Source organism: Pseudomonas fluorescens (assembly GCF_002837185.1).
Taxonomy (GTDB): Bacteria; Pseudomonadota; Gammaproteobacteria; order Pseudomonadales; family Pseudomonadaceae; genus Aquipseudomonas; species Aquipseudomonas fluorescens_AM.
Genome location: NZ_KZ478003.1, coordinates 1 through 57671, shown reverse-complemented (window position 1 = coordinate 57671; position 57671 = coordinate 1). Strand labels below are relative to the sequence as shown.

48 protein-coding genes and 1 pseudogene (1 of these 49 running past the window's edge) are annotated in these 57671 nt (G+C 61.8%); 22 read left to right on the top strand and 27 right to left on the bottom strand.

Features of this window, described 5'->3' with window-relative positions:
• The 14 genes from tssM to tssA all read right to left on the bottom strand — a co-directional run.
• On the bottom strand, positions 1–309 hold the 5' end (the start) of the coding sequence (tssM, locus tag CIB54_RS17930; protein ID WP_101220511.1) for a type VI secretion system membrane subunit TssM. The gene continues 3048 nt to the left of window position 1, outside the view; 309 of the gene's 3357 nt are visible here — the first part of the coding sequence; it begins with the start codon at positions 307–309; its stop codon lies beyond the left edge, outside the window.
• Positions 310–328: 19 nt separating this feature from the next.
• Positions 329–1189, bottom strand: coding sequence for a type IVB secretion system protein IcmH/DotU (gene icmH / locus CIB54_RS17925; RefSeq protein ID WP_101220510.1), 861 nt, complete (start codon positions 1187–1189; stop codon positions 329–331).
• Positions 1190–1194: 5 nt separating this feature from the next.
• Positions 1195–2523 (bottom strand): type VI secretion system baseplate subunit TssK, encoded by a 1329-nt coding sequence (gene tssK, locus CIB54_RS17920; protein WP_101220509.1) that lies wholly within the window; start codon positions 2521–2523, stop codon positions 1195–1197.
• A 1-nt stretch (position 2524) separates the two neighbouring features.
• Positions 2525–3010, bottom strand: a complete 486-nt coding sequence (gene tssJ, locus CIB54_RS17915; protein ID WP_101220508.1) for a type VI secretion system lipoprotein TssJ — start codon at positions 3008–3010, stop codon at positions 2525–2527.
• Positions 3011–3015: 5 nt separating this feature from the next.
• Positions 3016–4206, bottom strand: a complete 1191-nt coding sequence (tagH, locus tag CIB54_RS17910; RefSeq protein WP_101220507.1) for a type VI secretion system-associated FHA domain protein TagH — start codon at positions 4204–4206, stop codon at positions 3016–3018.
• A gap of 20 nt (positions 4207–4226) precedes the next feature.
• The gene (locus CIB54_RS17905; protein WP_101220506.1) at positions 4227–4358 is read right to left on the bottom strand and encodes a type VI secretion protein; all 132 of its coding nucleotides are present in this window, start codon (positions 4356–4358) and stop codon (positions 4227–4229) included.
• A gap of 80 nt (positions 4359–4438) precedes the next feature.
• Positions 4439–5971 carry a sigma-54 interaction domain-containing protein gene (locus CIB54_RS17900; RefSeq protein WP_101220505.1) on the bottom strand — a complete coding sequence of 511 codons (1533 nt, stop codon included), beginning with the start codon at positions 5969–5971 and terminating at the stop codon, positions 4439–4441.
• Complete coding sequence (locus CIB54_RS17895) at positions 5968–8406, bottom strand: AAA family ATPase (RefSeq protein WP_101220504.1); 2439 nt, start codon at positions 8404–8406, stop codon at positions 5968–5970. Before CIB54_RS17895 ends, CIB54_RS17900 begins: the two co-directional genes overlap by 4 nt.
• A gap of 12 nt (positions 8407–8418) precedes the next feature.
• On the bottom strand, positions 8419–9426 hold the full coding sequence (gene tssG / locus CIB54_RS17890; protein WP_065952473.1) for a type VI secretion system baseplate subunit TssG: 1008 nt from the start codon (positions 9424–9426) through the stop codon (positions 8419–8421).
• Entirely contained in the window at positions 9390–11177 is a 1788-nt protein-coding gene (gene tssF / locus CIB54_RS17885) for a type VI secretion system baseplate subunit TssF (protein ID WP_101220503.1), read from the bottom strand. Before tssF ends, tssG begins: the two co-directional genes overlap by 37 nt.
• Positions 11167–11568: a type VI secretion system baseplate subunit TssE gene (tssE, locus tag CIB54_RS17880; protein WP_101220502.1), complete on the bottom strand. Its 402-nt coding sequence runs from the start codon at positions 11566–11568 to the stop codon at positions 11167–11169. The genes tssF and tssE overlap by 11 nt, the downstream gene beginning before the upstream one ends.
• Positions 11569–11582: 14 nt before the next feature.
• A complete protein-coding gene (tssC, locus tag CIB54_RS17875; RefSeq protein ID WP_101220501.1) occupies positions 11583–13064 on the bottom strand; it encodes a type VI secretion system contractile sheath large subunit in 1482 nt (493 codons plus the stop codon).
• 15 nt (positions 13065–13079) lie between these two features.
• Positions 13080–13589 carry a type VI secretion system contractile sheath small subunit gene (tssB, locus tag CIB54_RS17870; protein WP_065952469.1) on the bottom strand — a complete coding sequence of 170 codons (510 nt, stop codon included), beginning with the start codon at positions 13587–13589 and terminating at the stop codon, positions 13080–13082.
• 24 nt (positions 13590–13613) lie between these two features.
• Positions 13614–15167 (bottom strand): type VI secretion system protein TssA, encoded by a 1554-nt coding sequence (gene tssA / locus CIB54_RS17865; RefSeq protein WP_101220500.1) that lies wholly within the window; start codon positions 15165–15167, stop codon positions 13614–13616.
• A gap of 476 nt (positions 15168–15643) precedes the next feature.
• Here tssA and CIB54_RS17860 point away from each other — a divergent pair, with 476 nt between their 5' ends.
• A complete protein-coding gene (locus CIB54_RS17860) occupies positions 15644–16159 on the top strand; it encodes an Hcp family type VI secretion system effector (protein WP_065952467.1) in 516 nt (171 codons plus the stop codon).
• A 49-nt stretch (positions 16160–16208) separates the two neighbouring features.
• On the opposite strand, the gene CIB54_RS17855 is transcribed toward CIB54_RS17860, so the two are convergent.
• Positions 16209–17030: an aldo/keto reductase gene (locus CIB54_RS17855; RefSeq protein ID WP_065952466.1), complete on the bottom strand. Its 822-nt coding sequence runs from the start codon at positions 17028–17030 to the stop codon at positions 16209–16211.
• Positions 17031–17136: 106 nt separating this feature from the next.
• Between CIB54_RS17855 and CIB54_RS17850 the strand changes: the two genes are divergently transcribed.
• The 12 genes from CIB54_RS17850 (at position 17137) to CIB54_RS17795 (ending at position 32754) form a co-directional block, all read left to right on the top strand.
• A complete protein-coding gene (locus CIB54_RS17850) occupies positions 17137–17631 on the top strand; it encodes a DUF1543 domain-containing protein (RefSeq protein WP_101220499.1) in 495 nt (164 codons plus the stop codon).
• 114 nt (positions 17632–17745) lie between these two features.
• Positions 17746–18027, top strand: a complete 282-nt coding sequence (locus tag CIB54_RS17845) for a peptidylprolyl isomerase (RefSeq protein WP_065952464.1) — start codon at positions 17746–17748, stop codon at positions 18025–18027.
• Between the two features lie 128 nt (positions 18028–18155).
• Positions 18156–20015, top strand: coding sequence for an extracellular solute-binding protein (locus tag CIB54_RS17840; protein WP_101220498.1), 1860 nt, complete (start codon positions 18156–18158; stop codon positions 20013–20015).
• Positions 20015–21073, top strand: a complete 1059-nt coding sequence (locus CIB54_RS17835; RefSeq protein ID WP_065952462.1) for a microcin C ABC transporter permease YejB — start codon at positions 20015–20017, stop codon at positions 21071–21073. The genes CIB54_RS17840 and CIB54_RS17835 overlap by 1 nt, the downstream gene beginning before the upstream one ends.
• Positions 21073–22095, top strand: coding sequence for an ABC transporter permease (locus CIB54_RS17830; RefSeq protein ID WP_101220497.1), 1023 nt, complete (start codon positions 21073–21075; stop codon positions 22093–22095). The genes CIB54_RS17835 and CIB54_RS17830 overlap by 1 nt, the downstream gene beginning before the upstream one ends.
• A 10-nt stretch (positions 22096–22105) precedes the next feature.
• Complete coding sequence (locus CIB54_RS17825) at positions 22106–23677, top strand: ABC transporter ATP-binding protein (RefSeq protein WP_101220496.1); 1572 nt, start codon at positions 22106–22108, stop codon at positions 23675–23677.
• Positions 23678–23785: 108 nt separating this feature from the next.
• Complete coding sequence (locus CIB54_RS17820; protein WP_065952459.1) at positions 23786–25186, top strand: sigma-54 interaction domain-containing protein; 1401 nt, start codon at positions 23786–23788, stop codon at positions 25184–25186.
• Between the two features lie 284 nt (positions 25187–25470).
• Positions 25471–26862: a GntP family permease gene (locus CIB54_RS17815; RefSeq protein ID WP_065952458.1), complete on the top strand. Its 1392-nt coding sequence runs from the start codon at positions 25471–25473 to the stop codon at positions 26860–26862.
• Positions 26863–26869: 7 nt separating this feature from the next.
• A complete protein-coding gene (locus CIB54_RS17810) occupies positions 26870–27643 on the top strand; it encodes a 3-hydroxybutyrate dehydrogenase (RefSeq protein WP_065952457.1) in 774 nt (257 codons plus the stop codon).
• A 159-nt stretch (positions 27644–27802) separates the two neighbouring features.
• The gene (locus CIB54_RS17805; RefSeq protein ID WP_101220495.1) at positions 27803–29755 is read left to right on the top strand and encodes an acetoacetate--CoA ligase; all 1953 of its coding nucleotides are present in this window, start codon (positions 27803–27805) and stop codon (positions 29753–29755) included.
• Between the two features lie 142 nt (positions 29756–29897).
• Positions 29898–32435, top strand: coding sequence for a PAS domain-containing protein (locus CIB54_RS17800; RefSeq protein ID WP_065952455.1), 2538 nt, complete (start codon positions 29898–29900; stop codon positions 32433–32435).
• 43 nt (positions 32436–32478) lie between these two features.
• Positions 32479–32754, top strand: a complete 276-nt coding sequence (locus tag CIB54_RS17795; RefSeq protein WP_003174397.1) for a peptidylprolyl isomerase — start codon at positions 32479–32481, stop codon at positions 32752–32754.
• A gap of 103 nt (positions 32755–32857) precedes the next feature.
• On the opposite strand, the gene CIB54_RS17790 is transcribed toward CIB54_RS17795, so the two are convergent.
• From CIB54_RS17790 to CIB54_RS17755, 8 genes are all read right to left on the bottom strand, one after another.
• Positions 32858–33763, bottom strand: a complete 906-nt coding sequence (locus tag CIB54_RS17790; protein WP_101220494.1) for a sugar kinase — start codon at positions 33761–33763, stop codon at positions 32858–32860.
• Between the two features lie 106 nt (positions 33764–33869).
• Positions 33870–35078, bottom strand: coding sequence for an amino acid deaminase (locus CIB54_RS17785; protein ID WP_101220493.1), 1209 nt, complete (start codon positions 35076–35078; stop codon positions 33870–33872).
• Positions 35079–35087: 9 nt separating this feature from the next.
• Positions 35088–35852, bottom strand: coding sequence for an IclR family transcriptional regulator (locus CIB54_RS17780; protein WP_065952452.1), 765 nt, complete (start codon positions 35850–35852; stop codon positions 35088–35090).
• Positions 35853–36021: 169 nt separating this feature from the next.
• Complete coding sequence (locus CIB54_RS17775) at positions 36022–36411, bottom strand: RidA family protein (RefSeq protein WP_065952451.1); 390 nt, start codon at positions 36409–36411, stop codon at positions 36022–36024.
• A 15-nt stretch (positions 36412–36426) separates the two neighbouring features.
• Positions 36427–37209: an amino acid ABC transporter ATP-binding protein gene (locus tag CIB54_RS17770; RefSeq protein WP_101220492.1), complete on the bottom strand. Its 783-nt coding sequence runs from the start codon at positions 37207–37209 to the stop codon at positions 36427–36429.
• Complete coding sequence (locus CIB54_RS17765) at positions 37206–37868, bottom strand: amino acid ABC transporter permease (protein ID WP_101220491.1); 663 nt, start codon at positions 37866–37868, stop codon at positions 37206–37208. The genes CIB54_RS17770 and CIB54_RS17765 overlap by 4 nt, the downstream gene beginning before the upstream one ends.
• Before the next feature lie 11 nt (positions 37869–37879).
• Positions 37880–38542 carry an amino acid ABC transporter permease gene (locus CIB54_RS17760; protein ID WP_017737242.1) on the bottom strand — a complete coding sequence of 221 codons (663 nt, stop codon included), beginning with the start codon at positions 38540–38542 and terminating at the stop codon, positions 37880–37882.
• A 52-nt stretch (positions 38543–38594) separates the two neighbouring features.
• Positions 38595–39443, bottom strand: coding sequence for a transporter substrate-binding domain-containing protein (locus tag CIB54_RS17755; protein ID WP_101220490.1), 849 nt, complete (start codon positions 39441–39443; stop codon positions 38595–38597).
• Positions 39444–39720: 277 nt separating this feature from the next.
• On the opposite strand from CIB54_RS17755, the gene CIB54_RS17750 reads away from it, so the two are divergent.
• Positions 39721–39969 (top strand): hypothetical protein, encoded by a 249-nt coding sequence (locus tag CIB54_RS17750; protein ID WP_065952447.1) that lies wholly within the window; start codon positions 39721–39723, stop codon positions 39967–39969.
• A 19-nt stretch (positions 39970–39988) separates the two neighbouring features.
• Positions 39989–40309 (top strand): annotated as a pseudogene (locus tag CIB54_RS28015) (thioredoxin family protein); the annotation flags it as partial.
• Between the two features lie 40 nt (positions 40310–40349).
• Here the strand turns inward: CIB54_RS28015 and CIB54_RS17740 are convergent.
• From CIB54_RS17740 to rpiB, 3 genes are all read right to left on the bottom strand, one after another.
• Entirely contained in the window at positions 40350–41918 is a 1569-nt protein-coding gene (locus tag CIB54_RS17740; protein WP_065952446.1) for a TerC family protein, read from the bottom strand.
• 410 nt (positions 41919–42328) lie between these two features.
• On the bottom strand, positions 42329–43309 hold the full coding sequence (locus CIB54_RS17735) for a sugar-binding transcriptional regulator (protein ID WP_065952445.1): 981 nt from the start codon (positions 43307–43309) through the stop codon (positions 42329–42331).
• A 63-nt stretch (positions 43310–43372) separates the two neighbouring features.
• Positions 43373–43834: a ribose 5-phosphate isomerase B gene (gene rpiB / locus CIB54_RS17730; RefSeq protein WP_065952444.1), complete on the bottom strand. Its 462-nt coding sequence runs from the start codon at positions 43832–43834 to the stop codon at positions 43373–43375.
• Between the two features lie 283 nt (positions 43835–44117).
• Here rpiB and CIB54_RS17725 point away from each other — a divergent pair, with 283 nt between their 5' ends.
• From CIB54_RS17725 to dhaL, 7 genes are all read left to right on the top strand, one after another.
• Positions 44118–45605, top strand: a complete 1488-nt coding sequence (locus tag CIB54_RS17725) for a sugar ABC transporter ATP-binding protein (protein WP_101220488.1) — start codon at positions 44118–44120, stop codon at positions 45603–45605.
• Positions 45602–46579 (top strand): ABC transporter permease, encoded by a 978-nt coding sequence (locus CIB54_RS17720; RefSeq protein ID WP_065952442.1) that lies wholly within the window; start codon positions 45602–45604, stop codon positions 46577–46579. The genes CIB54_RS17725 and CIB54_RS17720 overlap by 4 nt, the downstream gene beginning before the upstream one ends.
• A 34-nt stretch (positions 46580–46613) precedes the next feature.
• Entirely contained in the window at positions 46614–47621 is a 1008-nt protein-coding gene (locus CIB54_RS17715) for a substrate-binding domain-containing protein (protein ID WP_065952441.1), read from the top strand.
• A 148-nt stretch (positions 47622–47769) separates the two neighbouring features.
• Positions 47770–48525 (top strand): SDR family oxidoreductase, encoded by a 756-nt coding sequence (locus CIB54_RS17710; protein ID WP_101220487.1) that lies wholly within the window; start codon positions 47770–47772, stop codon positions 48523–48525.
• A gap of 27 nt (positions 48526–48552) precedes the next feature.
• The gene (locus CIB54_RS17705) at positions 48553–49668 is read left to right on the top strand and encodes an MDR/zinc-dependent alcohol dehydrogenase-like family protein (protein WP_065952439.1); all 1116 of its coding nucleotides are present in this window, start codon (positions 48553–48555) and stop codon (positions 49666–49668) included.
• Between the two features lie 210 nt (positions 49669–49878).
• Positions 49879–50880: a dihydroxyacetone kinase subunit DhaK gene (locus CIB54_RS17700; protein WP_101220486.1), complete on the top strand. Its 1002-nt coding sequence runs from the start codon at positions 49879–49881 to the stop codon at positions 50878–50880.
• 3 nt (positions 50881–50883) lie between these two features.
• Entirely contained in the window at positions 50884–51528 is a 645-nt protein-coding gene (dhaL, locus tag CIB54_RS17695) for a dihydroxyacetone kinase subunit DhaL (protein ID WP_101220485.1), read from the top strand.
• Positions 51529–51579: 51 nt separating this feature from the next.
• Here the strand turns inward: dhaL and CIB54_RS17690 are convergent.
• On the bottom strand, positions 51580–57671 hold a 6092-nt coding region (locus tag CIB54_RS17690), incomplete at its 5' end, for a non-ribosomal peptide synthetase (protein WP_157829740.1).

Sequence of the window (57671 nt, the reverse complement as noted above, 5' to 3'; positions counted from 1 at the left end):
GAAACGGCCATGGACGTACTTGCGCTCGTCCTCCACCGCCGCCAGCGAAGGTTGGCTCGTTGGCGAATCCGGCCGTTCGCGTCCGGCAGCACGGCGCCCATCCGCCAGGACCATCGCCAATCCCCACAGCAGAAACAAAACGCTGATGGTGACCAGGCGGGCAGTCGCGCCCTGCCAGAACCGGTGGTCGTCCACGGCCAGCAGCGGTCCGACACACCACACCAGCACAGCGCAGGAAAGCACCAGTATCAGGCTCCAAACCCATACTCTGCCCAGCACGGCGCCCACGCCCTTGAAGAATGCGTTCATTCATTGCTCCCTGCGTTTTTTACAAGGGCGTCCGGGTAGGCTCCGACGCCGAAAGTTGAAGATTCTGCAGTGCGCTGGTCCTGTCTCGCTCCAACACCCAGGAGAACCCTGCGTACATCGCGAGCAAACAACACAGCGTGAAGGCAACAAACCAGCGCGCAGGGATGACGCATAGGCGCTTGCCGCGCGCACGCCCCTGCCCGGGCGGCAAAACCGGCGCCGACGACGGATTGCCGCGCACCTGCCGGATCTGTCGATAAAGGCCATCGCGAACGGCCTCGAGGTGCAGCATCCCCCGCTCCATCACTCGAAACTTCCCTTCGAACCCCAGGGACAGGCACAGGTACCCCAGCTCAAGCATCGCCACGTGTTTTACCGGATCACGCGCCAGGCGTTCGAGCAACTGGAAGACCTTCTCGCCGCCAAACGTCTCGTGGTGAAAGCGGCTCAACAGGCTCATCTTCGACCAGTCGCTTCGAGCGCCCCACGCCGTGGTGACGACTGCTTCGTCGATCAGGCTGCACAACACGTAGCGCGCAGACATGACCTGAGTGTTCTCAACGCCTCCCTGCAAGGCACGGGTTTCGAATTGAGTCACCGCTGATGACAACCGATCGTTGATCGTGACGAGGTTTTCACGACCTGAGCAGCCCTTGAGCCGGACCACTTGCGACAATACGTCCCAAGCCGCGACCACCAGCGGGTTGAGCATTGTCGCGAAGCTGTGTGCGTCCAACGCCTGGCTCGCGTAGATCATCCGATCCTGCAACTGTTCGTAGCGTGGCGGCGAGGGGAACTGCGTAAGCGCTCCTTGTGCGGGCCCATGGCCGTCGCGATCGAGCAGAACGGTTTTTTCATCCTGCGAATATTCACTGTCCATAGCGTTCAATTCCTGATGGCCCAGAAGGCCAACTCAAGCCCGGAGAATTCGCCCCCCACGTGGAACGCGAACCCACCCGACTGCTGCAACTGCGCGATGTCGCGGGCACTCATGTCCAGAATGAAATAAGTCTTGCCGGCGTGAAACGGGATCTGGCGCGGCGCTACGGGCAGTGGCTTGACCTTGATACCCGCCAGGTGCAGGTTGACCAGCTCGCGTATGCGCTCAACGGGGCCGACTTTCAGATGCGCTGGCAGGCGTTGGCGTAATTGCTCCGAATCAGACTGCGCCGTGGCCGCCAGGATGAACGTCGCAGTGCCCAGCAATTTCAAGTCGCTTACCGGGCAAACCAATACGCCGTACTGTCGCTGTTGCAACGTCAACTCGATAGAGTGTTGTTCCAGCACGACCGACAGCACGCCCCGCACCGCTTCCATCAGCCCGCGGAAGCTTGCCCCCTGGTCGGCGTGCCGGTAATGCACGTCCAGCTCAGCGCGCCTGCTATCGCTGGCGAACGTTGATAACTCGCCGAGCAGCGCCAACAGTGCACCGAACACCGCTTCAGGGCGCACCCGGGCCTGGCTCAAGCAGTGGCGCAGTGCAAGCTCGGTACGATTGATGACCTGCAGCATCAGAAAATCGCCCACCTGCGTGCCGGCGGCGGTGCTCTCCCCCCTGATCCGCGCGGCGATGGCATCCCCCCGCGATGCAAGCAAGCCGATCACCTCCTTGAGACAAGAGGCTACATACCCGCGGTCATGCATAAAAATGAACGTAGGGACGAACTCCGCGTCCAGGCGCACGCCCCCCGCGTCGGTAGACTCCAGTACCTGTGCGACCTTGAGTGTGACGTAACCCTGCTCCCTCTGCGGCTCACCCAACAGGAGGCGCAGATCAGGTCGCGCGCAGTGAATCCGACAACGAGAGCCGGTCCCGGCATTCGAGTCGCCTACCTCCACTTCACAGCTGAGGTAGCGCGCCAGGACATCGCCCTGCTCCGGTTGCCGGGCTTCAATCTGATTGTCGGTCGCCAGTAACAGCGCAAGGTAAACGGCCTGTTCCCCGGTATTGGCGGGCACCTGTAATACCAGGGGTTCCATGGCGGTACCGTGGTCGAACAGGGTGCCGTCCGGCAACACACCGCTGGCTTGAGTGACCACCAGCTTGCCCAGGTTGAGGTACTGCACATCGAATTCCAGTGTGAGGAAGCCCCAGGCATCAGGGCCCAGCAACCGCGTCTGGTTGAGCTGTTGCTGGTAATGCCGGTCGTTGTGCTGCAAGTGCTGTGGCCGCAACAGCATGCCTTCCTGCCATATGACTTTATGTACGTGCATATCACTGCACCTCCTTGTCGGAACGCGGGTCGGCAAGCCGGATTCCGTCCTGGTCCAGCACCAGCTCGGCACGGTTCAAGCGCCGGGCGGTGAGCGGAACGAGCAGCCGCCATTGAACGTGTGGCAAGTCTCGATAGGCCGCCAGGACGCCCACAAAATGACTGTTTGGTTCGACCCTCAACTTGAGTGCCAGTCGATCGCCCGGGCGCAGTTCAACTTCCTCACTGCTCACCCAGTCCTTTGGCAAACTCTGCTCGGCGTTGTCATACAGGCTGAAGAAGTCGGCGTTCTCAAAGGCAACGCCATGGCGCAGTTCAATCAACTGCAGCACGATCGGCGAGGGTCGACCCTGAAGATCCGGGTTGACGTGCTCGTTGGCGGTCAGTACCAGATCCAGTTTGGTCAACGTCGAGAACGGCGATAGGGCGCTGCAGCCAGCCAACAGTCCGAGCATGAGCAACAGCGATATGAGGGTGGCTCGATGCATGAATATCATCCTGGATAATCGTTGTGCAGGGTTGAGATCAGGCGCACCTGTTCCTCATAGGCCCTGACGAAGTCGCTGCCCAGCGGTCGCTCGTCGGACTGCTCATCCGCCACCAGGCGCCGGTAGTGACGCAGGTATGCCCGCCAGCGCGCGCCGTCGGAAAACCATCGGGGGGCTGCTTCCTGAAATTCGGCACACGCCAGTAAATGGCCTGGGGCGAAAGCGGCTCGAGCGTTACGCAGCGTACTGCGGCAGGCGCTCAGCAACGCGACCTGATGCACCTGAAGCGCCCAGTGAGCCTGGGCGATCGCCTGTTCGCCAGACAGCGGGGCCACCTGCGCCATGTCCAATATCGCGGTTAAGGCCGCGTCGGTATCGACACAGTTGTGCAAGGGGTTGTGGGCGGTGCGCAACGCGTCGACAGGCAGCGTTGCCAGTTCGCCTTGCAATTGTTCACAGGTGCGCAGGCTGCTTTGCAGTCGTTCTACCTCCAGCCGAAACAAGCGCGCCACCTTGATCGCCAGCGCCTCTCGGGCAGCACTGTCAAGCCTGTCCAGGTCGAGCCCCAGCGCCGCAGCGAACGCGATCCAGAAGACCTCGTCGGACGAGGCTGCCATCGCGACAGATTCAGCCACGGGCATCTCCCTGAGGGGATCAACCCTGCGCGGCATCGCCACATGCTCGCGGTCGGCGGCATACCGATCAGCCCATGCCCCGAGTTCGCCGACGCCTGCACTCAACGCCGCCAGCTCATCCGAGACGCTATGCCGCTGGTGCTCAAGGTCCAGCGCCTGCAACGGGTCCAGCGCCAGGAAAGCGTCATCGGGAATCGGTATACCCGTGCTGATCGGCAGTTCATCAAAGGGTTGAGCGGGTTCAATCAACCGCGCGCGTATCGACAACGTCCCCAGCTCGAATACATCGCCCTCCTCGATCAGTCGCGCCTGCCCCTTGCGCAGTCGCTCACCACTGCTTGGCATGCCGATACCGTTGCTGCTGATATCGGTGAGAAAGTAACGTCCTTCCCGGCAACCCACCAGGGCATGGTGGCTTGAGAGCAAGCGGCTGGGATCGTGGATTACCCAGTCACAGCCGGAGCCACGGCCAATCACGCCGCCGACGCCGTCAAACACCTTGCGCACCGTGGACGCAGGACTGGCGCCTGCGGCCTCACATACTTCAAACACGAGTTGCATGGTCAGGCTCCCTCCTCTGCTCAGCGGCCACGGATCACTGCCTGAGGCTCACCCAAAGGCCGGTATTGGGCGTCATCGAATACATAGTTGGCGTTACAACCGCCAAGCAGACACAGCACAAGCACGATGAGGTGCCGGGGACGATCAAGCATCAGGTTTCTCCTCGGTGAAAGGCATGCCGACGCCTATCGATGGCGGCGGCGATGATCTCGGCAATCTTCAGATACACCGTTCAACGCTCCCCACGGGCATCGCCGCAGGCAATGTTCAAGCGCGCCAGCCGGTACAGCAGCGTGCGCCGTGCAACACCCAGTTCACGGGCGGTACGGGTTCGGTTGCCACGATTCTTGTGCAGGCAATCGAGCAGGAACACCCGCTCTACCCGTTCCATACGCTGGCGCAGCGTTACATCATCAACGGCGGTAGCGGCCGGTGCCTGGGGCAGCGACAGGTGCACCGGCAGAATCACGTCGTCGTCACACAACAGCACCGCTCGCTCCACCAGGCATTTGAGTTCACGCACGTTGCCGGGAAAGGGATGACTCGACAGTTGATCAAGGGCGATATTCGACCATTGCACAGGTGTCCTCCCCAGGCTTGCGCACGCCTTGACGGCGAAATGGCGTGCCAGTTGCAGCACATCTCCGTCCCGCTCACGCAAGGCGGGCAAGTGGATGGGGAACTGGGCAAGCCGGTAATAAAGGTCTTCGCGAAAGCGGCCTTCGGCGACCATGGCTGCCAGGTCGCGGTGAGTGGCCGCGATGATACGCACATCAACTTTGTGCGCTGCACTGGCGCCCAATGGACGAACCTCGCCTTCCTGCAATACCCGCAATAGCTTCGCTTGCAGGGACAGCGGCATGTCGCCGATTTCATCCAGCAGTAGAGTGCCGCCATGCGCGGCGTCGAACAGCCCGGCATAGTTGCGCTCGGCACCGGTGAACGCGCCTTTTCGGTAGCCGAACAGCTCACTCTCCAACAAGCCTTCCGGGAACGCCGCGCAGTTCTGCACCACAAACGCCTTGGCCGCACGCGGCCCTGCCAGGTGGATGGCCCGAGCCACCACTTCTTTGCCGGTGCCGGTTTCTCCCCGCAGCAGGACGGTATAAGGGGTATGCAGCACCTTGCCGATCAATTGGCAGGTCTGGGCCATCGCTGTGCTGCTGCCAATCAGGCCATAAGTACCGGCCAGCGACTGTTCGTGTCCTTGCGGTGCAACAGCCGGCACCCACCGCAGGCTGCGCAACAGAGCCAATTGGTGCAAGGCGAAGCTGCCGAACTGGCCCAGCGAGCACGCGTATCCTCGTAACGGCGCCGGGCGTTGAGCGGCGCATAGGAGCACGCCCGTGACTGCATTGAGGCGGTTGAACAGCGGCACACTCAACATGGCGCGCCAAGGTGACGCGAGCACCGGCAAAAAAGCCATGTCGTAGGGACTGTTTTGCCCATCTTCCACATCGACGGCAACGCCCTGGTTCACGGTGTCGCGCAGCAAAGGCACCTGCAGCAGATCGATAGCTGCAGCCGCAACCTCCAACGAGGGTGTCGTGCTCAGGTGCTGGGCGATCAGATCAAGCCGACCAGTTCCTTCATCGAGCCGGTACAACTGGCTCAGTTCACAGTGGCTCATGTGTGCCGCAGCCGAAACGCACACGCCGGGCAATGAAGCGACGTCGGTGTCCAGGCCTATTCGCGTGAAACAGTCGAGCATGGCGCGGGCATGGGCAAGCGGGTCAGGCAGTTGCTCAAGGCTTTTTCCGGTCATTGGCTGAACTCACAGACGGGCTGGCCGTTGCCATCCAATCGGGCATGCACCGAGACAACCGGTGCGTCCGCGGCCATGGCGTCGAGCAGACCATCCACCATCTGCGGTAATAAATGCCGCTCGATCCACTGGTCGATGAACCGCGCACCGCTGTCGCCGTCAGCGCAACGCTCGGCCATGTGCGCCACCAATCCAGGCGTCCAGGTGAACGCCAGTTGACGTTGGTGCAGCCGCTGGCCAAGGCTCGCCAGTTTGAGTGCGGCGACCTCGTGCAGCACCTTTTCCCCAATCGGGTAATACGGTACGACACGCATGCGGGCGAGCAATGCGGGCTTGAAGTGGGCACGCAGTACTGGATAGATCGCGTCTTGCAGCACTTGGGGATCAGGTCGTTGACCGTCTGCGCAAAGCGCGTCGATACAGTCGCTTGCCAAGTTGGAAGTCATCAGCAGCACGGTGTTGCGAAAGTCGATTTCCCGCCCTTCGCCATCATTGGCACGGCCTTTGTCGAACACCTGGTAAAACAGGTTCAATACCTGCGGGTCCGCTTTTTCCACCTCGTCGAGCAGCACCACCGAATAGGGACGCTGGCGTACGGCTTCCGTTAATACCCCGCCTTCGCCATAACCGACATAACCCGGCGGCGCGCCGATCAATCGGGAAAGCGCGTGCTTCTCCTGATATTCCGACATATTGATCGTGGTAACGAACTGCTCACCGCCGTACAAGAGATCGGCCAGCGCCAGTGCCGTTTCGGTCTTGCCGACACCGCTTGGCCCCACCAGTAGAAACACCCCGACAGGCGCATCGACCTTGTCAAGCCCAGCGGCGACCGCGCGCATGGCGCGATCCAGGGCCTGCACCGCGTGTTCCTGCCCAAGCACGCGCGCGCGCAGAGCCTCGGCAAACCCCAGGACTTTTTCGTTTTGTTCCAGGGCCAACTGCTCGGTGGGAATACCGGTCCACGCGCTGATGACTTGCGCTACGCCACGCGGGCATACCTCAGGTTTAGCCGACGGCTGCTCACCCCGCTCAAGCCAGCGCCGCTCAAGTGCCAGGCGCTCGTGCTCAAGGGTTTCCAGGCGCAGCGTCAACGCCTGCAAGGCCTGTGCGTCCACCGGCAAACCGAGCTCGGCGTCTCGACCCAGCGCCCGCGCCTGCCGCTGACCCTCGATCAGTTCGGTGCGTAGCGCCTGCAATGCCTGCGGCGGCATGGCCTGACGCGTGCGAACACTGGCACAGGCGGTATCCAGCACGTCCACTGCCTTGTCCGGCAGTTGTCGGCCTGCAAGATAGCGTGCACTCATGCGAGCGGCCGCCACCACCGCATCATCACGCACGTACACGCCATGACTCGCTTCATAGGCAGGCACCAGTCCCCGCAGAATCGACACCGCCTGCTCGACACCGGGTTGCGCGACCAGTACCGGCTGGAACCGCCGCGCCAGGGCCGGGTCCTTTTCGATGTACTGCTTGTATTCCGACCAGGTCGTGGCGGCAATCGTACGCAGCGCGCCGCGAGCCAGCGCCGGCTTGAGCAGGTTGGCCGCGTCCAGGCCTCCCGGCTGGCCGCCAGCGCCAACCAGGGTATGGGCTTCGTCGATAAACAGGATCACCGGCTCCGGCGATGCGTTCACTTCATCGATTACCCCTTTGAGACGCCGCTCGAACTCGCCTTTGAGGCCGGCCCCCGCTTGCAGCAGGCCCATATCGAGGGTCAGCACGCGAACCGCTTTAAGGGCCTCGGGCACTTGCAACGCGACGATCTGCAACGCAAGTCCTTCGACGATCGCGGTTTTCCCTACCCCGGCCTCCCCCACAAGAATCGGGTTGTTCTTGCGCCGGCGCAGCAGAATATCGATCAACTGGCGTATTTCACGCTCACGACACAGCACGGGGTCTATCCGGCCCTCACGGGCCTGCCGGGTGAGGTCCTGGGTAAAGCGTTGCAACAGCGACTCGTTGGCAATCGGCTGGTTCTCGCTGGGCTGGCTCTTCAGGAAATCCCGCAGCCTGCCCGTGTCAAGGCGGCTGAGCACGGCGTAATACCCGCTGCCCGCGTGTTCCAGCGGGTGCTGTAAAAGTGCCAGCAACAGGGCGCCGTGATCGACGAAACGTTGACCCAACTCCACGTGCGCAATGATCAACGCTTGTTGTAACCACAGCACCAGGGCCTGGGCGAACACCGGATTGCGTGTAGCGCTCTGCTCACTCCTGGGCTGCAAGGCTGACTGCAGTTCGCCCACGGGAATGCCGGCATCGGACAATGCCTTGACCATCAGCCCGGCGGGATGCTCGAGCAGGGCCAGGAGCAGATCCTCCACTAACACTTCATGGCCGCCTCTTGTCATGCAGCGCTCGGCAGAACGCGTGAGGTCACAGCGGGTCTGGTCCGTCAGCGTGCGGATCAGTTGTTGCAGGTCCACATTAATCATGCTCATCAATCCTTAATGAAAATGCCCGTCGAGTGTGATCGCACCCTCGGCTCGCTCATGGTCCAGCCACGTGGTCCAACCCAGGCGGCACACATTGTTTGCGCCGATGTGCAGCGCCCGGATTTCGCCGGCCGCCAGCACCAGGCGCAGGTCAAATTGCAGCGCATCCGGCGCGGTTAAACGCACCAGCGAACACGCCGGGGCATACGCCGTTCCCGTGGGGAGAAAATCGTGAAAACGCTGCCAACCCAACGCCGTGATATGCACCCTGAACTTGCCGCTGCGGTCAGCGATCCGGCGCCCCAACACCAGGTCCTGGCCAAGCTCACAGTTGGCGCGGCCCAAGTCATTGCACTGCGACTGCGCAACGTCCACCGTGCGTGCGACCCATTGCTCGATGAACACCGAGGCATGTTTGAAGTAATACCGCAGGACGGTCTCGATCAACGTCGCCGAGTGCGTTCGCAGGCTCAGCAGCCCGAGGTAAGGCAACAAGCGCTTGCAATCGAGACGCGAGGCCCCTCGTATCGCGTGACTGCCGAGGCCGATCAGCGCAAACATCTGCTGTGAAAACCCATCACGGGCGCCCTGTTGGAAACAGGCCGGGTAACGGTATTTCCGCCAGATCGGTAACATCAGGCGGTGCAGTCGGTGGTGGAACACATCGAGGAAATCGCGCGTGGGATTGCCACCCGCTCGTTCCGCCAATGCCTGCTCAGCATAAAACGCGGGCAATGGTGAACCCGCGCCGAACAACCCCAGCACATTGATGCGCAGGCGCGCACGCAAGGTCCCGTGGTCGATGAAAAACGCCACGTGATCGATATCGTGTCCTGCAAACCCCAGGCCTGGATTGGCCTGGAATTCCAGCAGGTCGTACAGCGCATCCTCATCCAGCCGTGGATGGGCTTCGCGTAAGCGTGCGACCACCTGCACCACCGCCTGGAACAGCGTGTATTCGCGGATGACACGGCACAGCCGAGTCAAAGCAGGGGTTGCTGCCCCATCTGGAACGGCCATAGATACACGTCTCCTTGTGTGCTGATCACTCGCAACTCGTGATAGGAATTGAGGCTGGCGTACAGCGCAAAGAACTGATTGAGGACCGAAGCAAACACAAACAGATCGCCTTGGCCGGCAAACCCCAGGGGGTCCACCGTCAGGTCCACGCGCAATCCGCGAATCGGTAGGCCACGGTGCAAGCGGTCAACCGCTTCATGCTGGATGGAGCGCAGCGCGCCCAACTTTTTCCGGCTGATGTTCAGCGCCTGTCGATCGTGATAGCGCGGCAGATCGTAGGTTTCGAGAATCACCCTCAGCGCGTTGATATCGGTCAACGACAGATAGTTGAGCGACATGTTGCTGATCAGCTTCCAGAGGTAATCCTGGTCCAGCGGCGGCGCAAAACTCGCGGTTGGCGCGGTGATATTGCAAAACGTCAACGACTCGGGGGTGTGCTCGCCGGGCTGGTTGATGTCACCGGCCCGTAACTGTCGCGGCAGGCCTGCGTTGGTGCACGTCAGCTCGATCGACAGGGTTTCCGGGCCCTGCTCGCGACGACCGTCAAACCCTATCCAGGTAGCCAGCCCGTCATGCTGTACCGAAGGCCGTTGACGGATGCTGAAGCTGGGAGACGCCCCCGCAGTCTGCAGGTCGCCGTCATGCTCGAAGGACTCAAAGGGCACATACGTCTGATACCCCACGCCACCGGGCCGCCATCCTGTAACACGGTCAACCGAAAACACACCGGCATTTCCAGGGGAGTATTCCCCGGGCAACAGGAGGTATTCGTCCTGTTTTCCGTCCAGCCGAATGGGTATCGCATCGTGATTGAACAGGTTGACGATAGGCGTGCAGTACAGCTTCACGTTGTCCAGGGTGGGGCGTGCAAGCGCACGGCCCTGGCCGCACAGCTCGAAGCGCAACAGCATGCCGTGTGCCTGTTTGAGGATTTCCTGGGGAAACCGATGGAGGGCAGCCAACCCTTCGATATCGACAAACAGGTACTTCTCGGGAAACGTGAAATATTCCTGCAGGTGGCGATAACCACAAAAGGTGTTTTGCGGGTAGGGAATCAGTGCGTGTTCCTGTGCAAAACCCACCGGCCGGACCTGGCTGGCGCTGAGCCGCAGCGTGGCCGGCTGATCGTCGACCCCGTTGACCGGCGAACCACTCTGGTCCAATAGCTGCACCTGAATGCTGTCCAGATGGCGCAACAGGCCAAGGTACAGGCCTTGGCTGATATAGCGGTCTCCGGCCAGGTGCAGGCGCAACGAATCGAATGCCAACGCACTGAAATTACCCTCTGCGCTCATGGTCAGGCGCAGGTCCAACCAGTCCACTGCACCCTGGCAGGTGTAATCCAGGCTACGCAGTTGCAACGGCATGACATCGGTGGCATAGCAGGTTTTGAAACGGCAACGTTCGCCCTTGATGGGCAGGCTTTCCACGGCGGTATCCCGTGCCACTCGAACACTGGGGCCGGCGCACTTCAACGGGTCAAATTGCAGGATGCTCAAAGCAGGCATCGGCCGCATGTAGTTGGGCCATAACAGATGCATCAACGAATGCGTCAGCTCAGGCAGCTCGTCATCCAGCTTCTGACGCAGGCGCGCGGTCAGAAACGCAAAGCCCTCCAGCAAGCGCTCCACATCCGGGTCCTGACCGGCCTCGGCGAGAAACGGTGCCAGGGCCGGGTTGCGCTCGGAAAAGCGCCGCCCGAGTTGCCGCAGGGCACTGAGTTCGCTTTGAAAATAACGGTTAAAGGCCATCTGCGCAGACCTCCACTTGCCCTGCATCCGCCAGGCGCGCATGGAACACGACAGATTGGGTGCCACCGTCAATAAGCAGTCCGGCATCAATGGCAAAGGCCAATACCAACGTTTCGTGCACGCGGGGGAGCACCCTGACGCGTACATTCACCAGCCGTGGTTCGTAGGCCTGGATAAAGCGCTCGATCAGCAGCCGCGACTGGGTCAGGGATTCGTGCAGGCTGAGCCGCATATCATTGAGATCAGGCAAGCCGTAATCCGGCAGCGTCTGGACGCTGCCTGCACGGGTGCTGAGCATTTTCGTCAAATGCGCGGCGACGGACGTCACGCGGCACACGCTGGCGGACGCGTCGGGCTCAAGGCGCTCGAAGAGGCTTCTGTGGTGGCGCATTCCCTGGCCTCGACTCATTCTTTATCGAGCTTGCCGACAAGGGACAAGGTGAAGTCTGCCCCCATGTACTTGAAATGCGGCCGTACGCTCAAACTGACGCGGTACCAGCCCGGGTCACCCTCGACATCGCTGACGACAATGCGCGCTGCACGCAGTGGACGCCGCCCGCGCACTTCTGCACTGGGATTCTCCTGATCCGCTACGTATTGGCGAATCCACTTGTTGAGTTCCAACTCCAGGTCGGTCCGTTCCTTCCACGAGCCCAATTGTTCACGTTGCAGAACCTTGAGGTAGTGGGCCAGGCGATTGACCACCATCATGTAAGGCAACTGGGTACCCAGCCGGTAGTTCAGTTCGGCTGCCTTGCCCTCTTCGCTGATGCCGAACGTCTTGGGTTTCTGCACGGAGCTGGCGGAAAAGAAGGCTGCATTGTCACTGCCCTTGCGCATGGTCAGGGCGATGAACCCTTCTTGCGCCAACTCATATTCGCGCCGGTCTGAAACCAGTACCTCGGTAGGAATCTTGGTTTCAATCTCACCCATGCTCTGGAAGTGATGCAACGGCAGGTCCTCGACCGCTCCCCCACTCTGGGGCCCGATGATGTTGGGGCACCAGCGAAAGCGCGCGAAGCTGTCGGTCAGGCGCGTAGCGAAGGCGTACGCCGTATTGCCCCACAGGTAGTGTTCGTGGCTGTTGACCACAGTTTCCCGGTAGGCAAAGGTTTTGACCGGGCATTCAAGGGGGTCGTACGGCGTGCGCAGCAAAAAGCGCGGTACCGTGAGGCCGATGTAGCGAGCATCTTCGCTCTGGCGAAAGCTCTGCCACTTGGCAAACTGAGGGCCTTCGAAATGATCCCTGAGGTCCTTGAGGTCAGGTAGGCCGGTAAAGCTTTCCAGACCGAAGAAACCTGGCCCTGCGGCCGCGATGAACGGGGCGTGAGCCATACCGGCAACACCCGCCACGTATTGCATGAGTTTTACATCAGGCGCGCTGGGCGAGAGGAAGTAGTTGGCGATGATCGCCCCTACCGGCTGCCCGCCAAACTGACCGTATTCGGCACTGTAGATGTGCTTGTAGAGCCCCGACTGGGTAACTTCCGGGGAATCTTCGAAATCGTCCAACAGGTCCTGCCGCGAGACATTCAGCAGTTCTATCTTGATGTTCTCACGGAAGTTGGTGCGCTCGACCAGCAGTTGCAGCCCTCGCCAGGCCGACTCCAGTGCCTGGAACTCCGGGTGGTGCAGAATCTCATCCATTTGCCGGCTGAGTTTGGCATCAATCTCGGCGATCATCCGATCGACCAGACGTTTCTTGACCGGTTCTTCGCGGTTGTGGGGCTTGACCAGTTCTTCGATAAACGCCGACACACCGCGCTTGGCAATGCTATACGCCTCGTCATCGGCACTCAGCAACGTATGGGCAATGATGTTGTCGAGAATGCTGCACGCGTCGGCGGCGTTTGGCAGGGGCTGCGGGTCATGCTGGGTAGTCGTCATGGTGTCAGTGTCCTTTTACTGAATAGGTTCGGCATCAGCGTTGCTCAGCCCCAGCTCGGCCAGTACCCGAACACGGGAGTCGTCATCGGCCAGTGCCTGCTCAATGGCTTTGCGAAAGCTCGGGGTGTTGCCCAGCGGCCCCTTGAGCGCCACCAATGCCTCTCGCAGCACCATCAGCTTTTGCAGCTGCGGTATCTGCTCGACCAGGTTGGCGGGGTTGAAATCCTTCATCGAGTTGATCCGGACCTGGATCGCCAGGTCTTCGACGTCAGCGTCTTCCTGGAGGCGATTGGGCACGCTCAATGTCAAGTTCAGGGCCTGTTTGGCCAACACCTCGTCGAAGCTGTTCCTGTCGATTCCGATAGGCTTGCGGTCCTCAAGCTTGCGCGGGTCCTCGCGTTGTGAAAAATCCCCCAGCGCCAGCAGTTTCAACGGCAGCTCGACTTCCTCCTGCGCACCACCAACCGCGGGTTTGAAGGTGATATTGATACGTTCCTTGGGTGCTACCGAACCGTCTTTGGCCATGGTGTTTCTCCTTATGATGATTTTTTATTCGAGTACCGCTTCCAGATCGAAATGGCACAACCGGCGGTGCGTGGCGTCCTTGCTTTCGCGCACGGCGTGGCTTTGTGGCAACAGGTCATAGCAGCGGTACAGCAGCCGACCGACGTGCAAGGCCAGTTCCGGCTCCCAGCGGTCCAGGCCCGCGCGCTGTAATTCGAGGTCCAGCTGTTCCAGTTGAATCCTGCCCAAGTCAGGCTTGCCCGCCCGCACGCATAACCTGGCCAGCGCCAGCCGCCAATGAAAGCGCGCGCGTTCACTGCACGCGCTCTTCAAACCTTGCGTGAGCACGCTCACTGCAGTCTTGAGCCCCTCCTTGCGCAAGCTTGGCATGGCCGCCTGCAAGGCGGCTTCCCAGGGTTCGCTGCCGACATCGGCGACAGCACTGAAAGACTCGGGTTTGTGCAGGTGGCGAATCACATGGAGCGTGATCCACTCACAGGTCGCCGGGGCCGCAAACGGGGTACCGTCGTCAAAGCGCAATTCAGGCAGGTTCGGCAAACGTTGCAATAACAGCGCGAAACTCATTTCCAGCTCAGTCATCGCCTGGCTCGCATGCAAGGCTTCAAGGCATTCCCAGACCATGCGCAGGCCATCGAACCAGAACAATGCGCCCGCCAGGCTGGCCTCGAGTTCGAGCAACAGCTCGGCGTGATGGCCATGACTGAGACGATCCTGGTAACGGTTAAGCTTGTCGGGAGCCAGCGGGCGCAACGCCGTCACCCCCTCACTGTTGGCATCGGGATAGTTGACGAGGCTCAGCCAGGCCAAGGTGCGTCCCAGACGCAAGGCGCGCAGGTCGGTGGCATTCTGGCGCAACCACCAGGTACATAACGTGCGGGCCTGTTCCTGTAAGGCGCGCAGCGCTTTGTGGGCATCCTTCTCGTTGTTGATGGGCGATTCAGGCTTGAGCAGTTGCGTGCCCGCCTGCTTGACCTGGGCAATGACGCCCGCGATGCCCGCCGGCTCCACACCGCCTTGGGTGGCACGCGCCAGACGCTCCGACAGTTGTCGTCGGCTCGGCAACAACAACGGCGCGTCGCTACCCAGGTGCTCGTTCAACAGTTCGTCAAGGCGTACGAGGTGTTCATGCAGTGCCCGGAACAAGGGCAACTGGTCGACGAGAGACAGGTTATGCGAGAAGAGCGAGTCGAGGCGCGTCACCAGCCAGCCCAACGCGGCAACGCGGGTACATGGCTTGGCGGGATACACCGGTGCCCAGTGATGCTCACAGAGATAAACCAGCAAACCAAGACCGGCCAGCAACCCAGGAAATGAATCACGCTGGTGCAGCGCCCAGGTCAGCCATACAGCGGCGCGAAGATCCTTGGATTGCTCACGCAGCATGCGCTCACTGATGTCGCAGACCTGTTGCCAATTCGGCAGGCTCCCACCATGTATCGATTGTGTTTTGGCGACCTCGGTTTCCATGGTTTCAAACTCACTCGAAAACCGCACGTCGTTGCCAGCGAAATTCCCTGACGAACAGGGGGTTCGTGCAAGTTCCTGATAATAAGCATAAAGCTTTTCTGAATGAACCATTTTTGGCCGCACACAACTAAGAAGGCTGAATAGGCAAACCAGATACCATGAAACACGTATCTGAGTGCCGCTAACCCCGCGTTCAACACGCTACGAAGTGAACAAACCTTAGCCACCTTAAAAACAACCAGCAAGCTGCAGAGCAGGACTTAAGGAATTTCCTACAACCCTCTAAAATCGTGGCCTGCGCAAGGATTTGCGCACTTAATCAACTGAAAAATCCTTCAATTATCCGCCACCTTCGCTTAATCGCTCACTCACTACCACGAGCAATTAACTGCGCACTTATGCGCAACTTCAATTACTGAAAAACCGCCAAAAACCCACAACGCATTGAGCTATTAAATTTTTCCAACCAGATCGCCCTGACTTCATTGACCCACGCACTTTCCGGCACGCTTTTTGTTATAGGCATTTAACCGCCCGGCAACTTTGCTGTTCGGGGGTACCTACTCAATCAGACAAGGAAACCCGTCATGCCAACACCCGCGTACCTCTCCATCACCGGTGTCAAACAAGGTTTGATCACCGCAGGTACATTTACCCAGGACTCGGTAGGAAACATTTATCAGGAAGGCCATGAAGATCAGATCCTGGTGCAGGCGTTTGCGCATCAGGTGATCATTCCCCGGGATCCGCAATCGGGGCAGCCTACCGGCCAGCGTGCACACAAACCGCTGATGATCAGCAAAGTCTTCGACAAGTCCTCGCCCCTGCTATTCAGTGCACTGACTTCGGGAGAAGAAGTGTCGTGCCGGCTGGAATGGTTTCGTACCTCTTCGGCAGGCACCCAGGAGCACTACTTCACCGTCGAACTGGAAGGCGCGACGATTGTGGACATCCAGTCGCGCATGCCCAATTGCCAGGACCCGGACAACGCCCATTTCACCCACCTGGAGGACGTGTATTTCAGCTATCGCAAGATCGTCTGGACCCATGAAGTAGCCGGCACGTCCGGCTCTGATGACTGGCGCAATCCTGTGGCCAGCTAACCGCGGCGCAGGCGGGAACGGTCCAGGGAAGGCACCGTTCCTGCTGGGACTACACCATGGCCAGCGGGTGCTTGCGCTTGGGCGCGCCAAACACGCGATCAATGGCGTCCAGGTCATGCTCGTCCAATACCAGCTTCGCAGCCGCAGCGTTTTGCCGTATGTGTTCGGGCGTCACTGCCTTGGGGATGGCAATGACGCCCTCCTGACGCAAGACCCAGGCGAGGGCGACTTGCGCAGCGGTCGCCTCATGGCGATGGGCGATCTGCTTGAGCGTCGGGCTCGCCAACAGTGCACCGCCCTGGGCGACAGGACAGTAAGCCATCAGGGGCAAATGGTGCTGTTGCCACCACGGCAGCAGGTCGAATTCAATACCACGCTCTTCAATGTTGTAGAGCACCTGATTGGTTGCGCACACAGGGGATGCCAGTTCCTGCAGGTCTGCTACATCAAAATTGGAAACCCCCCAACGGCCGATCTTGCCTGCTTCGCGCAAACGCTCGAACGCTTCGACGGTTTCTTCAAGAGGGTACTGGCCGCGCCAGTGCAGCAGGTACAGATCGATGTAGTCGGTGCCCAGGCGCTGAAGGCTCGCTTCGCACGCGCGGGGCACACCCGTGCGGCTGGCATTGTGCGGGTACACCTTGCTCACCAGGAATACCTGGTCGCGCCTGCCCTGGATGGCCTCGCCGACCACCTTTTCCGCACCGCCTTCGCCATACATTTCAGCGGTGTCGATCAGGGTCAGGCCCTCGTCGATACCCAGTTGCAATGCGCCCACTTCGGCGCGGCGCCGGTTCGGGTCTTCGCCCATGCGCCAGGTTCCCTGGCCGATGACAGGGACGGGAACGCCGGCCAGATCGATAGTACGCATGACAACCTCCTGATGAGTTCGCGAATTAACAGTGTGGCATTGACCGGACAAAAGGGTTCAATCGCAGTATGGTTGGCCTTTGATCAATCGCCAGGAATCACCCGCAATGCTGTTTGTTGTCATGCTCGGAGGCAAGCACCCCAGGGCCCGGATCGAAGTACACGATGTGGCGTTTGCCGTCGCGGATACGCTGCAAGCCACCTACCCGCAATTGCGCGACGCCTGGTTTGGCAGCCCCAAGGGCCTGCACATCGATTCGTGGATGGCGGTCGATGGTGTCGATGGCTGGAAGGTCCAATTCAGCCAATTGGCGCCGCACGGCGAGGCGCCTCACTTGTATTTCATCAACCTGGGCGGCTATGAGGCCAACAGCTTTGGCGAGGCCCATCACTACCTGTTGCTGGTCGCGCGCGACAAACGCGAAGCGATGAGCAAGGGCAAGCAGCACCTGTTGCGCCACTGGTCCCAGGCCCACACCGACGCGGTCATGGATATCGACGATTGTCTGCCCATCGACCTGGTGGACGGCCGCTATATCCATCTGGTCAAGGGCCCGCACGCCCCCATCGTCCAGCAGAACGACTACATCGTTTTGGCCTGAAACCCGCGCGCCAGGCCATTCCTCAGCCGGTCAGGCACGCCGGTGGAACTTTGCCGGGAAATAACCGCCTGAATCCGGTAGGCTCACCGTTTTTCACTTAAGGAGTTATTTTCCATGGCCAAAGCCACCGCCCGCCACATCCTCGTTTCCACTGAAGAAAAGTGCAACGAACTCAAGACCCAGATCGAAGGCGGCGCTGATTTCGCCGAAGTCGCCAAAGCCAACTCCAGCTGCCCGTCCAGCCGTCAAGGCGGTGACCTGGGTTCGTTCGGCCCAGGCCAGATGGTCAAGGAATTCGACAGCGTCGTCTTCAGCGCCCCGGTCAACACCGTACAAGGCCCGGTAAAAACCCAGTTCGGTTATCACCTGCTGGAAGTCACCAGCCGCCAGGACTGATCGGTCCGTGCTGATGCTGTAAACAACGGCCCGCCATTTGGTGGGCCGTTGTGCATGTGATGACTGACGGCGCTTAAGTCGTTAACGTACCGCTCTCTATTTATGTTCATCCGCGCTCAAGGCTGATAATGCGATTGGCTTTTCCAAAACTGTTGGGCATCACCCTGGTCCTGTTCCTGACAGGCACCGCCGTGATAGCAGCGCCACAAGCCTCCCTCACGGTGTACGGCGAGCCGGCCAAATACCCCGACGGCTTCAGCCATTTCGACTATGCCAACCCGGATGCGCCCAAAGGCGGCAGCCTGCGCCGCTCCGCCCTGGAGATCGGGCGCTTTGACCATGTCTTGCCGTATATCGACAAAGGCATCGGCGTGTCCCAGGTGGATGGCTGGCTGTATGCGCCGCTGGCCCAGCGCTCCCTGGACGAGCCTTATACGGTCTACGGCCTGGTTGCCGAAAAAATGGAGCGCGCCGACGACGGTCTGTCGCTGCGTTTCTACCTCAACCCCAAGGCGCGTTTTGCCGATGGCAAACCGATTACCGCCGAAGACGTGCGTTACAGCTTCGATTTATTGATGACCCAAGGCAGCCTGCGTTTTCGCACGCTGTTTGCCGACGTCAAGCATGTCGAAGTCGAAGGCGAGCGCCAGGTGCGTTTCGACTTTGCCAGCAATGAAAACCGCACCCTGCCCCTGGATATCGCCACCCTGCCAGTGTTTCCCGAACATTGGTGGAAGACCCGCGACTTCGCCAATGGCGGCGGCTATGAAGCCCCTCTGGGCAGTGGCCCGTATAAAGTGAGCAAGATCGACTCCGGCAGCACCATCACCTTTACCCGCGATCCCGATTGGTGGGGCAAGGATTTGCCCGTCAGCCGTGGCCTCTACAACTTCGATCACCTGAGCCTGGAGTATTTCGGCGACACCGAAGTGGCGCGCCAGGTGCTGCGCGGCGGCGCCTACGATTTCAACCGGGAGTTTTCCGCCACCGGCTACTCCATCGGCTATAACGGCCCGGCCCTTGACGATGGCCGCCTGCAGCGCGCGCATTTGGCCAAGGAGATGCCGCAGCCGGCTCAGGGCTATGTGTTCAATGTGCAAAAGCCGATGTTCAAGGACCGTCGCGTGCGCCAGGCCCTGGCCATGCTATGGGATTTCGAATGGGCCAACCGGCAGATGATGCGCAACCTGTACATCCGTCAGCAGAGCTATTTCTCCAATAGCCCGCTTGCCGCCACCCAGTTACCGAGCCAGGAAGAACTGGCGATCCTTGAACCCTTGCGCGGGCAGATTCCCGATGAAGTGTTTACCCAGGTGTTCAAGGCGCCTGTCACCGATGGCAGCGGCGTGATCCGCGATAAGCAGTTGCAGGCCCTGGCCCTGCTGGAGCAAGCGGGCTGGAAGCCTGACGGCGACAGACTGGTCAATGCCGAGGGCGAGCCGCTGGCATTCACCTTCCTCAATGCCCAGGCGGGTGTGGAACGTCTGCTGCTGCCGTACAAGCGCAACCTGGCGCAAATCGGTATCACCTTGAATATCCGCCGCATCGACTCCTCCCAATACGTCAACCGCTTGATGGCACGGGATTACGACATGATTGTCACCGGCTTTCCGGTCACGGCATCGCCGGGCATGGAGCTGTACAATTTCTTCGGTTCCGCCGCCGCGTTCGATCCGGGCGCCAATAACTATATGGTGCTGCAGGATCCGGCCGTCGACAGCCTGGTCAAGGGCCTGGTCAAGGCCGATACCCAGGCGCAGATGCTCACCTACGCCCACGCGCTGGATCGGGTGCTGCAATGGAACTACCTGTGGATTCCCAATTACTACCCACCCGGCACCTCCGCGGCGTGGTGGAATCGCTTCGGCCGCCCGGCCATCGAGGCGAAAAACGATGAAGCCCTGGAAACCTGGTGGGAAGTCAGCCCGACGCCGCTGACAGACGAGCAGATGCGCGCCAAGCTGGAACAACGTGGAGCTAAGCGCTGATGTTTGCCTATATCGTGCGGCGCCTGCTGTTGATCATCCCGACCCTGGTGATCATCCTGCTGGTCAATTTCGTGATCGTGCAGGCCGCGCCGGGCGGGCCGGTCGAACAAGCCATTGCCCACCTGCAAGGCATCGGCGGGGGCGGTGTCGCAGGCGCTGCCGGCGAAGGCATCAGCGGCTCGCGGGCCAGCCGCGGCCTGGACCCGAAACTGATCAAGGACATCGAAAAGCAATACGGTTTCGACAAGCCTGCGCCGGAACGCCTGTGGCTGATGCTCAAGAGCTACGCCCGACTGGACTTCGGCAACAGCTTCTTTCGCGGCGCGACGGTGATCGACCTGATCCTGGAAAAGATGCCGGTCACCATTTCCCTCGGCCTGTGGGCCACCTTGATTACTTACCTGGTGTCGATCCCCCTGGGGATACGCAAGGCGGTGCGCCATGGCAGCAGCTTTGATGTATGGAGCAGCACCGCCATCGTGATCGGCTATGCGATGCCGGCGTTCCTGTTCGCGATGTTCCTGATCGTAATATTTGCCGGCGGCACTTCGCTGAACTGGTTCCCGGTGCGCGGATTGGTGTCGGAGAATTTCGAAGCACTGAGCACCGTGGGCAAGATCGCCGACTACTTCTGGCACCTGGTATTGCCGGTCACGGCGCTGGTGATCGGCGGGTTCGCCACCCTGACCATCCTCACCAAGAACTCGTTCCTCAACGAAATCACCCGACAGTACGTGGTGACCGCGCGCGCCAAGGGTTTGAGCGAGCGTCGCGTGCTCTACGGCCATGTGTTTCGCAACGCGATGCTGCTGGTGATTTCCGGGATTCCCCAGGCGTTCATCAGCGTGTTCTTCGCGGGCTCGCTGCTGATCGAGGTGATCTTCTCTCTCGATGGCCTGGGCCGCATGAGCTATGAGGCTGCGGTGTCGCGGGATTACCCGGTGGTGTTTGGTTCGCTGTTTATCTTTACCCTGTTCGGCCTCTTGATCAAACTCATCGGTGACCTCTGCTACACCCTGGTGGACCCGCGTATCGACTTTGCCGCGAGGAACGCCTGATGCTCAAGCTGTCTCCCGTGGCACGTCGGCGTTTTGAGCGATTCAAGAAGAACCGTCGTGGCTGGTGGTCCCTATGGCTCTTCATCGGCCTGTTCATTCTGACACTGGGCGGCGAACTGATCGCCAATGACAAGCCCCTGGTGCTCAGTTTCAAGAACGAGCTGTATTTCCCGGTATTCAAACGCTACACCGAGCAGCAGTTCGGCGGGCAACTGCCATTCCAGGCCGACTACCGCAGTGACTACGTGCAAAAGCTGATAAGGCAGGACGGCGGCTGGATGCTGTTTCCCCCCATCCCCTTCAGCGACGACACACCCAACTATGAATTGACCCGCCCTGCCCCCAGCCCGCCGTCGACGGTGAACTGGCTGGGCACCGATGACCAGTCGCGGGATGTGCTGGCGCGGGTGATTTTCGGCGCGCGGGTGTCGATCCTGTTTGCCCTGGCGTTGACCGCGATCAGCGCGGCCATCGGCATCGCTGCTGGCGCATTGCAGGGTTACTACGGCGGCTGGGTGGACTTGCTCGGCCAACGCATCCTGGAGGTATGGTCGGGCCTGCCGGTGCTGTACCTGCTGATTATTCTGTCGGGGTTCGTCGAGCCGAATTTCTGGTGGCTGCTGGGGATCATGGCGCTGTTCTCCTGGCTGGCCCTGGTGGATGTGGTGCGTGCCGAGTTCCTGCGCGGGCGCAACCTGGAGTACGTCAAGGCCGCACGCGCCCTGGGACTGGGCGACGGCAAGATCATCGCCCGGCATATCCTGCCCAATGCCATGACCGCGACCTTGAGCTATTTACCGTTCATCCTGACCGGGGCGATTTCGACCTTGAGCGCCCTGGACTTCCTCGGCTTCGGCATGCCGGCCGGCAGTGCTTCGCTGGGTGAGTTGATCGCCCAGGGCAAGCAGAACCTGCAAGCGCCGTGGCTGGGCCTGACGGCATTTTTCACCCTGGCGCTGATCCTGTCGCTGCTGGTGTTTATCGGCGAGGCGTTGCGTGATGCCTTCGACCCTCGCTCATGAGTGACCGCGTATGAACCTGATTGAAATCCGTGACCTGTGCGTGGCGTTCGGCGGCCAGACCGTGGTGCACAATGTGAGCCTGGACGTACGCCCAGGCGAATGCCTGGCGCTGGTTGGCGAGTCGGGCTCGGGCAAATCCGTGACCGCCCATTCGATCCTGCAATTGCTGCCCGACGCCGGCGCGCACAGCACAGGCTCGGTGAAGTACCGCGGCCAGGAGTTGATGGGCGCGTCACCTGCGGCCCTGCAAAAGCTGCGCGGCAACCGCATTGCCATGATCTTTCAGGAGCCGATGACCTCTCTGAACCCGCTGCATACGGTCCAAAAGCAGATCGGCGAGACCCTGCTGCTGCACAAGGGCCTGGGCGGCAAGGCGGCGCAGGCGCGCATCCTCGAACTGCTCGACCTGGTGGGCATCCAGAAGCCCAGGGAGCGGCTCAAGGCCTATCCCCATCAACTCTCCGGTGGCCAGCGCCAGCGGGTGATGATCGCCATGGCCCTGGCCTGCGAGCCGGAGCTGCTGATTGCCGACGAACCCACCACCGCGCTGGACGTGACCGTGCAGCGCAAGATCCTGCTGTTGCTCAAGTCCCTGCAGCAACGCCTGGGCATGTCACTGCTGCTGATCAGCCATGACCTCAACCTGGTGCGCAGCATTGCCCAGCGGGTGTGCGTGATGCGCGCCGGAGAGATCGTCGAGCAGGCCGATTGCCAGACGCTGTTCACGGCGCCCCAGCACCCTTACAGCCGCCTGCTGCTGGACGCCGAACCGTCCAGCGATGCGCTGTGCAGCGACGAGCGCGAGACGGTCTTGCAGGTCGATGACCTGACCGTGCAGTTTCGCCTCGGCGGCGGGCTTTTTCGGCCCAAGACCTACCTGCGCGCGGTGGACGGCATCAGCCTGAGCGTGCAACGGGGCAAGACCCTGGGGATTGTCGGCGAGTCCGGCTCGGGCAAGTCCACCCTCGGCCAGGCGATTTTGCGCTTGCTGGACTCCAGCGGCAGCATCCGCTTCCAGGGCCAGTCCCTCGACCCGCTCACTCATCAGCAGATGCGGCCGTGGCGCAAGCAGATGCAGGTCGTGTTCCAGGACCCCTATGGCAGCCTCAGCCCACGCATGTCAGTGCAGCAGATCATCAGCGAGGGCCTGCAAGTGCACGCCCCGTGCAGCCTCGACGCGCGCGAAGCGCAAGTGATCCAGGTCCTCAAGGATGTGGGCCTGGACCCCGCCAGCCGCCATCGCTACCCCCATGAGTTTTCCGGCGGCCAGCGGCAACGTATCGCCATTGCGCGTGCGCTGGTGCTCAAGCCGGCGCTGATGCTGCTGGATGAACCCACCTCGGCGCTGGACCGTACGGTGCAAAAACAAGTGGTGGCGCTGCTGCGCGAACTGCAGGAGAAATACGGCCTGACGTACCTGTTCATCAGCCATGACCTGACGGTGGTGCGTGCGATGGCCCACGATATGATCGTGGTCAAGGACGGCAAGGTAGTGGAACGTGGCGCCAGTCATGACGTATTTGAGTCGCCGCAACACCCCTACACCCGGGAGCTTCTGGCAGCGGCGCACATTCCCCTGTAGGAGCGAGCTTGCTCGCGAAGAAATTGAATACTCCAAGTTCCTCCAGAAGCGCCGCGTTATCGTTGATAACCTTCGCGAGCAAGCTCGCGCCTACAGGATTTTGTACCCATGAGTACCAGCCTCAAGGATTACCAACAGGTTCGTGGCCTGGCCATCCAGTCGCTGTTCGAGATCATCGAGCAGTCCAGCGAAGGCACGGTGATTGTCGATCGCGACGCGAATATCGTCTGGATGAACGAACGCTACGCCAGGCGTTTCGGCCTGCAAAGCGCCGAGCAGGCCATCGGCCAACCCTGCGAGCAGGTGATCTCCAATAGCCTGCTGCGCCAGGTGGTGCGCAATGACCGGCCGATCCTGCTGGATATCCAGGACACGCCCAAGGGCCCGCTGGTGGTGATGCGCCTGCCGATCCACGACGAAGCGGGCGCGGTGATCGGTGCGATCGGGTTTGCGTTGTTCGATGAGCTGCGCAACCTGTCGCCGCTGATCGAACGCTACCTGAGCATGCAGCAGGAGCTGGCGTCCACCCGTTCGCTGTTGCGCTCGCGGCAAAGCAAATACAACTTCGCGCACTTTATCGGCACCAGCGCCGCCAGCCTTGAAGTCAAGCGCCGCGCGCGGCGCAGTGCGAGCGCCGAATCGCCGGTGCTGCTGCTCGGTGAAACCGGCACCGGCAAGGAACTGCTTGCCCAGGCCATCCATGGCGCGTCGCCACGCGCCCACAAGGCGTTCGTCAGCATCAACAGCGCGGCGATTCCCCATGACCTGCTCGAGGCTGAGTTTTTCGGCACCGCACCGGGTGCGTTTACCGGCGCCGACCGCAAGGGCCGGCCGGGAAAATTCCAGATCGCCCAGGGTGGCACGCTGTTTCTGGATGAGATCGGTGACATGCCGCTGCCCCTGCAAAGCAAGTTATTGCGGGTGCTGCAGGAAAAGGAATTCGAACCGGTGGGTTCCAACGAGATGCTGCACAGCGATGTGCGGGTGATTGCCGCCACCTCCATGGACCTGGAAGCGGCGATCAAGCGTGGCGAGTTCCGCGCAGACCTGTATTACCGCCTCAATGTCCTGCCGATCCAGGTGCCGCCGTTGCGTGAACGGCTGGAGGATATTCCCGCGCTGAGCGAAGCGATTCTGGAAGAACTGCGCAGCCGGCATGAGTTGAGCCCCGAAGCGCTGACACTGTTGGCCCACCATGCCTGGCCGGGCAATATCCGCGAGCTGCGCAATGTGCTTGAGCGGGCGGCGTTGTTGAGTGATGACCTGCTGTTGAACGCCGCACAGATCCGTGCGGCGATTGGTACGTTCAGCCCGGTGGCAAGCGGTGCGGTGGCCACAGTCGAGGGTGAGACGTTTGCGGCGGCGCGGGCGCGGTTTGATCGGCAGTTGATCGATGAGGCTTTGCAGGCGTGCGCGGGGAATGTGGTGGAGGCCGCCAAGCGGTTGGGGCTGGGGCGGTCGACGCTGTACAAGAAAATGATCGCCCTTGGGCTAACTCAGTCTCCCTAAAGAGACAGCGCTCTCAATATAAAGACAACCCAATGTGGGAGGGGGCTTGCCCCCGATAGCAGTGTGTCAGGTTAAGCATATACACCTGATATACCGCCATCGGGGGCAAGCCCCCTCCCACATTGGAGCTGTGTTTGTCTCACTATTGAGATAGCCTCCAAAAAAATCAACGCAAAATCCTATAAATAACCTTTTATTTCAAGAACTTAAATACTTGGCACACATCTCGCTATACCTCCCCAAAGCCCCACCCCACAACAATAACAATCCGATGGAGACACACCATGAGTGTGATCATTGCCCTGGCAGCGCTGGCGCTGCTGATGCTGGCTGCCTACCGTGGCTACAGCGTCATCCTGTTTGCCCCAATCGCTGCCCTTGGCGCTGTGCTGCTCACTGACCCGTCCGCTGTCGCTCCGGCCTTTACCGGGGTGTTCATGGAAAAGATGGTCGGCTTTATCAAGCTGTATTTCCCGGTGTTCCTGCTCGGCGCGGTGTTCGGCAAGCTGATCGAGCTGTCAGGCTTTTCGCGCTCGATTGTCGCCGCCGCCATTCGTGTGCTCGGTACGCGCCAGGCGATGCTGGTGATCGTACTGGTCTGCGCCCTGCTCACCTACGGCGGTGTGTCGCTGTTTGTGGTGGTATTTGCGGTGTACCCGTTTGCGGCGGAGATGTTCCGCCAGAGCAATATCCCCAAGCGCCTGATCCCGGCCACCATCGCCCTTGGCGCGTTCTCGTTCACCATGGACGCCCTGCCCGGCACGCCGCAGATCCAGAACATCATCCCCAGCACCTTCTTCAACACCACGGCCTGGGCCGCACCGTGGCTGGGGCTGATCGGTACGATCTTCGTATTCTGCGCCGGCATGCTGTACCTGGCGCGCCAACGCAACAAGGCCCAGCGCGCGGGCGAAGGCTATGGCACCGAGCTGCGCAACGAACCGGAAACCGCCGAGAACCTGACCCTGCCCAACCCCTGGATCGCGCTGTCGCCGCTGATTCTGGTGGGGGTGATGAACCTGCTGTTCACCCACTGGATCCCGCAGTGGTACGGCAAGACCCACAGCCTCAGCCTGCCCGGCATGAGCGCTCCGGTGACCACTGAAATTGCCAAACTCACTGCGATCTGGGCGGTGCAGGCGGCGTTGCTGGTGGGGATTATCGTGGTGCTGGTGTGCGGCTTCTCGGCGATCAAGAGCAAGCTGGCCGAAGGCAGTAAAAGTGCGGTCAGCGGCGCGTTGCTGGCAGCGATGAACACTGCCTCGGAATACGGTTTCGGTGCAGTGATCGCCTCGTTGCCGGGCTTTCTGGTGCTGGCGGACTGGCTCAAGGGCATCCCCAACCCGCTGGTCAACGAAGCCATTACCGTGACCCTGCTGGCGGGGATTACCGGCTCCGCGTCCGGCGGCATGAGCATCGCCCTGGCAGCCATGTCCGAGAGCTTTATTTCAGCGGCCCATGCGGCCAATATCCCCCTTGAAGTGCTGCACCGGGTCGCGGCCATGGCCAGCGGCGGCATGGACACCCTGCCGCACAACGGCGCGGTCATCACGCTGTTGGCGGTGACCGGGCTGACTCACCGCGAAGCCTACAAGGACATTTTCGGCATCACGATCATCAAGACCCTCGCGGTGTTCGTGGTGATCGGTACTTTCTACGCCACCGGCATTGTGTGAGGTTTTCATGACGAGATTGAACGGCAAGACGGCTCTGGTCACCGGCTCCACCAGCGGCATCGGCCTGGGCATTGCCCTGAGCCTGGCCAAGGCCGGCGCCAACCTGATTCTCAACGGCTTCGGCGACGCCAGCGCGGTGATCGCCCAGGTGCAGGCATTGGGCGGCAAGGTCGGGCATCACCCGGCGGACGTCAGCGACCCGGCACAGATCGCCGAGATGCTCGCCTACGCCGAGCACGAGTTCGGCGGCGTCGACATTCTGGTCAATAACGCCGGCATCCAGCACGTGGCGGCAGTGGAAGACTTTCCGGTGGAGCGTTGGGACTCGATCATCGCCATCAACCTGTCATCGGTGTTCCACAGCACCCGCTTGAGCCTGCCGGGCATGAAGGCCAGGGGCTGGGGACGCATCGTCAATATCGCCTCGGTGCATGGCCAGGTCGGTTCGGTGGGCAAGGCAGCCTATGTGGCGGCCAAGCACGGGGTAATCGGCCTGACCAAAGTCGTGGGCCTGGAAACCGCTACCAGCAACGTGACGTGCAATGCCATTTGCCCAGGCTGGGTACTGACGCCGCTGGTGCAGAAGCAGATTGATGATCGTGTGGCCAGCGGGGTGGAGCCGCAGCAGGCGCAGCAGGATCTGCTCGCGGAAAAACAGCCGTCGCTGGAGTTTGTGACGCCGTCACAGTTGGGTGAGTTGGTGCTGTTCTTATGCAGCGAGGCCGGCGCCCAGGTGCGTGGTGCGGCGTGGAACATCGATGGCGGCTGGCTGGCCCAATAACCCCAGGCAGTGGAGATCAAATGTAGGAGGGGGCTTGCCCCCGATGGCAGTGGATCAGTATCACATGTGCCAGCTGAACCACCGCCATCGGGGGCAAGCCCCCTCCCACACTGGAACTCTATTGTTTGGAACACCAGTAAAAGAACAAGAGATCTCGCTATGTCCGACATCCTCTGGCAACCCTCCCCCGAACGCATCGCCAACACGCGCATGGACCAGTTCCGACGTTTTATCAATGCTCGCCACGATGTGCAGCTCAACGACTACCCCGCCCTGCACCAATGGAGCATCGACCAACGCGCGGACTTCTGGCAGGCCATCGTGGCGTTCTTCGACGTGCACTTTCGCAGCCCGCCCAGCGCCACGCTGGTCGAAGGCAATGAAATGCCCAGCGCCCAATGGTTTCCCGGCGCGACATTGAACTTCGCGGAGCACTTGCTGCGCCGCCGCGACTCTCACCCTGCCGTGGTTGCCATCAGCGAAGACGGCCAGCGCGAACAACTGACCTACGCCGAGCTGGCCGCCCACGTGGCGGGCCTGCAAAAAAGCTTGCGCGCGGCCGGGGTCGGCCTCGGTGACCGGGTGGCCGCGTGCATGCCCAACACCTGGCAAACCCTGGTCGGCATGCTCGCCACCACCAGTCTCGGCGCAATCTGGTCGTGTTCCTCGCCGGATTTCGGCACTCAGGGCGTCATCGACCGGTTCGGTCAGATCGAACCCAAGGTGCTGATCACCTGCGCCGGTTATCGCTATGCCGGCAAGACCCTCGACCAGAGCGCCAAGCTCAATGAAATCCTCGCGCGGCTGCCGTCCCTGGAGCAACTGATCATCGTGCCTTACGCCCGCCCGCAGGCGCAGGTCGGCGACTACCTCACCCAAGCCCGGGTCACGCTGTGGGACGACGTCTACCAGGCCGGCGGCGAGCCTGAATTTGTCGCGGTGCCGTTCGATCACCCGCTGTATATCCTCTATTCCAGCGGCACCACCGGCGTGCCCAAGTGCATCATTCACGGCACCGGCGGCGTGCTGCTCACCCATCTCAAGGAACATGGCCTGCATGCCGACCTGTCTCGCGAGGACTGCCTGTTCTACTACACCACCTGCGGCTGGATGATGTGGAACTGGCTGGTGTCGGTGCTGGCGATTGGCGCCACGGCAGTGCTGTATGACGGCTCGCCGTTCCATCCCGGCCCCGAGCGTTTGATCGACCTGATCGATGCGGAAAACATCAGTGTGTTCGGCACCAGCCCCAAGTTCCTCGTCACCCTGGAAAAAGCCGGGCTGCAGCCACGCCTGAGCCACCACCTGAGCAGCCTCAAGGGCCTGATTTCCACCGGTTCGCCGTTGTCGCCCCAGAGTTACGACTATGTGTACCGCGAGATCAAGGGCGAGCTGTGCCTGTCGTCCATGTCCGGCGGCACCGATATCGTCTCCTGCTTCGTGATCGGCAACCCGGTGCTGCCGGTGCGCCGTGGCGAAATGCAGTGCAAGAGCCTGGGGATGGCCATCGAAGTATGGGACGACCAGGGCCAACCGCTGGTCGGTGAGAAAGGCGAACTGGTGTGCACCCGGCATTTTCCGGCCATGCCCATCGGGCTGTGGAACGATCCACACCAGCAGAAACTGCGCGCTTCGTATTTCAGCCAGTTCCCCGGCGTATGGGCCCAGGGCGACTATGCCGAGCAGCGTCCCAACGCCAGCCTGCTGATCCACGGCCGCTCCGACGCGGTGCTCAACCCTGGCGGCGTGCGCATCGGTACCGCCGAGATCTATCGCCAGGTGGAAAAAGTCCCCCAGGTGCTGGAAAGCCTCGCCATCGGCCAGCGCTGGCAGGACGATGTGCGCGTGGTGCTGTTTGTGCGCCTTGACGACGGTGTGCAACTGGATGAAGCGCTGGAGCAGCAGATTCGCCAGGTGATCCGCGCCAATACCACCCCGCGCCACGTACCGGCGAAGATCCTCGCGGTCACGGATATCCCACGCACCATCAGCGGCAAGATCGTCGAATTGGCAGTGCGCAACGTCGTGCACGGTGAACCGGTGAAAAACACCGATGCGTTGGCCAATCCGCAGGCGCTCGAGCAATTTCGCGACCGCCCTGAGCTGGCGTGACAGATGAAAGGTTTCAGCGCTGATACGGCGTTTTGAAGAAAAACCGGCAATGCATGCTATTTTTCGAGGTAGCCACCCGTGGTTGTCTCTTGGGATAATGGGTGTTGTCTTTTTTTCAGAGCGTGAAGCGCAAGGCTTGTTTATGAATGGAACATCCACCGGTAGCGAGGCCGCTGCACTGATCGAGCGGCTGGACTGGGCGCAAAGCCCCCTCGGTGAGGCCAATGACTGGCCGCAAAGTCTGCGCACCGCCGTGGATATCGTGGTGCATTCGCCCATGCCGATGCTGCTGCTCTGGGGCGAGCAGCTCATCCAGCTCTACAACGATGGCTTCGCCCTGCTGGCCGGCAACAAGCACCCCGATGCCCTGGGCCAGCCGGTACACACGACCTGGCCGGAACTGCAGAGCTTTGCTGCGCCGATCTATGACGCGGTGCTCAGCGGCCAGGTGCGAACCTTCAGCGAGCAGTGTTTTGTGCTGCAGCGCAACCATCGCGACACTGAGATCTGGCTCGACCTGACCTACAGCCCGGTGCGCGATGAAAGCGGCCGCGTGGCCGGCATCCTGGTCACCGCCATCGAAACCAACGAGCGGCGCAGCAAAGCCCTCGAATTGCAGCAGCGCTCCGAAGACAGCCTCAAGGCCCAGCACAGTACCGAGCAGCGTCTGCAGCTGGCACTGGCGGCGACCGACGCAGTAGGCACCTGGGACTGGGACATCGGCGAAGACCGCTTTATCGCCGACGCGCATTTCGCTTACTTGCATAGCGTCGACCCGAATGACGCCGGCCTCTTGCCCATCAGCGCCTACCTGCTCGGCGTGCACCCCGAAGACCGAGGCTCGGTCACGCGCAGCATCAAGCACTGCATCACCTACGGTACCGAATACGCCGAGGAATACCGCCTGCAGCAAGCCGACGGCCAGGTGCGCTGGGTGTTTGCCCGTGGCCGTTGCTACAAGGACCCGCAGGGACGGCCGGCGCGGTTCCTTGGCGCCGCGCTGGACCTCACCGAGCGCAAGCACACCGAGCAGGCGCTGCGTCAAAGCCAGACCGAGCTGCAACTGATCATCAACGCCATGCCGGTGTTGATCGGCTATGTCGACCACGAGCAGCGCTTTCGCCTGAACAACAGCGCCTACCTCGACTGGTACGGCAAGACGCCACAGGAGCTGTACGGCAAGACCATCCGCGAAGTCATCGGCGACGAGGTGTACGCCGGGCGCGCAGACAAGATCGCCGCCGCGCTCAACGGCAAGGCGTGCAGCTTCATGACCGTCTCGCCCCATCGCGACGGGCGAGCGCGCCATGCCTTGATGAAGTACCTGCCGCGCTTCAGCAACGACGGCTCGGTGAACGGTTTCTACATCTTTGTGATCGATGAGACCGAACGCAAGCTCACCGAAGAAGCCCTGCGCCATCTCAACGAGAATCTCGAAGAACGCGTGGCCCAGCGCACCCAGGCACTGGCCGAGGCCAACCAGCGCCTGCAGAACGAGATGTTCGAGCGCGAGCGGGCCGAAGATGCCTTGCGCCACGCGCAGAAAATGGAAGCGGTGGGTCAGCTCACGGGCGGTATCGCCCACGACTTCAACAATATGCTCACCGGTATCATCGGCAGCCTCGACCTGATGCAACGCTACATTGCCGACGGCCGCAGTGAGGACATCGGCCGCTTTGCCGATGCCGCCGTGACGTCCGCCCACCGCGCCGCCGCCCTTACCCACCGACTGCTGGCATTCTCACGGCGCCAATCGCTGGACCGGCGACCCACAGATCCCAACCAACTGGTGGCGTCCCTGGAAGACCTCTTCCGCCGCACCAAGGGCGCGCATATCACCCTCAACGTGCAGCTTGGCAAAGACATCTGGCCGGTGAACACCGACGCCAGCCAACTGGAAAACGCCCTGCTCAACCTGGTGATCAATGCTCGCGACGCCATGCCCGACGGCGGCGAACTGCTGATCGAAACCGCCAACAGCTATCTGGACGGCACCGATATCACCACCCTGGAGCCGGTCAAGGCCGGCGACTACGTGATGCTCGGCGTGCGCGACAACGGCAGCGGGATGGCGCCGAAGATCCTGGCCAAGGCCTTCGACCCGTTCTTTACCACCAAACCCATCGGCCAAGGCACCGGACTGGGCTTGTCGATGATCTACGGCTTCGCCCAGCAGTCCGGTGGCCATGTGACTATCCAGAGCGAGCCGGGCCAGGGCACGTGCGTGCGCCTGTACTTGCCGCGCCTGCACGGCACCGCGCTGGAAAGCAGCCTGCCCGCCAGCCTGAGCGAAGCCCCGGTGGCCCTGGCCGGAGAAGCCGTGGTGGTGGTCGAGGACGACCCGGCGGTGCGCATGCTGGTGGTCAATCTGCTCGACGAACTGGGCTATACCGCTCACCAGGCGGCGGATGCGCGTGCCGCGCTGCCGCTGCTGGAATCGGACTTGCGCGTGGATTTGCTGGTGACCGACGTCGGCCTGCCGGGCATGAACGGCAGGCAACTGGCGGAAATCGCCCGCCAGCATCGCCCGGGCCTGCGCGTGCTGTTCATGACCGGTTATGCCGAGAAAGCCGCTGAACGCCAGGGCTTCCTGGAGGACGGCATGGACATGGTCGCCAAGCCATTTTCCATCGACCTGTTGGCCACTAAAATCCGCAGCATGATCGGCGTCGATGCCTGAGTTCAGGCATAATCGCGCGCCGTCGCACACCTGGTAGACATCAATGAAAGCCCAAGCCCGCCATATCCTGGTGAAAACCAGCGAAGAAGCCGAACAACTCAAGCAGCGCATTGCCAAGGGCGAAGCCTTTGACGTGCTCGCCAAGAAGTACTCCACCTGCCCGTCGGGCAAGCGTGGCGGCGATCTGGGTGAGGTGCGGCCCGGGCAGATGGTGGGGGCCATCGATGCGGTGATCTTCAAGAAGCCGGTGAAGGTGGTGCATGGGCCGATCAAGAGCAAGTTTGGGTATCACCTGGTGCAGGTGTTTTACCGGGACTGAGGGGGTTGGCTTTACACCGCCATCGGGGGCAAGCCCCCTCCCACAGGGGAACGCATTCCAAATGTGGGAGGGGGCTTGCCCCCGATCCGCCACAGGCGGCCATTCACCTCGGTATCAACGCCCCCGGCACCTGAATCACCCGACTCGCCAGCCGATGCCCCGCCAACGCTGCCTCTTGCGGCGACTCACCCTTGAGCCGCCCGGCCAGATACGCCGCACTGAACGAATCCCCCGCCGCCGTGGTGTCCACCACCTTCTCCACCGTTACCGCCGGCACCGCATAGCGCTCCCCCGCGCAACGCATCAAACACGCATCCGCGCCCCGCTTGAGCACCACCTGCGCAATCGCTGGATAGGCCGCAAATACCTGTTCGCTGTCCTCATAACCAAACAACGCGCGCTCGTCATCCTCGGTCAGCAAGGCGATGTCCACTTCAGCCAACACCTTGCGATAAGCCTCACGAGCCGTGTCCACGTCGGCCCATAAGCGTGGCCGGTAGTTGTTATCGAACACCACCTTGCCGCCCCGGCGGCGGGTCTCTACCAGGGTGTCCAGCAAGCGCTCGCGCCCAACCGCACCCAGCACCGCCAGGGTGATGCCGCTGAAATACACCACGTCATACTCCGGCAACGCCGCCAGGATCGGTTCGGCCGCAGGCGTGGTGAAGCAATCGCGTACGGCCGCTTCGTTGCGCCAGTAGAGAAACTTACGCTCGCCATTGGCATCGGTCTGGATGCAATACAAACCCGGCAGGCGTCCGGGCAGGCGCTGGACCATGCCCAGGCCGATGCCCTCGGCTTGCCACTGTGCGCACATTGAATCGCTGAAACTGTCATCGCCCAGGGCAGTGACGTAGTCGACGCTGCCGATATCACCCAGTTCGCGGCGCAGGTACACCGCGGTGTTCAGGGTGTCACCGCCGAAGCTCTGGTGCAGGCTGCCGTCGGCGCGGTGTTGCAGTTCGATCATGCATTCGCCGATAAGGGCGATGCGCGGTTTAGTGGTCATGGCTGCTGTCTCGGTGGGGCTGATGGCCTCATCGGGGGCAAGCCCCCCACAGGGGAACGCATTCCAAATGTGGGAGGGGGCTTGCCCCCGATAGGCGCGACGCGGTCTAGAAACACGTACGCAGGGACTCGATCACCCGCAACTGCTCATCCACCAGGCAACCCACCTGCCACTTGTCGAAGGTCAGGCATGGGTGGGACGTACCAAACGAAATGATGTCGCCAATGCGCAGGTCAACCCCCGGCGCCACGGTCATGAACGCATGCTGGTCCATCACGGCGGTCACCTGGCACGCGCTCACATCATCGCCCTCGGCCGGCACGATCCCGGCCTTGTAGCGCTTGAGCGGTACCGGCAGACCGGCGTCGTAGGCCACGTCGCGCTTGCCCAGGGCGATCACCGCAAAGCCCGGTTCCGGCAACGATTGCACATGGGCCCAGACTTCCAGCGCCGGGCGCAAGCCTTCGTCGAGGTCGCTGCGACGCTCAAGCACACAGCATTGCGCTTGCTTGTAGATACCATGGTCGTGGGCCACGTAGCTGCCTGGGCGCAGCACGCTGAGGAAGCGCCCGGCGGCATTCTGTTGCTCGAAGGATTCGGCGATCAGGTCATACCAGGCCGAACCCGAGGCTGTGACGATGGGTTTGGGCAGGTCAAAAAAGCCGTTGTCCTGCAGGTCCACTGCCAGTCGCACGAGGCTGGCGGCGAATTCACGGATGCCGCTGATGGCGTGCTCGCCGTGGATCACCCCTTCGTAGCCTTCGATACCGGTCAGGGCCAGCGCAGGTTGAGCCTTGATCGCCTTGGCCAATTCGCGCACTTGCTGCTCGCTGCGGCAGCCGCAGCGACCACCGACTACACCGTACTCGATCATCACGTTCAGGCGCAGGCCACGGGCGGCGAAGAACAGGCCCAGGTCAGCGACGTTGTCCGGGTGATCGACCATGCAATGAAAGTCAAAATCCTGATCGGCCAGCAGGTCGGCAATCAACGCCATGTTCGGCGCCCCCACCAACTGGTTGGCCATCAGCACGCGACGCACGCCACCGGCGTAGGCCGCGCGGGTCTGCACGGCGTTGGCCAGGGTGATGCCCCACGCACCCGCAGCGACCTGACGCTGGAACAGCGCCGGCATCATGCTGGTCTTGCCGTGGGGCGCCAACTGCGCGCCGCTGGCACTGACGAATGCCTGCATCCAGCGGATGTTGTGTTCCAGTGCCTCGCGGTGCAGCACCAGGGCCGGCAGGCTCACGTCGCGGACCAGATGGGCGCCAATGGCGGCGGCGCCTTTTTCAACGGCATTGAAGGCAGACATGGGAAATTCCTATTCGGTGATGCGCCGGGCCAGGTTGTTGGCGCTGTCGATCAGCACCCGGCGATAGTCATGGTAGTTTTTGCTCGCATCAGCCCGGGGGGCAACGATGCACAGCGTTGCAATGCTGGTGCCCTGCGCGTCGCGCACCGGGGCGGCAAAGCAGTGGGTAAAGGTGTCGGCCACGCTGTCGAAGGAGAAGAACCCGTCGAGGGTGGCCTGGCGGATCTGTGCCAGGAAGGTCTCCAGGGGCAGGCGCAGGCCATCGGGCAGGATGAAATCGTCGGGGTCGATCAGGTCGATGATCTGCTGGTCGCTCAAATGCCCCAGCAACAGGCGCCCGGAAGCGGTCCAGGGGATCGGCGCGTTTTCACCGATATCCGACGAAATACGGAAATGCCGCTGGCCTTCGCGCATCAGCGCTACCGTGTACTTGCGCCCGTTGAGCAGGCACATCTGCGCGGTTTCGTGGGTCTTGCTGACGATCTCCTGCAAGGCGTGGTCGGCCTCGCGCGTCAGGTCGAAGTGGCGCAGGTGCGCCTGGCCGAGGAAGTACAGCTGGCGCCCGAGGTAGACGTGACCGTCCTTGCCCACGGTTTCCAGGATGCGGCGCTCGAGCAGCGAGGCGACCAGTTCATAGACCGTGGACTTGGGGCTGCCGATGCCGCTGGCGATATCATTCGGGCGCAGCGGCTGGCCGATTTCCTTGAGAAAATCGAGAATATCGAACGCACGGTCCAGGCCTTTGGCGCGGCGTTTGATGGTGTCTTCGGTCATGGCGGTTCCGGTCCGGTCGAAGTTGATGTGTGCGACAAAGTTCTCCTGTGGGAGGGGGCTTGCCCCCGACTGCAGTGTGTCAGTCCTTACAGCTGTTACTGATACACCGCTATCGGGGGCAAGCCCCCTCCCACATTGGAGCAGCTGTGGTGTAGAGAATGGGGCCAATTTAGCCCTTTTTCTTGTAGGCCACGCAATCGATCTCGACCTTGCAATCGACCATCATGTTCGCCTGCACGCACGCCCGCGCCGGGGCGTGTTCGGCCGTGAAGTATTCGCCGAACACCTTGTTGAAACTCCAGAAGTCCCGTGGGTCTTCCAGCCACACGCCGACACGCACCACGTCTTTCAATTCGTAGCCGGCCTCTTCAAGGATCGCCACCACGTTGCGCATGGTTTGGCGAGTTTGCTCGATGATGCCGCCAGTGATGATTTCGCCGTCCACCGCAGGCACCTGGCCTGAGACGTACAACCAGCCGTCCGCTTCCACTGCGCGGGCGAAGGGACGTGGCTGGCCGCCGCCGGCAGTACTACCGGCACCGTAACGAGTAATGCTCATAAAATAGCTCCTTGATTAAAAACGAATGTTCTTGAGAAATTCCGCCAGGCGCGGCGACTGCGGGCGTTCGAAAATATCCTTGGCGCTGCCCTGCTCTTCAATGCGCCCCTGGTTCATGAAAACGATCTTGTCCGACACTTCGTAGGCAAAGCGCATTTCGTGGGTGACCAGCAACATGGTCATGCCCTCCTCCGCCAGCCCCTTGATCACGCTGAGCACTTCGCCTACCAGTTCCGGGTCGAGGGCCGAGGTCACTTCGTCGAACAGCATCAGGCTGGGGTTCATGGCAATCGCCCGTGCAATCGCCACGCGCTGTTGCTGGCCGCCGGACAACTGACCGGGAAAGTGATTGCGACGCTCCAGAAGTCCCACGCGGTCGAGCCATTTTTCCGCAAGCGACACGGCCTCGTCCTTAGGCATTTTCTTAACTTTCAACAACCCCAGGGTCACGTTCTGCAAGGCGGTCAAATGCGGGAACAGGTTGAATTGCTGGAACGCCATGCCGGTCATTGCGCGGTGTTGGGCGATCACGCGCTCGGGATGACGCACGCGCTTGCCGGCCACGTCGCTGTAACCGATGGACTCGCCGTCCAGGGTAATCTGCCCGCCCTGGAATTCTTCCAGCAGGTTGACGCAACGCAACAGCGTGGTCTTGCCCGAGCCGCTGGAGCCGATCAGGGTCACCACGTTGCCGCGCTGCAGGCTCAGGTCGACACCCTTGAGCACTTCCACTGCCCCGTATTGCTTGCGCAGGCCACGAATATTCAGCAGCGGTTCGGTTGTTTGACGTTGATTCATGGCAAGGCCACCCGCTTTTCTATGTAGCGCCCGAATAATTCAATGGCGTAGTTGATGACAAAGAACATGAAGCCTGCGAACAGGTAGAACTCCAGGGTCATGAAGGTGCGTGCGATGACTTGCTGGGTGCTCAGCAGCAACTCAGCCACGCCGATGACCGAGAGCAGGGTCGAGGCCTTGACGATTTCCGTGGAGGAATTGACCCACGTCGGCAGGATCTGCCGCAGCGCCTGGGGCAACAGCACGTAGCCCAGGGACTGGTAGAACGTCAGGCCAATCGCCTTGCCTGCTTCCAGTTGCCCACGGGGAATGGCCTGCAGCGCACCGCGCACGATTTCCGCGACGTGGGAGCCACAAAACAGCGTGAGCCCGACCGCGCCGGCCTGGAACGCGCTGATCTGCCAGCCGAGCGCCGGCAGCATGTAGAAACACGCCAACACCAGTACAAACACCGGCGTGCCGCGAATCAGGTCGACATACAGACGCAATGGCGCACGCATCCAGAACGTGCCGTAAGTGAGCACCATCCCGGCGCAGATACCGATCAGGGTGCCGAAAAATATTGCCAGCGCCGAGCAATAGATACTGGTCTGAAACCCTGCCCACAGCGTCTCCCGGGCGATCCACAATTCATGCAGCCAACTGGGGGATTCGTACATGGAAACCCTCCTTAACGACGAATCGCCAGACGCTGTTCCAGGTAACGGAGCAGCATGGCAATGAGGTAACAGGCGGCCACGTAGAGCGCGGTCGTGACCAGCCAGGTTTCAATCACCCGGTAGCTTTCGACGTTGATCTTGCGGGCGTAATAGGTCAGCTCCGGCACCGCAATCGCAGCGGCCAGGGACGTGTCCTTGAACAGCGAGATAAAGTTGTTCGACAGCGCCGGCAGCACGTTGCGCAGCATCACCGGCACGGTGATATAGGCGCGGATACGCCACTCACCCAGGCCAATCGCCAAGCCGGCTTCGCGCAGGCCCTTGGGAATGTTCAGCAGCCCGGCACGGAACACCTCGGTCAGATAGGCCCCGGCATACAGCGACAGGGTAATGATGAACGAAGGAATTTTATCCAGGCGAATGCCCAGCGACGGCAAGGCGAAATAGATCAACAGGATCAACACCAGGATCGGCGTGTTGCGCACCACCGTCACGTACACCGAAGCAAAGATACGCAACGCGCGGTGCCTGGACAGCATGGCAAACGCCATCAGCAGGCCGATCACGCAGCCGATGGCGATCGACAGCAAGGCCAACTGCAGGCCCAGGCCGAGGCCCGCCAGCAAGGTGTCGAAATCACGCCATACGGCGGCAAAGTTCAACTGATAGTTCATGGTCGACAGTACCTGAGTGGGGCGCCGTCAAGCGCGCCCCGATTGTTGCGGATCACTTGAATTCCACAGGAAAACCAATCGCCGGCTCCGGCAGGTCAACGCCGAACCATTGCTTGAACGAGGCCTTGTAGGTGGGGAATTCGACCCCGGTCATGGCTTCATGCAGCGCGGTATTGACGAAGTTCAGCCAGTCCTGGTCGCCACGCTTGACCGCGCACGCATAGGTCTGCGGGCTCCAGGCGTAGGTCGGGCTGCGGTAGCGGCCAGGGTTTTGCACCATCAGGTATTTGACCGAGGACTGGTCGGTGGCGGCGGCATCGGCGCGACCGGAGTTCACGGCCTGGTACATCAGGTCGACGCTGTCGTACTGGTCGACCTTGGCCTTGGGCAGCGCCTGATGCACCAATTGCTCGGCATACACGTTCTGCAGCACGGCCACGGTGACGTCATCGCCCGCGGCCTGCAGGTCCTCGATTTGCTTGTACTGGCTGGTGTTGGGCAGCAGCAGGCCGACGCCTTCGCGGTAATACGGCAGGGTGAAGGCCACTTGCTGCGCACGGCTGGCGGTGACGGTGATGAACTGGCAACTCATGTCGACCTTGTCGGTCAGCAGATTGGGAATCCGCGCGTCGGACGACTGCACCACGAACTCGACCTTGCTCGGGTCATTGAACAACCCCTTGGCCACGATGCGGCCAATGTCGATATCGAACCCCTGCAACTTGCCATCCGCTCCCTGGAAGTGCCACGGCGCATTGGTACTGCCTGTACCCACGATCAGATGCCCGCGCTTGAGCACGTCGTCGAGCTTGCTGTCCGCCGCCTGCGCGAGGCTGACAACGCACGCCGATGCGGCGAAGAGAAAAACACACGCTTTGAACACGGAAGGTCGGTGATGCATGACAAGCACTCCAGGAGATGTGTATTCCGCTGTACCGGAACTTGGTATGTAACAACGGAATAGACAGCAGAAAGTGTGCCACAGGGACTGAAGGAAAAATATGCCGGAGAGAAAATCCTTAAGGATCAGCAAGATAGTTATTGAGGAGCACGGCGGCGTTGCGCCATCACCCCAGCGCTCTGCTACTCAATGCCCCACAACGGTGTTACTGCGCACCAACCTTGTACGGTTGGGCTAACCTGTAGAGCGAACAAGCCCCTGCACGGAGGGACCCCGGATGAAATTGAAGCTTGGCCTGTTAATGCTGTGTTACCTGATGGCCGGCAACGCCCTGGCCAGCAACGACCGCCGCGACTGCAAGGAACAACTGCGCAAACTCAAGGAGGCCTTCGACACCAACTACACCAGCCAGAATCACCATGCCTACCGTGAGGCCAAGGCATCTCGTGACAATGAGGAATACCGCAAGTGCGCCAGCCAGGCGCGCAAGGCCCGGGAACGCCTGGAGCGTCAGCCGGACCTGTGAAGGTTGACAGTAGACACCGATGCACTACCGGCCTAGCGTTGGCAAAAACGCTGGCCGAGAGGGAAGTCAAATGGGTATCGCAAAGGACGCTATTGCAACCAACGAGCAGTATCAGTTGATCGTCAGATCCGCTCCAATCGTATTCATCCTGTTTGTTTCAGAGACCTGCCCTGGATGCGGCCCCGCCGCCGAGCGCTTTGAAGCGGTTGCACGGCGTTACAAGACGGTGAAATGCCTGGTGGTCGATATCGCAAAAACCCCCACATTGCCGGGGGTGAGAGCGACACCCACCCTTGTCCCCCACGTCAATGGCAAGGTCGAGGAGTTCATCGAAGGGTTTGGCCCCCAGGCAACCCAGGAGCAAACCCTTGAAGGCATATTCAGGCGCTATGCCCTGAAAGAGGCTCAAGGCATACCTGCGTCACCCGGCGCTCACGCACCGCAGCCACCGTCAACCGCCAACCTTCATGTTCCAGGTGATCACCTACCACAGGCAGGCGATCAAGCAGGCTCATGACCAGCCCGGCCAGGGTCTGGTAATCCTCGGTAGCGGCCGCCTTGAAGCCGGTGCGTCGGCGGACCTGATCGAGGTTCAACGCGCCATCGGCACGATACCCCGCGCCGTCCTCGACGATATCCGGCCCTTCGATCTCGCTGGCGTCCGGCAGCTCACCCGCGATGGATTCGAGGATATCGGTCATGCTCAACACGCCCATGAAGTCACCGAACTCGTTGATCACAAAGGCGATATGCGTGGATTCCTGGCGCATTTGCTCCAGTGCATTGAGGATCGAAAAGCGCTCCAGCAGGTTGATCGCACGACGCGCCAAATGCTCCAGATTCGGCTCGTTGCCGGCCAGGTATTCCTTGAGCAATTCCTTTTTGTGCACGAAGCCCAGGGGCTCATCGACCGCACCGTTACGGATCAACGGCAGCCGCGAGTAGGAGGAGTGCATCAGTTTCAGGCGAATGCTCTCGGGATCGTCCGCCAGATCGATACAGTCGACCTTGGCCCGTGGCGTCATCAATGTGCGGATCGGTCGTTCAGCCAGTTGCAGCACACCGCTGATCATCACGCGCTCGCGTCGATCGAACAACGGGCCCTGCGCAGCATCCGGCTCGCCCAGCAGGTCAGCCACCTCCTCACCGACCTCTTCCACCGCCAGGGTGCGACCGCCAAGCAGGCGCATCACCGCGTGGGCGGTCCGTTCACGCACCGGTAATACGCCTTGCGCCGACTTCTTGCGCCGCGAGCGAGCGATCTGGTTGAACACTTCAATCAGGATCGAGAAGCCGATCGCCGCGTACAGGTAGCCTTTGGGAATATGAAAGCCCAGGCCTTCGGCAGTCAGCGCGAAGCCGATCATCATCAAAAAGCCCAGGCACAGCATGATCACCGTCGGGTGGGCGTTGACGAAACGGGTCAGCGGCTTGCTCGCCACGATCATCAGGCCGATGGACACGATCACCGCGATCATCATCACCGCCAGCTCATCGACCATGCCCACGGCGGTAATCACCGCATCCAGGGAGAACACCGCGTCGAGCACGACGATCTGCGCCACGATCGGCCAGAACATCGCATAGGTCACGTTGCCCTTGTGCTGGGCGACATGCCCTTCCAGGCGTTCATGCAGTTCCATGGTGGCCTTGAACAACAGGAACACACCGCCAAACAGCATGATCAGGTCACGCCCGGAGAAACTCTTGTCGAACACCTCGAACAGCGGCTGGGTCAGCGTCACCAGCCAGGAAATACTCGCCAGCAGGCCCAGGCGCATCAGCAGGGCCAGGGACAAACCGATCAACCGCGCGCGGTCGCGCTGTTCAGGCGGCAACTTGTCCGCGAGGATCGCGATAAACACCAGGTTGTCGATGCCCAGTACCAGTTCCAGCACAATCAAGGTCGCAAGGCCGAGCCAGGCCGTTGGATCCGCTAACCATTCCATCTAGGGGTTCTCTGTATTCAAGGGGTTCAGAATGCCGGACACGGCAAAACGCGGTCATTGGACCGGGACAAGGTTAGTCGACGAAATACGGGGTGTATGAGCGGGAACAACGACAGCGGGTGTCTTGGGGAAAGACGACTGGGGGGCTCCGAGAGGCTGTTCATGCAAGTCCTGAAATAACGAAAGGGCTTGAATCCTACAGCCCAAATACAAATTTCCCACAGGGCAAAACTATTACAAAACCTGTCCCCTGACTTATATAAAACCAATGTGGGAGGGGGCTTGCCCCCGATGGCTGTGTGCCAGTCAACATATAAGCCGGCTGGCACACCGCTATCGGGGGCAAGCCCCCTCCCACATTGGTCCCCATTCCAGATTGGTCTCCAGTCCACATCTGGAAGGGTGTTGAGTCAGGCTTTTCGGGTGGCGTCGTCCAATGCCAGGATGGTATGTGCATTGGTCACCGTCGTCGCCAGGGTATTGATCACCCCCGAGCGCAACGCGCCCAAGGTCGCCGCCGCCTTGGTGTTCTCACTGGCAATCGCCACCACGTCCGGGATGCGAAACAGCTCCTGCACCGTCAACCCGATCACCCGCCCCTGGATGGCGTTGACCGCCGGCTGGCCGTGAATATCGATAAAGTCATAGCCCATCATGTCGCCCACCGTGCCGGACAAGCGGGCCTGGGCGATTTCCTGCGGCGAAAACCAGCCCATGCGCACCATGTTGCTGTTCTCGCTCATGTCGCCGATGCCGATCAAGGCAATGTCGGCGCGGCGCGCACGGTCCAGGGTCGAGCGCACCGTGTCGTTATTGATCAAGACGCCGCGCAGTTCCGGGTTGGCCACCAGCGCCGGGGCGTACAGGCTCTCACTTTCACCCCCAAAGCGCAGGGCCAGGCGCCGGCAGATGTGGTCGGGGTTCATGTACTCGCCAGCCTTGAGCGAACCGCCGATGGCGCAGACAAAGGTGCAGTTGCGCGTCACCGGCAGAAACACGTTATCGGCCACTGCGCCGACATTACGCCCCATGCCCACGGCGACGATCATGCCGTCGCCCAGGGTTTTGTTCAGGTAATTGGCGACCAGGCTGGCGACGGCCGAGCGCTGGGTGTCGGCGTCGCTGTGGTCGACGGCGATCAAGGCACGGTCGAGCTTGAAGCGCTCCACCAGCGCCCGCTCCAGCTCGTTGTTCATCGCCGGGTGCTGCAACACGCGCACCTCGACAATGCCCTCATCCCGCGCGCGCTTGAGCAAACGGCTGACCTTGGCCCGCGACAGGTCGAAGCGCTTGGCGATGGCCTCCTGAGTGACGTTCTCAAGGTAATAGAGCATCGCCACTTCGGTCATCTGATCGATATCACTGGCCATGCGCTGGGTACTGTCACTCATGGGGACGGGCTTCCGTTTCGGCGTCAAAGGCGCATTCTCCCGGCTCTTGCCCCGCGCCGTCCACTATTGATGCCCATCGCGCTCGATCGCATTGATGCGCTCGACCTTGGCCCCCGAACGCGCGGCCTCGAACTCCGACGCCAGGAACGCGGTGACGATGCTTTTGGCCAGTTCCGCGCCGATTACCCGCGCACCGATGGACAGGATCTGCGCATCGTTGCTCTTGCGTGCGCGCTCCGCCGAGTAAGTGTCGTGAGCCTGGGCCGCCCGGATCCCGAGCACTTTGTTGGCCGAAATCGCCATGCCGATCCCGGTGCCGCAGACCAGCACGCCGAGGCGCTGCTGCCCGGCGGTGATGGCGCTGGCCACGGCCAGGGCGATGTCCGGGTAAAGCACGGGCGCAGTGGAATGCGTGCCGAAATCGGTCAGCGGGTATCCCAGCGCCTCGATATGGCGCTTCAACAGCTCCTTGAGCTCAAAACCCGCTTCATCGCATCCGATAGCCACCGGGAAAGGTGTGTTCATGGCGTCTGGCTCCGCTGCCGTTACTGCTGTTACGACTGATCATTTGATCATTCAGTGAAATTTTATTCAGACATTTCTCGTGCATAAGCCTGATTCTGTCAAGCGAGTTTTTACTGGCCTCCCAGTCAAAGCCCCATAAAGCGCGAATAAAAGCACTCGAGATGAGAATCATCACTTTTAAGTGAAAGGGATTGACTGATCAGAATTTCATTTGATACACATATGATCACAGCGAAACATGACTGTGCGACCTAATAAGAATTCACAGCACGAGGACACGCCGATGGCCACGCCATTACTGCTCCAGGCTGAACACGTCGCCAAGGCTTACGCCGGGGTACCTGCCCTGCGTGACGGGCGCCTCTCCTTGCGGGCCGGCAGCGTACACGCCCTGTGTGGCGGCAATGGCGCAGGCAAATCGACATTTCTGAGCATCCTGATGGGCATCACCCCGCGCGATGCCGGCAGCATTCTGCTCAACGGCGCAGCGGTGCAGTTCAACCGCCCGAGCGAGGCCCTGGCGGCGGGGATCGCGATGATCACCCAGGAGCTGGAACCCATTCCCTACATGACCGTCGCCGAAAATATCTGGCTGGGCCGCGAACCGCGCCGCGCTGGATGCATCGTCGATAGCAAAACCCTCAACCGGCGTACCCGCGAGCTGCTCGAAGGCCTGGAATTCGACGTCGACCCCACCAGCCCCATGCACCGCTTGAGCGTGGCGCAGATCCAACTGGTGGAGATCGCCAAGGCGTTCAGCCATGACTGCCAGGTGATGATCATGGACGAACCCACCTCGGCCATCGGCGAGCGTGAGGCAGACACCCTGTTCAAGGCCATTCGCCGCCTCACCGCGCGTGGCGCGGGCATCGTGTACGTGTCGCACCGCCTGAGTGAACTGGCGCAGATCGCCGATGACTACAGCATCTTTCGCGATGGCGCCTTTGTGGAAAGCGGGCGCATGGCCGATATCGACCGCAACCACCTGGTGCGCGGCATCGTCGGCCAGGAGCTGACGCGCATCGACCACAAGGTCGGCCGTGAATGCACCGCCACCACCTGCCTGCAAGTCGACAACCTGAGCCGCAGCGGCGAGTTCCACGACATCAGCCTGCAACTGCGCCAGGGCGAAATCCTCGGCATCTACGGCCTGATGGGGTCGGGGCGCAGTGAGTTCCTCAACTGCATCTATGGGCTGACCACGCCGCACTCGGGCAGCGTCACCCTGCACGGCAAGCCCCTGCCCATCGGGCTGCCCAAAGCGACCATCAACGCCGGCATGTCGTTGGTCACCGAAGACCGCAAGGACAGTGGCCTGGTACTCACTGGCAGCATTGTTTCCAACATTGCGCTGGCGGCCTACAAGCGCTTGTCGAACTGGTCACTGATCAACGCGCGCAAGGAAACCCAATTGGCTGAGGACATGGTCAAGCGCCTGCAGATCAAGACCACTTCCCTGGACCTGCCGGTGGCGTCCATGAGCGGCGGCAACCAGCAGAAAGTCGTGCTCGCCAAATGCATGTCCACGCAACCGGTGTGCCTGCTCTGCGATGAACCCACGCGGGGCATCGACGAAGGCGCCAAGCAAGAGATCTACCACCTGCTCGATCAGTTCGTGCGCGCCGGGGGCGCTGCCATTGTGGTGTCATCGGAAGCCCCGGAACTGCTGCACCTGAGCGATCGCATCGCCGTCTTCAAGGGCGGCCGCCTGGTCACTGTCAGCAGCGACACCGCCCTTTCCCAGGAAGCCTTGTTGAGTCTTGCCTCATGAATGCCAAAACGATCGTTGCGCCCGTTACCGCCGCGCCGCGCAGCCGACTGCGCCTGTCCCTCGACCGCTTCGGCCTGCCGCTGGTGTTTATCCTGCTGTGCGTGGCGATGGCGTTTTCCAGTGAATACTTCATGACCTGGCGCAACTGGATGGACATCCTGCGCCAGACCTCCATCAATGGCATCCTGGCCGTGGGCATGACCTATGTGATCCTGACCAAGGGTATCGACCTCTCGGTGGGCTCGATCCTCGCGTTTGCCGGGTTGTGCAGCGCGATGGTCGCGACCCAGGGCTATGGCCTGCTGGCGGCGGTCAGCGCGGGAATGTTCGCCGGCGCGATGCTCGGCGTGGTCAACGGCTTCATGGTCGCCAACCTGTCGATCCCGCCGTTCGTGGCCACCCTGGGCATGCTCAGCATCGCGCGCGGCATGACCTTCATTCTCAATGACGGCAGCCCCATCACCGACCTGCCCGACGCCTACCTGGCGCTGGGCATCGGCAAGATCGGCCCGATAGGCGTGCCGATCATCATCTTCGCGGTGGTCGCGCTGATCTTCTGGATGGTGCTGCGCTACACCACCTACGGCCGCTATGTGTACGCGGTGGGTGGCAATGAAAAGAGCGCACGCACCTCCGGTATCGGCGTGCGCAAGGTGATGTTCTCGGTGTACGTGGTCTCCGGCCTGCTCGCGGGATTGGCCGGCGTGGTGCTGTCGGCGCGTACCACCTCCGCCCTGCCCCAGGCCGGGGTTTCCTATGAGCTGGACGCGATTGCCGCCGTGGTGATCGGCGGCACCAGTTTGTCGGGCGGCACCGGCAGCATCGTCGGCACGCTGTTTGGCGCGCTGTTGATCGGCGTGATCAACAACGGCCTGAACCTGCTCGGCGTGTCCTCCTATTACCAGCAGGTCGCCAAGGGCCTGATCATCGTGTTCGCAGTGCTGATTGACGTGTGGCGCAAGAAAAAACGCTGAAGAACGACCAATAACAATAACTGGAGTTCGACTTATGAAACTGGGTATCACTTTGGCCGCTGCGGCGACCCTCACCCTGCTGGCCAGCAGTATCGCCCTGGCCGCCGATGGCAAGACCTACAAGATCGGCGCCGCCGTCTACGGCCTCAAGGGCCAGTTCATGCAGAACTGGGTCCGCGAGCTCAAGGAGCATCCTGCGGTCAAGGACGGCACCGTGCAATTGACCGTGTTCGACGGCAACTACGACGCACTGACCCAGAACAACCAGATTGAAAACATGGTGACCCAGCGCTACGACGCCATCCTGTTCGTGCCCATCGATACCAAGGCCGGCGTCGGCACGGTCAAGGCGGCCATGAGCAACGACGTGGTGGTCATCGCCTCCAACACGAAAGTTGCCGACGCCAACGTGCCGTATGTGGGTAACGACGATGTGGAGGGTGGCCGCCTGCAGGCCCAGGCCATGGTCGACAAGCTCAACGGCAAGGGCAATGTGGTGATCATCCAGGGGCCCATCGGCCAATCGGCACAGATCGACCGTGAAAAAGGCGAACTGGAAGTGCTGGGCAAACACCCGGACATCAAGATCATCGAGAAGAAAACCGCCAACTGGGACCGCGCCCAGGCACTGGCCCTGACTGAGGATTGGCTGAACGCTCATCCCAAGGGCATCAATGGCGTGATCGCACAGAACGACGACATGGCCCTCGGCGCGGTGCAGGCTCTGAAGTCCCATGGCCTCACGTCCAAGGACGTGCCCGTGACCTCCATCGACGGCATGCCGGATGCGATCCAGGCGGCGAAAAAAGATGAAGTCACCACCTTCCTCCAGGACGCCCAGGCCCAGTCTCAGGGCGCGTTGGACGTGGCGTTGCGCGCATTGGCCGGCAAGGACTACACGCCGCAGTCGGTGATCTGGGAGCGCTATGCCAAGGACGTGAAATGGGGGGATGGCAGTGACAAGAACTACATCCTGCCGTGGGTGCCGGTGACCCATGCGAATGCCGATGCGCTGTACAAGCAGGTCAGCGGCGCCAAGTAGTCACTGACTTGAAATAGGGTCAACGGTGGGAGGGGGCTTGCTCCCGAAAGCGGTGTAACAGTGATAGATCAGGTGACTGACACACTGCCATCGGGGGCAAGCCCCCTCCCACACTGGATCTGCATCGCTTTGAAAAGAGGAGTCACTCATGTCTGGTTTCTGGAACCAAGCCTTCGACCTCAGCGGCCGTTGCGCCGTGATCACTGGTGGCGCCGCCGGTATCGGCCTGGCCTGCGCCACCCTGCTGGCGGAGCGCGGCGCCCGGGTGGCCTTGCTCGACCGCGATCCGGCAGTGGTTGACGTTGCCGCCCGTCTCGGCGACGGGCACCTGGGCATTGCCGTCGACCTCGGTCGGGTCGACCGCATACAACCTACCATCGACCACGTATTCGAACACTTTCAACGTCTGGATTACCTGGTCAACAGTGCCGGCGTGGTGTTGCTGGACAAGGCCATCGAGGTCAGCGAAAGCGCCTGGGACACCACCCTGGATATCAACCTCAAGGCCAGCTTCTTCGTCGCCCAGGCCTGCGCCCGTCACATGCTGGCCCAGAGCAGCGGGCGTATCGTCAACCTCGCCTCCCAGGCCGCCGTCATCGGCCTGGACCGCCACGTTGCGTACTGCGCGAGCAAGGCGGCCATTGTCGGCATGACCAAGGTGCTCGCCATGGAGTGGGCACCGCAGATCAACGTCAATGCCATCTCCCCCACCATCGTCGAAACCGCGCTGGGCAAGAAAGCCTGGGCCGGCGAGGTCGGTGAGCGGGCCAAACGGCAAATCCCGGCAGGCCGCTTTGCCCAGCCCGAGGAAATCGCCGGACTGGCGCTGTACCTGCTCAGCGATGCCGCACAGATGATCACCGGCGCGAACATGGTGATCGACGGCGGCTACAGCATTCAATAATTCATCTTGATGTCGTGAGGTTATGTCATGTCCACCGTTACCGAACGCAGCCCCGAACACCATGCCCCGGTCATTCCGAAAACCATGCAGGCCGTGGTGTGCCATGGCCCGGAAGACTATCGCCTGGAAACCGTCGACGTTCCCACACCGGGGCCGGATGAAATTCTCACCAAGGTCGAGCTGTGCGGCATCTGCATGGGCGACATCAAGACCTATCGCGGCGCGCCGTCGTTCTGGGGCGATGCCGAGCAACCGCGCTACGTGAAACCGCCGATGATTCCCGGGCATGAGTTCGTGTGCCGCGTAGTTGCCCTGGGCCCCGGCGCGGAAAAACGCGGCGTGGCGGTCGGTGACCGGGTGATTTCCGAGCAGATCGTGCCGTGCTGGGGCTGCCGGTTCTGTAACCACGGACAATACTGGATGTGCCAGAAGCACGACCTCTATGGTTTCCAGAACAATGTGCAGGGTGCCATGGCCCAGTACATGATCTTCACCAAGGAAGGCATCATCCATAAAGTGCCGGAATCCATCGCACCGGATGAAGCGATCCTAATCGAACCCCTGGCGTGCTCGCTGCACGCGGCAGAACGCGCCGATGTCGACCACGACGACATTGTGGTAGTCGCCGGCGCCGGCACCCTGGGCCTGGGCATCATCGGCGCGGTGCGGTTGCGCAACCCGAAAAAGCTCATCGTGCTGGACATGAAGCCCGAGCGCGCCGCCCTGGCCTTGCGCATGGGCGCCGACGAAGTGTGGAACCCGGGCGAGGTCGACGTGCTGGCGAACATCCGCGAGATCACCGATGGCTACGGCTGCGACATCTATATCGAAGCCACCGGGCACCACAAGGCGGTGAACCAGGGCCTGGCGATGCTGCGCAAATTGGGGCGTTTCGTTGAGTTCAGTGTGTTCAATGATGAAGCCACGGTGGACTGGTCGATCATCGGCGACCGCAAGGAACTCGACATTCTCGGCTCGCACCTGGGGCCGTACATGTACCCGCGCGCCATCGACTTTATCGGCAACCGCAAGATCGACATGCGCGATGTGGTGACCCATACATTTGCCCTGGCTGACTTCAAGGAAGCGTTTGCGGTGATGGAGCGCGGTGATAAATCGCTCAAAGTGGTACTGCAACCTTAAATTCGCGAGGGGCTTGCCCTGATTGTAGGAGCGAGCTTGCTCGCGAAAAACTCACAGGCACCGCGTTCATTCAGGAAGCACGCGTTATCGTTGACGTTTTTCGCGAGCAAGCTCGCTCCTACCAAAAAGCCTTGAATGAGTGGCCATTGGGGCTTGCCCCCTCCCACATTAGATGTGTGGTGAACCAATAAAAAAACAGGAACCCGCGTTATGAATCGAGTCATCAACGATCCGGACCAAGTGGTCGAAGACATGCTGCGCGGCATCCTGGTCGCGCACCCCGAGCTGCGTCAGTACGAAACCAACCCACGGGTCATCGTCAAGGCCAAGCCCTCGGCGCAGGGCCGGGTCGGGATCGTCACCGGCGGCGGCTCAGGCCATGAACCGGCCTTCCTCGGTTACGTCGGCCCGGGGCTGGTGGATGCGGTGGCGGTCGGCGAGATTTTTTCCTCGCCCACCGCCAAGAGTTTTTTCGACGCCTTGCGCGCCGCCGACCATGGCGCGGGCGTGGCCTGCCTGTACGGCAACTATGCGGGCGACAACATGAATGTGAAGCTGGCGATGAAAATGGCCGCCAGCAAAGACATGCGTGTCCGCACCGTGGTCGCCAATGACGACGTCGCCTCCGCCTCCCGGGCAGACATCGCCAAGCGGCGCGGCGTGGCCGGGGAAATCTTCATGTGGAAGATCGGCGGCGCCGCGGCGGCCCGGCATTACGACCTGGACGGGGTGATTCGCGTCGCGCAGAAAGCCGTCGACAACTGCCGCTCGATTGGCATCGGCCTCACGCCGTGCACCATCGCCGCCGTGGGCAAGCCGAACTTCCAGATCCCCGACGGCCAGATGGAGCTGGGTATCGGCCACCATGGCGAACCGGGCATCGAAGTGATTCCCATCGAGTCCGCTCAAGCCATGGCCGAACGCATGCTCGCCCCCATCCTCGAAGATCGCGATTTCAGCCAGGATGACAGCGTGGTGGTGCTGGTCTCAGGCCTCGGCGCCACGCCGGTGATGGAGCTGTACGTGTTCTACGCCGAGGTGCAAAGCCAGCTCGAAGCCAAGGGCTTGAAGATTCACCGTTGCTATGTCGGCAACTACTTCACCTCCCTGGAAATGATGGGTGTGACCCTGACCCTGCTCGGCCTGGATGCCGAGTTGACAACACTGATCGACCAACCCTGCCGTTCCATCGGCATGACCCAGGCGGAGTGAACCATGAGCGAGCATTTTTCCACCCACGACGGCGGCGCCCTCGTCGCCGACCTGGTCAGCGTGATCGTGGCCAACCGTGAATACCTCAGCGAAATCGACGGCGCGATTGGCGACGGCGATCACGGCATCAACATGGCCAAAGGCTTCGCCCACTGCGGGCGGGCGCTCGAAGGTCGCCAACTGACCCTGGCCGAAGCCCTGGATGAATTGACCCTGAGCCTGATGGAAGGCATTGGCGGTTCGATGGGGCCGTTGTATGGCAGCCTGTTTATCGGCATGGCCGATGAGGTACGCGCCAGTGAAGACATCGACGCCGCCACCTTCGCCCGCCTGCTGCGCGGTGGCCTGACCTCGTTGCAGGACATCACTGAGGCAGGAGTGGGTGACAAGTGTCTGATGGACACGCTGATTCCGGCGGTGGAGGCCTTCGCGCGGGCGCATGCTGATGGAGCTTCGTTCAGCCATGCACTGCAAGCAATGAAAAGCGCTGCTTCGCAGGGGCGCGACTCGACCAGGGACCTGGTAGCGAAGATCGGCCGGGCCAGCCGTCTGGGTGAGCGTTCGCTGGGGGTCCTGGATGCGGGGGCCGTGTCGTGCTGCCTGATACTCACGCGACTGGCGGACTCCATCCAGGCCCGACTGAGCTGACCGGCAATGCGGGAGGGGCTCGCCTCTCCCGCAGGCCTGTCGGCTTGCCCGTCAGCGCATCGCCTCCTCCAGGCTGCTGATGAACACGGCACTGTCGATAATGCCGTCGTGGTCAGTCTCGATCATCACCGAACGCTCGATGCGCCCCTGGCCGATCACGCTCGCCATCTGCTGCTCGATCAGTGCCTTGAAGCGCCCTGCCCGGCTCATGGACGCCCACCAGCAACTGACTGGCGCCTTGATCGGCTTGAAGTCGGCCGCGACCATCCGTTCGCTCAACGCGCGGTCGACGTCCCAGGCAATCTGCGCTTCGTTGCCGTGCAGCAGTTGCTCCTTGATGGCCGTAAAGGTTTCGCCCAATGCCTGCTCAGCCCAGCTCACGAACCCTTGCCATTGACCCATTTCATCCTCGGCATCGCGCTGGCATTGCTCCCAGGCACGCTGTATCGCCTCGGCGAACTCAGGGAACATCACGCCCAATAACGCGGCGCGGCGCTCGTTGGCCGAAACCTCACGATCTTCCCCCACGTCCACCGCATCCCAGTAGGGCGTGACCCACTGCGGCGGCGCGGCGTCGATCCATCCCACACACTCCACCTCACGCCCCGCCTGCTCCAGGCCGTGCGCCACTTCCATCGCCAGGTTGCCGCCCAACGACCAACCTGCCAGGCGGAACGCCCCCTGGGGCTGGGCCATGAGCAATTGTGCGGTGTAATCCTCGACCATCACTTGCCACTGCGGCACTGCCGCGCCCTCCTCGGCCAATGCTCGGCACATCACCCCCAATACCGGGCGCTGCTCGCGCAGGGCCAGGGCAATCGCGGTGTAGCAATGCACCGAGCCAAAGCTTGGGTGGAACAGGAACAACGGCGTGCCTTCGGTCTGCTGGTTGAGCCTGACGATCAACGACGCTCGGTTATCGCCCTGCAAGCAGCGGACCTGCCCCGCCACGGTCGGATTGAGCATCAGCTGGCTGACCGACAAGTTCACGCCGCTGACCTTGCGGATGCGCTCCTTGAGCATCAGTACCCGCAACGAATGGCCACCCAGTTCGAAGAAATTGTCGTGCAGCCCCACGCGTTCCACGTCGAGCACCTCGCTCCAGATCGCCGCGACCTGCTGCTCGATTTCGCTGCGGGGTGCCTGGTACTGCCCGGTGCCGTGGGCCTGCGGCTTGGGCAATGCCTTGCGATCCAGCTTGCCGTTCGGACTCAGCGGCATCTGCTCCACTACCACCCACTGCGCCGGCACCATATAGTCCGGCAACTGTGCGGCCAGGTGCGCAACCAGCGCGGCTTTCCAATCGTCCTGCGGCTGTTGCAGCACCAGGTAGCCCACCAGGTGGGTGCCGTCGACCGCGAGCACTGCCGCTTCACGGATGCTGCTGTGTTCCAGCAGGCGCGCTTCGATCTCACCCAGTTCGATGCGCAGCCCGCGCAGTTTGACCTGGTGGTCGATGCGCCCGGCGTATTCAATCACGCCATCGTCGCGATAACGTGCCAGGTCGCCGGTGCGATACAAGCGCGCGCCGCTGCCGAACGGATCGGTGACAAAGCGCTCGGCGGTCAGCGCGGGGCGACGGTGATAACCCCGCGCCAGCCCGATCCCGCCCAGATACAACTCACCCAACACGCCGACCGGCGCCGGTTCCAGGTTGGCGTCCAGCACATAGCACGAAAGGTTGGCGATCGGCCGGCCAATCGGCACGGCGTCGCGGCCTTCTTCGACGCAGGTCCAGTGGGTCACGTCGATAGCCGCTTCGGTCGGGCCATACAAGTTGTACAACCCGGCGCCGGGCAGCTTGGCGAAGACCTGCTGCTGGGCGTCGGCGGGCAGCGCTTCGCCGCTGCAGACAATGCGTTGCAGGCTCTGGCACGAGGCCACATCTGCGTCTTGCAGGAAGGCTTGCAGCATGGACGGCACAAAATGCAGCGTGGTGATGCGTTGCGCGTTGATCAGGCTGACCAGCCGCGCCGGGTCACGATGGTCGCCCGGTGCGGCCACCACCAAGCGTGCGCCAGTCATCAATGGCCAGAAGAACTCCCACACCGACACGTCAAAGCTGAACGGCGTTTTCTGCAGCACGCTGTCACGGGCCTCGAGGCCATACGCCTGCTGCATCCAGCACAGCCGGTTGGTCAGCGCACGATGGCGGTTGCCGGCGCCCTTGGGCTGGCCGGTGGAGCCGGAGGTGTAGATCACATAGGCGAGGTTTTCGCCCTGCACGGCGACGTTCGGGTTGTGGGCGCTGAAGGCGTCCGGCGAGGCGTCGCCGCTTTGCAGCACCAGGCATTGCACGCCGGCTGGCACCGGCAGTTGCGCCTGCAGGTGGGCCTGGGTCAACAACAATTGCACAGCACTGTCCTGCAGCATGTAGGCCAGTCGCTCACGCGGGTATTCCGGGTCCAGCGGCACATAGGCACCGCCCGCCTTGAGCACCGCCAACAAGCCCACGACCATTTCGATCGAGCGCTCCAGCGCCAGCCCCACCAGTACGTCCGGGCCGACGCCGGCAGCGATCAGGCGATGGGCCAGGCGGTTGGCCCGGGCGTTCAATTCGGCGTAGCTCAAGGTGTGCCCGGCAAACATCAGCGCCGGGGCCTGCGGCGTGCGCTGCACCTGCGCCTCGATCAACTGATGCACCGCTTGATCCAGCGGATATTCCACGGCAGTGGCGTTCCATGTCTGCACCAGCGTCGCGCGCTCGGCGGCGGCCAGGCTTGGCAATGCGCCGAGGCATTGGGCAGCATCGTCTGCCAATGCCATGAGTAAGTGCTGGAAGTGCTCGGCCAGGCGCTGGATGTGCGCTGCGCTGAAGGCCTCGCGGTCGTAGTTGAACTCCACGCCCAGGCTGTCGCCTATCGCCAGCAGGACCGTCAATGGGTAGTGGGTCTGCTCCAGGCTTTGCACCGCGCCAAAGCGCAGCCCCGACGGCGCGCCCTGCTCCAGGGCCTCGGACACCGGGTAGTTTTCGAAGACCAGGATACTGTCGAACAGTGCTTCGCCGCCCAGCCCGGCCCAGCGCTGGATCTCGAACAACGGCGTGTGTTCCTGCTCACGCAAGCTCAGGTTCTGCTGCTGGACCTGCTGCAGCCACTGACTGACCGACATCTGTGCATCTGGGGTCGCCACCACCGGCAAGGTGTTGATGAACAGGCCGACCTGCTGTTCAATCCCGCGCAATTGCGCCGGACGCCCTGCCACCGTGGCGCCGAACGCCACGGTGGCGTGCCCGGTATGGTGCTGCAGCAGCAACAGCCAGGCGCTTTGCACCAAGGTGTTGAGGGTGACTTTGTTGCGCTGGGCGAACGCTTTGAGGCGCTCGGTCTGCGGCGCGTCAAGACTCAGGCGATGCTCACCGTTAACCGCCAGGGCCGTGTCGTCCTGGACCTGTGCGCCACGCGCCAGGCGCGTGGGTTCCTGCAAGTTGATCAGCTGGTCTTTCCAGAACGCCTGGCTGAGTGCCTTGTCCTGGGCGTGCAGCCACGCGATGTAATCGCGATAACGCCCGGTCGGCGCCGGCAACGGTTCGCCTGCATAGTGTTGCAGGACTTCGCCAAACAACTGCGAACCACTCCAGCCGTCCATCAGGATATGGTGATTGGTGTAGATCACGTGATGGCTCGACGCACCGGTGCGCACCACGGTCAGGCTCAACAGCGGCGCCTGTTCCAGCACAAAGCCCTGGGCTCGTGTCGATTCGGCCAGGCTGTCGAGGCGTTGGATGGCATCGCTGCGGGCCTGCCAATCCAGCTCGACAAACGGCAGGCGCACCTGCTTGTAGACCACCTGCAAGGGCTGCTCCAGCTCGGCCTGCCAGACAAAACCGCTGCGCAGGCTCTCGTGACGCTCGACCGCCGCCTGCCACGCCTGGTGGAAGCGCGGTACATCCAGGCCGTGCACGTCAATGCGCATCTGGTTGATGTAGTCACCCGAGCCTTCGCCATACAGCGACTGGAACAGCATGCCCTGCTGCATGGGCGACAGCGGATACAGGTCTTCGACCTCGGCGGCGTCCAGCGCCAGGTCATCAAGCTGCTGCTGGGTCAGGTTCGCCAGGGGGAAGTCGGAGGGCGTCACGCCCCGGTTGGCCGGTTCACAGCAATGGTCGATCAGCGCCTTGAGTTCCTCGGCGTACTCATCGGCCAGTTGCTGGACAGTCGCTTGCGCGAACATCGCCTGGCTGAAACTCCAATTGAGCTTCAGCTCGCCGCCATACACCTGGCCGTTGATTTCCAGCCAGTTACCCAAGGGCGCGTCCGGGCTTTGCTCGGCACCGCTGGCGTCGCCGGAAGGCGCAAACAGCCCTGGCTGCTCGGCGCTGTCGAAGCTGGCGTCGAACTGCCCCAGGTAGTTGAACGTGATGCGCGGGCGTGGCAACGCGGCCAATGCCTGTTGGGCCTCGGCATCGCCCAGGTAACGCAATGCGCCAAAGCCCAGGCCTTTGTCGGGGACGGCGCGCAGTTGTTCCTTGATCTGTTTGAGGGAGCCGGCCAGGGTGACGGCCGGCAGCAATTTCAACGGGTAAAGGCTGGTGAACCAACCGACGGTGCGGGTCAGGTCGATCTCGTCGAACAGGTCTTCGCGGCCGTGGCCTTCGAGCCTGATCAACATCGCCTCGTCACCGGTCCAGCGCGTGATCACACGGGCCAGGGCGGTCAGCAACAGGTCGTTGATCTGGGTGCGATAGGCGCTCGGCGCGTCCTGCAGCAAGCGACGGGTGTAGACCGGGTCCAGATGCGTACTCACACTCAGCGCCAGGTGGTTGCTCAGGCTGGCCTGCGGGTCGGCGCCGGGCAAACCGGATGGACTGTCGTGCAGTTGCGCCTGCCACCAGGCCAGTTCGTGTTGCAGGGCCTCACTGCGTGCATACGTCTGCAGGCGTTCAGCCCAGGCGCGGGTGGCGCTGGTCTTGGCCGGCAGTTGCACGGCGGCGCCCTGGGCCAGTTGCTGGTAGGTGCTCTGCAGGTCTTCGAGCAGGATGCGCCAGGACACGCCGTCGACCACCAGGTGATGGATGACCAGCAACAAGCGCTGCGACCCGTCGGCCAGTTGCGCCAGCACTGCGCGCAACAAGGGCCCCGCATTCAGGTCGAGGCTGCGCTGGGCTTCTTCGCCCAGGGCTTCAAGTTCCTCGACCGTATTCAAGGTGGTCTGCCACAGCACCTGGTCGGCCTGGTGCAGGTGCGGCCCACGGTAGGCCGCGCTCCAACCCGCCGCCCCCTGCACAAATGTGCTGCGCAAGGCATCGTGGTGCACGATCAGCGCTTCAAGTGCGGCCACCAGCAACGGCACCTGCAAGGGCTCGTGCGGTTGCAACACCACCGATTGGTTCCAGTGGTGACGCTGGGGGATGTCATCGGCAAAGAACGCCTGTTGCACCGGCAACAGCAGCAGCTCGCCGCTCAGTGCCGACTGATCCAGCAGCACTGCGCCCTCGCCTTCCCGGGCGACGGCCGCCAGGCTCTGCACGGTCTGGTGCTGGAACAAGTCCTTGGGCGAAAACCGCACGCCGACCTGACGCGCGCGGCTGACCACCTGGATCGACATGATCGAGTCGCCGCCCAGCTCAAAGAAGTTGTCATGCAAGCCCACTTGCGGCAGGCGCAGCACGTCGGACCAGATCGCGGCGATCTTGCGCTCCAGTTCGCTGTGCGGCGCCACATACACCTGCTGCATCAGGCTCACATCCGGCAACGGCAGGCCCTTGCGGTCGAGCTTGCCGTTGGGGGTCAGCGGCATGCGTTCGAGGAACATCAGGTGCGTGGGCACCATGTAGTCCGGCAAACGGGTTTTCAGGGCGCGGCGCAGGGTTTCGCGGCCGTTGGCCTGGGCGACGGCATCGTCGAGCAGGGCCGGGTCAAGCGGCACCACGTAGGCCACCAACTGCTTGCCGGTCGGGCCTTCCTGGGCCACCACCACGGTTTCGCCGACGCTGTCCTGTTCACGCAGGCGCGCTTCGATTTCGCCCAGCTCGATACGGAATCCACGGATCTTGACCTGATGGTCGACGCGCCCCAGGTAATCCACCACGCCGTCCGGACGCCCACGGGTCAGATCGCCGCTGCGATACACGCGGCTGCCAGGCTTGCCGAACGGGTCCGGCACAAAGCGTTCGGCGGTCAACGCCGGACGCTCCAGGT

Coding starts and splice junctions, on each gene's coding strand:
- icmH (WP_101220510.1), bottom strand. CDS start 1,189: ATGGACAGTGAATATTCGCAGGATGAAAAAACCGTTCTGCTCGATCGC.
- tssK (WP_101220509.1), bottom strand. CDS start 2,523: ATGCACGTACATAAAGTCATATGGCAGGAAGGCATGCTGTTGCGGCCA.
- tssJ (WP_101220508.1), bottom strand. CDS start 3,010: ATGCATCGAGCCACCCTCATATCGCTGTTGCTCATGCTCGGACTGTTG.
- tagH (WP_101220507.1), bottom strand. CDS start 4,206: ATGCAACTCGTGTTTGAAGTATGTGAGGCCGCAGGCGCCAGTCCTGCG.
- CIB54_RS17905 (WP_101220506.1), bottom strand. CDS start 4,358: ATGCTTGATCGTCCCCGGCACCTCATCGTGCTTGTGCTGTGTCTGCTT.
- CIB54_RS17900 (WP_101220505.1), bottom strand. CDS start 5,971: ATGACCGGAAAAAGCCTTGAGCAACTGCCTGACCCGCTTGCCCATGCC.
- CIB54_RS17895 (WP_101220504.1), bottom strand. CDS start 8,406: ATGATTAATGTGGACCTGCAACAACTGATCCGCACGCTGACGGACCAG.
- tssG (WP_065952473.1), bottom strand. CDS start 9,426: ATGGCCGTTCCAGATGGGGCAGCAACCCCTGCTTTGACTCGGCTGTGC.
- tssF (WP_101220503.1), bottom strand. CDS start 11,177: ATGGCCTTTAACCGTTATTTTCAAAGCGAACTCAGTGCCCTGCGGCAA.
- tssE (WP_101220502.1), bottom strand. CDS start 11,568: ATGCGCCACCACAGAAGCCTCTTCGAGCGCCTTGAGCCCGACGCGTCC.
- tssC (WP_101220501.1), bottom strand. CDS start 13,064: ATGACGACTACCCAGCATGACCCGCAGCCCCTGCCAAACGCCGCCGAC.
- tssB (WP_065952469.1), bottom strand. CDS start 13,589: ATGGCCAAAGACGGTTCGGTAGCACCCAAGGAACGTATCAATATCACC.
- tssA (WP_101220500.1), bottom strand. CDS start 15,167: ATGGTTCATTCAGAAAAGCTTTATGCTTATTATCAGGAACTTGCACGA.
- CIB54_RS17860 (WP_065952467.1), top strand. CDS start 15,644: ATGCCAACACCCGCGTACCTCTCCATCACCGGTGTCAAACAAGGTTTG.
- CIB54_RS17855 (WP_065952466.1), bottom strand. CDS start 17,030: ATGCGTACTATCGATCTGGCCGGCGTTCCCGTCCCTGTCATCGGCCAG.
- CIB54_RS17850 (WP_101220499.1), top strand. CDS start 17,137: ATGCTGTTTGTTGTCATGCTCGGAGGCAAGCACCCCAGGGCCCGGATC.
- CIB54_RS17845 (WP_065952464.1), top strand. CDS start 17,746: ATGGCCAAAGCCACCGCCCGCCACATCCTCGTTTCCACTGAAGAAAAG.
- CIB54_RS17840 (WP_101220498.1), top strand. CDS start 18,156: ATGCGATTGGCTTTTCCAAAACTGTTGGGCATCACCCTGGTCCTGTTC.
- CIB54_RS17835 (WP_065952462.1), top strand. CDS start 20,015: ATGTTTGCCTATATCGTGCGGCGCCTGCTGTTGATCATCCCGACCCTG.
- CIB54_RS17830 (WP_101220497.1), top strand. CDS start 21,073: ATGCTCAAGCTGTCTCCCGTGGCACGTCGGCGTTTTGAGCGATTCAAG.
- CIB54_RS17825 (WP_101220496.1), top strand. CDS start 22,106: ATGAACCTGATTGAAATCCGTGACCTGTGCGTGGCGTTCGGCGGCCAG.
- CIB54_RS17820 (WP_065952459.1), top strand. CDS start 23,786: ATGAGTACCAGCCTCAAGGATTACCAACAGGTTCGTGGCCTGGCCATC.
- CIB54_RS17815 (WP_065952458.1), top strand. CDS start 25,471: ATGAGTGTGATCATTGCCCTGGCAGCGCTGGCGCTGCTGATGCTGGCT.
- CIB54_RS17810 (WP_065952457.1), top strand. CDS start 26,870: ATGACGAGATTGAACGGCAAGACGGCTCTGGTCACCGGCTCCACCAGC.
- CIB54_RS17805 (WP_101220495.1), top strand. CDS start 27,803: ATGTCCGACATCCTCTGGCAACCCTCCCCCGAACGCATCGCCAACACG.
- CIB54_RS17800 (WP_065952455.1), top strand. CDS start 29,898: ATGAATGGAACATCCACCGGTAGCGAGGCCGCTGCACTGATCGAGCGG.
- CIB54_RS17795 (WP_003174397.1), top strand. CDS start 32,479: ATGAAAGCCCAAGCCCGCCATATCCTGGTGAAAACCAGCGAAGAAGCC.
- CIB54_RS17790 (WP_101220494.1), bottom strand. CDS start 33,763: ATGACCACTAAACCGCGCATCGCCCTTATCGGCGAATGCATGATCGAA.
- CIB54_RS17785 (WP_101220493.1), bottom strand. CDS start 35,078: ATGTCTGCCTTCAATGCCGTTGAAAAAGGCGCCGCCGCCATTGGCGCC.
- CIB54_RS17780 (WP_065952452.1), bottom strand. CDS start 35,852: ATGACCGAAGACACCATCAAACGCCGCGCCAAAGGCCTGGACCGTGCG.
- CIB54_RS17775 (WP_065952451.1), bottom strand. CDS start 36,411: ATGAGCATTACTCGTTACGGTGCCGGTAGTACTGCCGGCGGCGGCCAG.
- CIB54_RS17770 (WP_101220492.1), bottom strand. CDS start 37,209: ATGAATCAACGTCAAACAACCGAACCGCTGCTGAATATTCGTGGCCTG.
- CIB54_RS17765 (WP_101220491.1), bottom strand. CDS start 37,868: ATGTACGAATCCCCCAGTTGGCTGCATGAATTGTGGATCGCCCGGGAG.
- CIB54_RS17760 (WP_017737242.1), bottom strand. CDS start 38,542: ATGAACTATCAGTTGAACTTTGCCGCCGTATGGCGTGATTTCGACACC.
- CIB54_RS17755 (WP_101220490.1), bottom strand. CDS start 39,443: ATGCATCACCGACCTTCCGTGTTCAAAGCGTGTGTTTTTCTCTTCGCC.
- CIB54_RS17750 (WP_065952447.1), top strand. CDS start 39,721: ATGAAATTGAAGCTTGGCCTGTTAATGCTGTGTTACCTGATGGCCGGC.
- CIB54_RS17740 (WP_065952446.1), bottom strand. CDS start 41,918: ATGGAATGGTTAGCGGATCCAACGGCCTGGCTCGGCCTTGCGACCTTG.
- CIB54_RS17735 (WP_065952445.1), bottom strand. CDS start 43,309: ATGAGTGACAGTACCCAGCGCATGGCCAGTGATATCGATCAGATGACC.
- rpiB (WP_065952444.1), bottom strand. CDS start 43,834: ATGAACACACCTTTCCCGGTGGCTATCGGATGCGATGAAGCGGGTTTT.
- CIB54_RS17725 (WP_101220488.1), top strand. CDS start 44,118: ATGGCCACGCCATTACTGCTCCAGGCTGAACACGTCGCCAAGGCTTAC.
- CIB54_RS17720 (WP_065952442.1), top strand. CDS start 45,602: ATGAATGCCAAAACGATCGTTGCGCCCGTTACCGCCGCGCCGCGCAGC.
- CIB54_RS17715 (WP_065952441.1), top strand. CDS start 46,614: ATGAAACTGGGTATCACTTTGGCCGCTGCGGCGACCCTCACCCTGCTG.
- CIB54_RS17710 (WP_101220487.1), top strand. CDS start 47,770: ATGTCTGGTTTCTGGAACCAAGCCTTCGACCTCAGCGGCCGTTGCGCC.
- CIB54_RS17705 (WP_065952439.1), top strand. CDS start 48,553: ATGTCCACCGTTACCGAACGCAGCCCCGAACACCATGCCCCGGTCATT.
- CIB54_RS17700 (WP_101220486.1), top strand. CDS start 49,879: ATGAATCGAGTCATCAACGATCCGGACCAAGTGGTCGAAGACATGCTG.
- dhaL (WP_101220485.1), top strand. CDS start 50,884: ATGAGCGAGCATTTTTCCACCCACGACGGCGGCGCCCTCGTCGCCGAC.